Source organism: Halolamina litorea (assembly GCF_026616205.1).
In the GTDB taxonomy this organism is placed as follows: domain Archaea; phylum Halobacteriota; class Halobacteria; order Halobacteriales; family Haloferacaceae; genus Halolamina; species Halolamina litorea.
Map to the genome: position 1 here is coordinate 2048364 of NZ_JANHGR010000001.1, position 53517 is coordinate 2101880.

Genomic DNA, 53517 nt, shown 5'->3' on the forward strand with positions numbered 1-53517 from the left:
AGTCCCGCAGGGTGTACACGTCGCCCGCTTCGATCCGCATCGGGGCGTGTTCGCGGATGCCCATCGGGCCGTTGACCGGGACGCCGCCCAGCGCGTGGACCCGGAGCGCGAGGTCGTCGGTCAGGTCGCTGAGCCGGTCGGCCTGTTCCGTCAAACGCTGTTCGATCTGTTGTGACTCCGCACCCGAGGCCGTCCAGTAGTGTTTGCGGACTTGATTGAACAGGATGTACAGCCCCGAGAGACAGCGGTTCAGGTCGTCGATCACCGCCGCGGCCGCCTCGGGCGCGAGCCGAACCGTGTTCTCGCCGACGGTGCCCCACTCCCGGCGCAGTTCGGCGTCGTCGGGCCGGCGGAGGTGTGGCGCGCTCATCGCTCCCCCACGAGCGTGTCGTCCTCGACGTAGCGTTCGATCGTGTGGGCGTCGTCCTCGATGGTTTCGAGGCGGCTCTCCAGCAGTTCGCGGCTGGCCTCGTCGCCGACCGCCCGAGCCACGTCGACGGCGTCGCGGAACGCCACCGCGAGCGTCGCGTAGGCGTCGAGGTCACCCTCCAACGATGCCCGCAGGCTGTAGAGGTGCTCCGCTTCGAGGTGGACCGGCGCGTGTTCCTGGATCTCGGGAGGCGTGCTCACGGGGACGCCGCCCAACTCGGAGATCCGGTGGGCGACGGCGTCGTCGACGTGGCGGAGCCGTTGGTAGGCGTCGCCGAGGAACTCGGCCACGTCGCCGGACTCGGCGCCCTCGGCGCTCCAGTAGTGCTTGCGCACGAGGTAGAAGAGGTTGAACGTCCCCGCGTGGACGACGTTCAGCGCCTCGACCATCTCGGCGGCGTTGTCAGACTTCGTCTGACTGCCCGAGGAGGTTCCCTCCTCGCCGTCGTCGCTATCGACGCGGACGGCGTTCTCGGTGACCGTCTCTCGCTCCTGTTTGACGGTCGCTCCCTCGGGCGCCCGGACGAGTCGCCCCTGCTTGGGATCGGACACGGTTACGCCTGCACGAGGGTGTCGTCCTCGAGGTAGTGGTCGATGTCGTGGGCGTCGTCCTCGAGGTCCTCCAGCACCTCACGGAGGAGTTCGGCGGTCGCGTAGTCACCCAGATCGGTCGCCAGGCCGACGTGTTCACGGACGCTCTCGATCACGTCGCCGTAGCTCTCGAGGTCGGCTTCCAGCGAGTCACGGATGCCGTAGACGTCCTCGCCCTCGAACTCGATGTAGGCGCGGGCCTCCTGCTCGGCCGGGCCCGCGACGGGGACGCCGCCGAGTGCCTGTGCGCGCTCCGCGATGGCGTCGGCGTGCGTCTCGAGCGTGCCCGCGGCGCCGTCGAGGAAGTCGTGCAGGTCGCCGGACTCGGCGCCCTCGACGTTCCAGTGGTGCTTACGGACCTGGTGGTAGAGCACGTACGCGGAGGCGAGGTCGCGGTTCAGCGCGTCGACGATCTGTTCGGCTTTCTCGGTGTCGATGCGGACGGCGTTCCCCTCGACGGTATCGGCCTGCTGTCGGACGGTCTTCTGGGTACTCATGTGTACACCTGTATAAGTTCGGTACGCCCATAAAGGTTGCATCCGTGATGGACGGTTTTGGCAGCTTCGACGCCTGATTCGGCAGTATTCGGGATCTTCAGGGCGAGCGATCGGGCAGTCGGCCCGCGCGACGAGACGGGCCGCGTGACAGCACGGTTCCCGGCCGGGAGCATCCCCTCACTCGTCGGTCTCGGATCGCTCGACTTTCGTGAGCGTCACGGCGAAGGTGGCGCCCTCGGAGCCGGGGTCCTCGACGGCCACGTCGCCGTCGTAGCCCTCGACGAGCGCTTGCACGAGGAACAGGCCGATCCCCGTCCCCTCGCTCTCCAGGCCCTTCTCCCCTTTGCCGAACACCGTCTCGGCAGCCCCCTCGGGGATCCCGGGCCCGTTGTCGGAGATCCGGACGACGATCTCGTCGGCGGTCTCGGTCGTCGACACCGTGATCCGGGGAACGGGCTTGTCGTTGTGCTGGACGGCGTTTTTCAGGAGGTTCCGGAACACCGAGTCGAGCATCTCGTCGGCGACCACGACGCAGTCCGGGATCGGCCCCTCGACATCGACGACCGCCTCCGGGTACGCGTTCCGGATTCCCTCGATCTCCCGTTGCAGGACGGGCCGGAGTCCCACGCGGTTGAGCTCCTCCGCGTCCGAGAACAGCACCGCGCTGATCTCGCGGGCGGTCGTCGTGAGTTCGACGGCGTGTTCCGCGCTCGAACGGATCGTGCCGAGGTAGCCCGCCGCCTCCTCGTCGACGTGGTCGGCGAGGATGTCGGTGTAGCCGAGCACCAACTGCAGGTCGTTCCGGATGTCGTGACGCAGCACCTGATTGAGCACGTCGAGGGTGTCCCGCTGGGTTTCGAGGCGCTGTTCGTGTTCCTTGCGCTCGGTCACGTCCCGCGAGTAGACCGAGAGGCCGTTGTCGTCGGCGAACGCTCGGATCTCGACCCAGTAGTCGAACGGCTCGGGCACGTACTGTTCGAACGCGGCCGGCTCACCGGTCGCCATGACCGTCCGGTAGCGTTCCTCCAACTCCTCCGGGACCGAGTCGCCGAACGTCTCCCAGAGGTTCTCGCCGACGATATCGGCGGCGTCGACCCCGGTTCGCTCCGCCATCCGGTCGTTCCAGAACGTCACCTCCCAGTCGGTGTCGACGGTGTACACCGCGTCGGTTGTCCGCTCGAGCAGACGGTACACGTCCGAGAGGTCGGTGGCGGCGAACATCGCGCCGACGACCTCGTCGTCGTCGTAGATCGGTTCGGCGCCGGCACGGTACCGGTGTTGCCCCCATGGTTTGACGAAGGTGAACGTCTCCGTGACCCGCGAACGGGTCTCGATCGCCCGGCGCTTGACCTCCATCGCCGGCGCCGCCGCGTCCCCGGAGAACAGTTCCGTGTCGGTCCGGTCGGAGATCTCCGAATCCGGCGGGTCCGGGCCGTCGTTGTGAACCCAGGTGGGCCGGAGCTCCGTGTCCACGAGCGCGGCGTTCATCCCCCCGGTTTCGAGGGCGAGCGACACCAGCCGCTCGGCCCGATCCGGGGTTAGCCCGAGGTCGGTGTCGTCGTTGTCCATGCGGCTGAACTGGTCTAGGGTAGTAAATCGTTGACCATCTGCGATGCCGGCCGACCCACCACGCGAGAGTGACGACGAGCGGCGGTGTGGCGGGTGGCGCCGACGGGCTCAGCCGTTCGAACGGAGCGCGGGCCCGGGCCTCAGTCGTCCGACGGCGCGGCCCCGTCCTGTGGCGCTTCGGAAACGACCGGACTGACACCCTTGCGGTTGGCGTCGAACTCGGAGAGCCCGTAGACGAGGCCGACGAGCAGCACGACGCCGAGGGGCAGTAGCGCGAGCGGCGTGATCCGGGTGAGCCCCCACACGAGCAGCAGCACGACGGCGACGAGCGCGACGGTGATCGCGTAGTAGAGCTGTGTCCGGACGTGGTCGATGAGGTCGGCGCCGGTGAACGTCGAGGAGAGCACCGTCGTGTCCGAGATGGGGGAGCTGTGGTCCCCGAAGATGGCGCCGGAGAAGATCACGCCGACCATCGCCGCGATGATCGTGTGGTCGCCAGTGAGGTTCCACGCGACCGGGATGACGATGGGCGTCAGGATCCCCATCGTCCCCCAGGAGGTGCCCGTCGAGAAGGCGATGAAGGCAGCGAGCAGCAACACGAGCGCCGGCAGAACCGCGACCGGGAACTGCTCGCCGACGACGCCGGCGACGTACTCGCCGGTCTGCAGCGCGCTCACGACCTCACCGATCCCCCACGCGAGCACGAGGATCGAAACCGCCGTGAGCATGAGGCCGAACCCGTCGATGACCGTGTCCGTCGCCTCCCCCAGCGGGAGGATGCCGTAGAGTTTCCCGAGGGCGAACCCGGTCACGACCATCGCGAAGGAGCCGTAGATGAGCGCCGACGCGAAGTCGGCGTTGGTCACCATGTCCATGAGGCTGGCGCCGGGGGAGTAGCCGGTCCACAGCGCGCTGCCGATGGTGACGGCGATGAGGACGCCGATCGGCGCGAAGAAGCTGACCAGCCGGGGGTTCTCCGCGCTCGGCGCCCCGAGGTCGGACTCCACGTCCTGCATCGGGCGGGCACCCTCGCGGTTCACCTGCCCGGTGCGCCACGAGCGGTGCTCGGCGTCGAGCATCTCGCCGTAGTCGCGCCCGGAGAACACGATGATCGCCACCATCACGATCGCGAGGATCGAGTACATGTTGAACGGGATGGAGTTGAGGAACACCTCGAAGGCGGGCGGGTGATCGGCGACCCCGGCGGCCTCGTACCCGTCGGTGATGAGCGACAGTTGGAACGCCACCCACGAGGAGATACCGAGCGTCGCCACCGGCGCCGCCGTCGAGTCGACGATGTAGGACAGCTTCTCCCGGGAGACCCGCAGGTGGTCTGAGACGTCCTTCATCGCGGAGCCGACGATGGCCGTGTTGGCGTAATCGTCGAAGAAGAGGACGACACCGAGCGCCCACGCCACGGCGCCGGCCTGTCGCTGTGAGTCGAGTCTGGCGATCGCCCAGTCCCTGACGGCGTAGGAGCCCCCGAGGTTCCAGATCATCGCCACGCCCGACCCCAACAGCAGGGTGAACACGAGGATCCGGACGTGGAAGTCGCCGGCGACGGCGGCGACGATCCACTCGAACGTCTGTACGACCCCGAGGCCGCCGGTGAAGATCACTGCGCCCGACCAGATTCCGAGGAACAGGGACAACACCGCCCGGCGCGTCGCGATCGCCAGCACGATCGCCAGCAGCGGTGGGACCACCGAGAGGGCGCCGAACTCTGAAGCCATGATCCCACATATTTCGTTCGAGATTACATAAAACCCGTCTGCGGTTCATCGTGCGATGAGTGTCCGGCGCCGTTGCTCGGCGGTCGATATGTCGCCCGGAACACTAACTGCCAGCCTCATCCCGGGGCTGCGTGCCGCGTCGGCTGGCTAACCCTCGTGCCGGGCGGGTGGGTACGCCACCAGCGGGGCTCTCGCCCGAATGTCGCGTACCCGGGTTCTCCGCGCGATCATCGCTCCCTGGACGGGAGTACTCCGGCGGGGATGTGGGGCACGCACTCAAGGTTCGACGCGGGCCGGGATACGTTTTCCGCCCGCGCCGTCGGCGCCGTCAGGGCGCCCCGCCCGACGATTCGTCGGCGTGACCTCCGGCGCTCCGAAGGTTCGCAGCCGAACTCCCGGCGACGGTTCGAAACCGTCGAAAACGCCCCGATACGGCCCTGTTGCGGCCGCTATCCGAACGCACTTATCGGCGGCAGCCCAGCCACGAGTAATGTCAGTACGTGTCGGCCTCCTCGGCGCCACCGGCGCCGTGGGTCAACGGTTCGTCCAGCTGCTCCATGACCACCCGACCTTCGAGATCGCCGCGGTCACGGCCAGCCCCGAGAGCGCCGGCGAGTCCTACCGCGACGCCGCCAAGTGGCGCGTCGACACGCCGATCCCGGAGTCGGTCGCGGGGATGACCGTCATCGAGACCAGCGCCGAGGCGATCCCGGACGATCTGGACCTGCTGTTCTCCTCGCTCCCCTCCGGTGTCGCCGCCGAGGTCGAGCCGGAACTCTGTCGGGCGGGCCACGTCGTCTCCTCGAACTCCTCGAACGAGCGCATGGCCGAGGACGTGCCCCTGACGATCCCCGAGGTCAACGCCGACCACCTCGACCTGATCGAGACCCAGCGCGCAGAGCGGGGTTGGGACGGCGCGCTCGTCAAGAACCCCAACTGCTCGACGATCACCATGACCCCCACCCTCGCCGCCCTCGACCAGTTCGGCCTCTCCCGGGTCCACGTCTCCACCCTGCAAGCGGTCTCCGGCGCCGGCTACTCCGGCGTCACGTCGATGGAGATCATCGACAACGTCCTCCCCTACATCGGCGGCGAGGAGGAGAAGATGGAGACCGAGTCCCGCAAGCTACTCGGCAGCGTCGAGGACGGCGAACTCTCGCTGCACGACGTCGAGGTCGCCGCCTCCTGTAACCGCGTGCCTTCGCTCGACGGCCACCTGGAGAACGTCTTCGCCGAACTCGACGAGAACCCGACCGCCGCCGAGGTCCACGAGGCCCTCGCCGACTTCGCCGGCGTCGACCTGCCGTCGGCGCCCGAACAGCCGATTCACGTCTTCGAGGACCCCGAGCGACCACAGCCCCGACTCGACAGGATGCGCGGGCAGGGGATGCAGATCTCGGCGGGCGGCCTGCGTGAGACGCCCGAGGGGATCCAGTACAACTGCCTCGCACACAACACGATCCGCGGTGCGGCGGGCGCGTCGGTACTCAACGGCGAACTGCTCGTCGAAGAAGGCTGGGTCTGAGGCTGCGCGCGGACTGATTCAGACGACGCGGTTCTCGATATCGCCGCCCGTCTTCAGCGCCTCGTAGTTCGCCGCCACGATGTCGCTGAGGCGGTCGAAGTACTTCGGCGTGTGGCCGGCGTTGTGCGGCGTGATGCGGACGTTGTCGAACGCCCAGAGCGGGTGGTCCGCCGGGAGCGGTTCGGGGTCGGTCACGTCGAGGAACGCGGCGCCGATGTCGTTGCTGCGGAGCGCGGCGACGAGCGCGTCGGTGTCGACGACGCCCCCGCGGGCGATGTTGACCAGCGTGGCGTCGGGCGAGAGCGTCTTGAACGCCTCCGAGTCGATCAGTTGCTCGGTCGCGTCCGTGAGCGGACACGCGAGCACGAGCGAGTCCGTGCGGGCCAGCGCGTCGTGAATGTCCTCGAATCCGAGCACCTCGTCGGTCGGGCCACCCTTCTCGGGGCTGTATCGGACGCCGATGGTGTCGACACCGAACGCGTCGAGTCGCTCGACGGTGGCCTGTCCGATGGCGCCCATGCCGACGATGGTGACCGTCGAGCCCTGCAGTTCGTCGGTGCCGAAGGACTGCCAGACGTGGTTTCGCTGGTTCCGGGCCGCACGCGGGAAGTCCCGCGCCATCGAGAGTAGCGCACCGAGGACGTACTCCGAGATGTTCGGCCCGTGGACGCCCGAGGCGTTGGTGACGGCGACGCCGGCCTCCTCCAGCGCCTCCATCGGGAGGTGACCGGTGCCGGCGAACGAACAGGCGAACAGTTCGAGGTTCTCCGCGCGCTCCAACATCTCCGGGTCGATGTTGAAGCCGGCGACGACTCGCGCGTGCGGGATCAGCTCTCGCTCCTGTTCGGGGGTCTCGGCGACGGCGATGTCGGCGTCGGGGAGCCGTTCACGCATCGCTTCGGCGTAGTCGTCGACGGAGATGCCGTGGATCTTCTGGCGCAGCAGTAGCACGTCTGGTTCGCTCATGCTCGCGGCTCGGAACGGGCGCGAAAAGAGTGTACCCTTCTCGGCTCGCGTCGCGAAAGCCGCCGGAACCGTACCCGATTTAGGCACCCTCGGCGAACCGCGACTGTGCTCTCCGCGGACACCCGACAGCGACTCCTCGTCGCCGTCGCCGCCGCCACGCGCTTCGGCTCGGGGGTGCTCCTCGGGACGGGGCTGGCGTTCTACCTCGGCCGGGACGACGCCTCGGCGCTGGTCGTGGGGCTCGTCACGACCGCGTACTTCCTCGGGATGACCGTTTTCTCGCCGTTCTGGGGCGCCGTCGCCGACGTGACCGGGCGTCGCCGCGCGGTGCTCGTGGCGACCGGGCTGGGAGCGACGCTCGCGCTCGCCCCGCTGTTCCTGTTCTCGGGCGTCTGGGTTCCCATCCTCTCCCGCGGGCTCTACGCCGTCTTCGCCGTCGGGTTCGCGCCGGTGATGCTCGGCGTCGTCTCCGCGCGCGGCGGCGACGAGGGCCGTGGGCGCTCGCTCGGCTTCTTCAACGCCGCGCGGGCCACCGGCTTCACCGGCGGCCAGCTCGCGGTCGGCCTGCTGCTCGGCATGCTCGCGCCGGAGTGGATGTACGCCGTCATCGTCGCCGGCAGCCTCCTCTCGACGCTCGTCGTCGCCTTTCTCGACGACAGCGCGGCACCCAAGCCCGACAGCCAGCCCACCGTTCACGAACTGCTCGCGGAGGTCCGGCGGCGCCTGATCCCGGCCGTCGACGACAGGGACCACCTGCGCCGTAACGGCCTCTGGATGCTCTACGTCGCGCTCGCGTTCCGCAACGCGACGGTGATGGGGCTGTTCGGGCTGATGCCGGTCTACCTCCCCGAAACGCTCGGAATCTCGGAGTTCGCGATGGGGGCGCTGCTGGCTATCAACCCCGCGGGCCAGACCGTGTTCATGCTCCTGTTCGGCCGCATCGCCGACGCGTGGGGCCGCAAGCCGCTGGTCGTCGTCGGCATCGCCGGATCGGGGCTGTTCGCGCTCGTCGCCGCCGCCGCGACGCTGTTCGCCGGCCCCCTCCGACTCGTCGTCGCCGCGCTCTCGTTCGTGATCATCGCCGCCGCCTACTCGGCGATGACGACGGGCGCGCTGGCGTTCATCGGCGACGTGGCGCCCGAGTCCCGGGAGTCCGAACTGATGGGGTTACGTTCGACCGCCAAGGGCGTCGGCGGCGTGTTCGGGCCGGTCCTGATCGGCGGCCTCGTCGCCCTCGTCGGCTACCCGACGGCGTTCGCGGTCGGCTCCTCGATGGCGTTCATCGCCGCCGGACTGGCGGGCTGGAAGCTGGTCGAGAGCCGTGAGGGCGTAGTGTTCCCGGGGCGAGGAGCCGTTCCGGGGGACGACTGATCGGTCCGGCGCCGTTCGGCCGGACTGGACGACTGATCGGTCCTCACACCCACAGAGCTACGAGAGTCGTCAACGCGCACCATTATCCCCCCGCCGCTCGAACCCCGGGGCATGACCGAGATGCAGTACACCCGGCTCGGCGCGACCGGGCTGGAGGTCTCACGGCTCTGTCTTGGCTGTATGAACTTCGGCTCCGGCTCGGAGTGGATGATGAACGACCGCGGCGAGAGCATCGACCTGCTCCACGAGGCGATGGACGCCGGGATCAACTTCCTCGACACCGCGAACGTCTACTCCACCGGCGAGAGCGAGGAGATCGTCGGCGAAGCCATCCAGTCCCGGAACCGAGACGAACTGGTCGTGGCGACGAAAGTGCGCGGCGAGATGCACGAGGGGCCCAACGGCTCGGGGCTCTCCCGCAAACACATCCTCGATCAGGTGGAGGCCAGCCTCGACCGGCTGGGGACCGACTACATCGACCTCTACCAGATTCACCGCTGGGACGACGACACGCCCATCGAGGAGACCCTCGCCGCGCTCGACCACCTCGTCGAGACCGGGCGAGTGCGCTACATCGGCGCCTCGACGATGTCGGCCTACCAGTTCACGAAGGCGCTGTACACCTCCGACATCGAGGACTACAGCCGCTTCACCTGCATGCAGCCGGAGTACTCCGCGGCCGCGCGCCACGAGGAGGCGAACCTCCTGCCGGTCTGTGAGGGCGAGGACGTCGGCGTCATCCCGTGGTCGCCGCTCGCGGGCGGGTTCCTTACCGGGAAGTACGAGCGCGACGCCGACGCCCCCGAGGGCTCCCGCGGCGCCGCGAGCGAGCACGTCGAGCGGAAGTTCACCGAGGCGAACTGGGAGGTGCTCGACGAGGTCCGGGCCGTCGCCGACGATCACGACGCCACGCCCGCGCAGGTGAGTCTCGCGTGGCTGCTGGCACAGGACGCCGTGACGGCGCCGATCATCGGCCCCAAGAACAGCGAGCAGTTGCAGGACAACCTCGGCGCGCTCGACCTCGACCTGAGCGACGACGAGGTCGAACGCATCGCGGCACCGAAGACGCCGCGCTGGCCGGCGGAGTAGCCGGGACCGTCCGTGGTGGACGGACCGTCTTCGGCGTGAAAAGAGACGAACCCCCGTTCAGGGCTCGGAGACACCCTCGTCGGTGATGAGGGAGTCGATCAGTTCCACCGGCGTCGCGTCGTAGGCGGGGTTCTCGATCTCGACGCCCTCGACCGGTTCGCGCATGACCTCGCTGCCCGGGCGGAACTCGTTCTCGAAGCGGAAGTCGTCGATCACCTTCGTCGAGGAGCCGACAACGGTGACCGGCACGCCCTCCCGAGCGGCGACGGCAGCGATGGGGTAGGTGCCGATGCGGTTGTAGAGCGTGTCCTCGACGATGCAGTCCATCCCGACGATCACTCGATCCACGTCCTCCATCACGTAGCCGGCGGCGCTGTCGACCAGCAGGTGTGGCTCGACGCGGTCGATACCGGCGAGCGTGCGGGCGGTCTTCCGGCCGAGGTAGCGCGGGCGGGCCTCGGTGACGTAGGCGGTGAGGTGACAGCCCTCCGCGCAGGAGGCCTCGACGGCCTCCAGCACGGTCGAGGAGTAGTCGTGGGTCAGGATCGTCTCGCCGTCCTCGAAGGTGTCGGCGGCGTGGGCGGCCGCGCGGCGCTTGCCCGACTCGACGCGGGTGACGGCGTCCTCGATGGCGCCTTCGAGCAGCGACTTCGCCTCCTCGGGGGTGTCGGCCTCGCCGGCGACGGCGTCGACGATACTGCGCATCGCGGTGTGCAGCGAGGCGTGGGAGGGGTTCGCCCGCCGGAGCGCGCCGGCGTTGTGTTCGAGGTCCCGGTCGAACGTCTCCGCCGAGACGTACTCCCGGTCGAGCAGTTCCCGGAGCGCCGTCGCGGCCTTCACGGCGACCGCCGAGGAGGAGTGACTCCGCATCTCCCGGATCTCGGCGACCGTCTCGTCGATCATGCTCACGGCGTGGGTCGCTCTCCCGATAGGTGTTGCTACTCGGACGCTCCGGGCCGCGTCGGCGACGCCGCCGCCGAAAGCCACGTGACCCTCGCGGCCCTATATCGGATCATGTCCTACCCCGTCACCTACTACTGCCCGCGCTGTGGGGCGGTCCACGAACTCCAGCGCGACGGCTACCTCGCGGACAAGACAGTCACCCCCTACCCGCTCGAGGGCTGGAACTACGTCGACCCCGACGACGAGTTCGAGGAGGTCGACGGCGTCGACGGGGTCCGGATCGTCTGTGGCGACGAGGACCTGCTGCTCTCCGGCGACGATCTCCCCGAGGCTGCGGAAGCACCTGATTCGGGCTGTGGCGAGCCGTTCTACCTCTCGTTCGTGAAGTTCGAGGACGGCGTCGAGGTCGAGCCCCGACAGGAGGGCGACCGCGTGACCATCGGTGTCGGCCCGAGTCGGCCGCGGGGGCCGGACCAGCCCAGCGGGCCGGCGGGGCCACACGGCGACTGAGCGCGGCGCTTACTCGCCGTACTCCCCCTGCATCCACGCGTAGACCGTCGGGTGGCTGAGGAGGTACGCGACTGGCAGGAGGAACATGAGCAGGGTGCCGGCGACGACCACCTGCGTATACGGATCGGGCGGGCTGGCGACCGCCGCGAGCGGGAACGCGACGACGATCGTCGCGACCGCGATACTGACGAATCGGAACAGCCGCGATTCGAGCATACCGCCCGTAGCGCCCGTCCCGGCCTGAAGCTTACCCCTTGATGTTGCAGACCGGGAACGTCCGCGCGACCTTGTCGCCGATGCCGAGCGCGTCGCTCACCGCGACGACCTCGTCCACGTCCTTGTAGACGCCGGGGGCCTCCTCGGCGACGGTCGCCCCGGAGTTGGCTTTGACGTAGATGTGGTCCTGTTCGGCGAGGTCGTCCTGCACGTCGCCGCCCCAGAACTCCTGTTTGGCCTGCGTGCGGGACATCAGCCGGCCCGCGCCGTGGGCCGTCGAGCCGAACGTCTCCGAGAGGGAGCGCTCGCCGCCCTTCAGCACGTAGCTGCCGGCGCCCATCGACCCCGGGATGATCACCGGCTGACCCACGTCGCGGTAGGCGTCGGGCACTTCCTCACGGCCGGGCGGGAACGCCCGCGTGGCGCCCTTCCGGTGGACGAACAGTTCCCGATCCTCGCCCTCGACCTCGTGGGTCTCGCGCTTGGCGATGTTGTGGGCCACGTCGTAGAGCAGTTCCACGTCCTCGCTCTCGACGCCGTCGAACACGTCGGCGAGGGTCTCGCGGGTTCGGTGGGTGATCAGTTGTCGGTTCACCCACGCGAAGTTGACCGCGGCGCACATCGCGCCGTAGTACTCTTCGGCCAGTTCCGAGCCGGCGGGGGCCGCCGCGAGGTCCTTGTCGGGCAGTTCCTCCAGCAGGTCGCCGTGCTGTTGCTCGATCTTCCGGACGTAGTCCGAACAGATCTGGTGGCCCAGCCCGCGGCTGCCACAGTGGATCAGGACGACGATCTGGCCTTCTTCGAGCCCGTAGGCGTCGGCGACGCCGTCGTCGAACGTGTCGGTGACGCGCTGGACTTCGAGGAAGTGGTTACCCGAGCCGAGACTGCCCATCTGGTTCATCCCGCGGTCCTTGGCCTTCTTCGAGACGAACTCGGGCTTGGCGTCGTGTCGGCAGCCCTCGTCCTCACAGTGGGCGAGGTCGGCCTCGGTCGCGTAGCCCTCCTCGACGGCCCACTCGACGCCCCGCTCCATCGCCCCCTCGACGGCGTCGCGGCTGCCGTTGACGACGCCGCCGCCGCCGAGTCCCGAGGGGACGGCGTCGAACAGCGCCTCGACCAGTTCCTCCTCGCGGCCACGCACGTCCTCGTACGTGAGCGGAGTTCGGAGCATTCGGACACCGCAGTTGATGTCGAAGCCGACCGCGCCGGGGGAGATACAGCCCTCCTCGGCGTCGATGGCGCCGACGCCGCCGACGGGGAAGCCGTAGCCCTGGTGGGCGTCGGGCATCGCCAGCGCGTACTTGGTCATCCCCGGGAGGTGGGCGGCGTTTTTCAGCTGTTGGAGGCTGTCGTCCTCGCCGATGTCGTCGAGCAGGGCTTCGCTGGCGAGCACGCGGCCGGGGACCCTCATCCCGCCCTCGCGGGGGATCTCCCAGACGTGCTCCCGGACGCGTTCGAGCGTGACGCCGTCGAACTCCCTCGTGGTCATACCCGTGGGTGCGTCCCCGAGAGGAAAGACCGTTCCGTCCCGCGTCAGTCCGCACTCGGCGCCGCCCCGCCGCTCCACTCGTCGTGGCGTTCGGTGCCGAACCGATCGGCGAGCCGTCGATCCAGCGAGTACGCGCCCCCGCCGGTGATCACCAGCATCGACACCAGCCCGAACAGCGAGATGTGGGCGAGTACGGGGTCGTCGGGCAGGCCGAACAGCGTCGTCGTGAACATGGCGATGGCGACCCCACAGCCGGCGCGGGTAAACAGCCCCAGCGCGAGCGCGACGCCGAGTGCGGCCTCCGTCAGCCCGGCGCCGACGACCCACAGTTCGGGGGAGACGGGCACCACCGCCGTCAGGTCGTACTTCGTGACGACGCCAAGCGCCTGGCCCGGCATGAGCAGCTTCTGGACGACGCCGAGGTAGACGAAGGAGACACCCAGACCGACGCGGACGACCACCGGCACCAGCCCGTCCCGCGCCGCCAACGCCTTGCCGACGGGGGCGAGCGTCTCCCGAACCGGGTCGACGCGGCGGTACACCGTCCCGTCGGCGTCGGCGAGCCGGGAGAACACGTGGTCGGCGCTCGGCCGGCCGCCGCCGAGCAGCATGATCGCGACGAACCCCGGCACGTACTCGAACGCCAGCAGCAACAGCGCCGGCGAGAGCGCCAGTCCGACGAGGTAGCCTGCGAGCCCGGCCGCTGCCGAGATGCGGGTGGCGAAGCCGAAGACGAGCAGGAAGCCGACGGCGATGCCGAACAGCCGGACTGCGGGGCCGGGAACTCCGAGCACGTCGGCGGTCGCCGCCGGCGAGAAGAGGTAGCCGGTGAACCCCGCACCGACCATCGGCAGTCCGATCGCCAGTCGGGCCAGCCACGGTAGCAGGTCGTCGTAGCTCCGGAGCGTCCCGCGGAGCACCGCGAGGTCGATCCGGAGGGGACGGAGCCGGAGCCAGCCCAGCACGGCGACGGCGACGCCGATACCGCCGCCGGAGAGCAGCGCGAGCGCGAGGGGGTCGCCGGCCACCGCTCCGAGCAGCTCCGCCAGCCGCTCCCTCCCTTCGCCGGGGGTGACGTACCGGACGTGGGCGGACACCTGCCCCGGGATGACGGCGAGAAGAACTGCCAACCCGAGCGCCCTCGGACCGAAGTGACGCGTCATGTGCCCCCTCCGATGGGCTGACCCAAAAAAGGTCGTTCGTGCCGCCAAGGCTATGCCGGCGCCGGCCACACGCGAACCCATGCCGACCGCGAGACGGTGTCCCGACTGTGGCGTCACGATGGAGACGGCGAAACTGCGGACCTCCGATGGCTTCGAACTCTACCTCGTCACCGACGAGCCCAAGAAGGGTATCCTCGGCAGCCTCGGGGTGAAGGAGAAGACCAAGCCGACGACGTACGTCTGTCCGGAGTGTGGGCTGCTCCGGCAGTACGTGGACCTCGAGGACTGACGGCAGCAGACTCCTTCAGCCGTTGGACAGAGCCCCGCCCGGTCGCGGGCCGTGATCGCTTACACGTCGAACACGACGTACGCCTCCCACCCGCCGTCGACTGACTCCAACCGCATCTCGGAGTAGGTGACGGCCTTCACCTCGCGGGCGACGACCGCCGAGAGCGCCACGCCCCGGTAGCTGGCGTCGACGACCCACGCGCCGCCGTCCCCGTCGACGGTCGCAGCGTTGTCCACGGGAAGCACCGCCGCCACGTCCCGTTCGTAGATGAGTTGGTCCAGGTAGTCGTACAGCGCCGCCTCCGGGCCCTCGCTCTCGACCCGGAGTTCGTGGCGCGCGCCACCGGCCGGGTCGTCGGGGGCGGGCCACTCCTCGCACATCGCCGACGTGAGCCCGTCGGCGACGGCCGCGAACACCTCGCCCAGCGTGTTGCCGGTCGCGGCCACCGCCACGTCGGCGGTGTGCTCGCGGAGTTCGAACGAGCCCATCAGTTCCGCCCACCGCGGTCGTCGTTGGCCTCCTCCGCGGGGCGCTGTTCGGTGTCGTCCCGGTCGGTCTCCTCGCGGTCGGCCAACGCCGCCGGTCGCGCCTCCGTCGACTCGCGGTTTCGCTCCTCGCGGTCGGCCATCTCCGCCGGCCGCTCCTCCGTCGACTCGCGGTTCTTCGCCGCCCTGTCGGCCATCTCCGCCGGCCGCTCCTCCGTCGACTCGCGGTTCTCGGCCGCTCGGTCAGCCATCTCGGCGGGCCGTTGCTCGGTCGAGTCGGCCTCGTTGGCGTAGCGCCCGGCTTCCTCGGCCGGCGTGACGCTCGCGTCGTCGGTGTCCACGCCGTGGGCCCGTTCCGCGGGCGTGTCGGCGTCTGCGGCGGGGCCCTCAGCTTCCGGGCGTTCCCGTCGGGCAATGTCGTCGGGCGTCGTCGCCCGTGCCGGCTCGACGGACTCGTCGTACGTGTCGGGGCGCTCGGTGCTGACGGGGTCGGACCGGCGGACCGATGGCGACTCCTTCTCGGGGTCGAACTGCTGGTCGGCGTGTTCGACGCCCGCGAGGTCGCGGAGCTGTTCCTCGGACATCCCGTTGCTCGTGGCCCCGTCGCTCCCTGCGACCGCGACGCCGCTGGTGACGATAGCGCGGATCCCCTCCTCCACGGTCATCTCCACGTCCATCACGCGGTCGGCGGGCATGTGGACCAAGTGCCCACCCATGACCGGGTTGGGCGCGAGCGGGAGGAACAGCGTCAGCATCTCGGCGTGGCCCGCCGGGTCGGACAGCGACGACGGCGTCTCGGTGGTGACGAAGCCGAGCGTGTACGCGCCCTCGTGGGGGAACTCAACGAGCTTCACGTCACGGAAACTCTGGGTATCGGACTCCAGCATCACGTCGCTCATCTGCCGGAAGGAGTCGTAGACGCCGCCGACGGCGGGGATCTGGGAGATGAAGTAGTCGAAGTAGTCGACCGCACGCTCGCCCCACTTGGTGGTGTTGGTGAAGATGCCGACCACCATGATGATGACGAGCAGGATCACCGGCGTCACCAGTTGGATGACAAACACGCCGACCGGGATGTCGCCGATGACCGGGAGCATGATCTCCTCGTCGGCGGCGACGATCCCCTGGGCGAACAGCGAGAGGTAGTCGTAGACGTACTGGAACGCGACCGCCAGTACGATGACGGTGACCAGCATCGGCACGACGACCGCGAGGCCGGTGATGAACGACTCCCGGAGCGTCTCGCGGGTCGACTTCCTGACGCGCTGGTCCATCCGCAGGTCCGACTCGTCCATTCGTGCACACCAACGCAGTGACCCCCGCTAAAGCCTTCGGCCCCGTGTGGCGCTGAAGTAACCCACACGGGCTGCCACGACGCCCACCACGCGTACCCGGCGAGCCGTCGACGAACGCTGCATGGCACCGAGAGACGGACTGCTCGTCGGCGCGCTCGGGATCCCGGGCGTCTGAACGCCGACCGCTCCCCAGCGTTTATCTCCTGTCCGTTCCCGGCGTCGCGTATGTACGGACGGGTTCTCGTCCCGACGGACGGCAGCGACCACAGCCGAGCGGCCGCCGAACACGCGATGGACCTCGCCGCCCAGTTCGATGCGAGCGTCGACGCGCTGTTCGTCGTGGAACAGGCCGGCCCCAGCGGCCACTGGGACTTCGAGGTGGAGAAGCAGGAGGCGGTCGGCGAGCGAGCCCTCGACGGCGTCGCCGAACTCGGCGCGGAGCGCGGTGTCCCCGTCGAGCGTCACCTCCGGCGGGGCGTGCCGGCCGAGGAAATCGTCGACGCCGCGGACGACTACGGCGTCGACCTGATCGTCATGGGGACCCAGGGCCGCACCGGGTTCGCCCGTATCGCCAGCGCCGGCAGCACGACCGAGCGCGTCGTTCGGCTGACCGGGGTCCCGACGACGGTCGTCGGCGGGGCCGGTGTCGGCGAGGAGTAACGCCGCCGTCAGGCGACCGCGTCGGCGATCAGCATCAGCCCCGCGATGACGGTGACGCTCCCGACGAGGAAGCCGACGAACGCCGCGTTCTCGTCCATCTCGATGTCCGCTGGCCGTTGGTTCGTTCCCGCGGACGTGAGCCAGCGGTTGAGCCAGTCGATTGCCGGGTGATCGATCGCCACCAGCGCGCCGCCAACGAGCAGGAACAGCCCGAACGCGGCCTGTCCGATCTCGACCATGGCTGGAGAGATGTCGGAAAGGTGGATAGTTCTGTTCGTCCGTTCTCGGGAAGCGCCGCCGTGAGCGGCTACACGACCACGGCAACACGCTCCCAGCACCGAAGCGGAGGTCGCTGCAGGTCACCAGCCGTCGACGGGCTACGTCCGACTGGCAGACGAGAGCTCCGCTCTCGTCGACGCGATCGGCTTACTGCGTCGCGTAGCTTTCCGTCACCGGCTCGTCGTCGAGTTCGGCCGCCGTCGGCTCGAACTCCTCGCGGTGGACGATGTCGTCGACGGTGCGGCGGAACTTCCGCGGGCTGTTGGTGTCCTCGGCGTTGGGCGCGGCGTGACCCATCGTGACCAGCATCACGGGCTCGTACTGCTCGTCGATGTCGAACGCGTCGTGCAACGCATCGGGGTCGAAGCCGCCGATGGGGCAGGTCGACAGGCCTTGGGCACGCGCGGCGTGCATCAGGGTCATCGCCGCCAGCGCGGTGCTGTTGGTGGCCCAGGTCCGGTTGGTCTCCTCGTCGCGCTCGGCCATCCCCTCGAACGTCTCGAGGAGGTTCTCCTTTGCCTCCTCGGTGGGGAGGTAGCCCTTCCGGAGTTGGTCCTCGGCGACGGCCTCGCCGTGCGTGCTGGGGTCGGTGTTTGCGAGCACCGCGATCGCGACGGGCGCGTCGGTGACGTGTTCCTGCCCGTACGCGACCTCCTGTAGGCGCTCGCGGTTCCCGTCCTCGGTCAGCACGAGGAACTCCCACGGCTGGAGGTTGAAACTGGACGGGCTGTAGCGAACCTGCTCGAAGACGGCCTCGATGGTGTCGTCGTCGACCGGTTCGTCGCTGTACTCGTGGACGCTGCGGCGGGTGAGAACGGCGTCGTCGAACTCCATGCTCGGGTAACGCCGGCGAACGTTTTGTACTTTGTCGACGTGCGCGTAATCAGGTTGCGTGTGTGTCAGCAGCGCACGCTAACACGCCGCATCTCCGCCTCAGCGGACGACGGTGACCGGGATGGGCGACTCCCGGACCACCTTCTCCGCGACGCTGCCCAGGATCATCCGCGAGACGCCGGTGCGGCCGTGGCTACCGATGACGAGGTGGTCGAACTCGGGCGCGTCGACGTCCTCGCTCTCGCCGGCGGCGACCTCGACGATGGCTTGTGGCGGGCGACCCACGGCGGTCTCGGTGCGGAGGTCGCCGTCGAAGTCGGCTTCCGCCTCCTCGAACAGTTCCGCGGCCTCCTCCTGTGCCTGCTCGAACCACTCCTCGCCGCCGCTGGGGATCCCGACGCCGGCGCTGTAGCCGGCCTCGACTGGGTTGATGACGTACAGCAGCGTGATGTCGTGCTCGCCCCACTCCTCGGCGACGAACTCCAGTGCTTCCTCGGCCTGTGGCGTCCCGTCGTAGGCGACGAGTATGCGCTTGGTCATGCCCGGTCGTTCGACGGCCTGTGTGAAAAGCGAGGTGGCGGACCCGGGGGCAGTTGCCGGTGACTGCGCCGCGGTCGCGGCGCAGTCCCCCGGAGGACCGGGCGAACCATGTCACCAATAGTTTGATAACGAGTGGCAAGTCCGTTGGTAACATGACGTATTCGAGACGTACGGTTCTCCGCGGGTTGAGCGCGGCAGCGTTCGCTGGGGCAGCGATCGGTGCCGAAACCCGAACCGTCGAGGCGACGGACCACCCGTGGTCACAGACCAATCGCGGCCCCCGGCAGACGACGTATCGGGCGGCGGCCGGCGGGCCGGTCGACCGTGGGTTCGCGTGGGAACAGACGGACCGATCGGGGACAGGGCCTAGTGGGTTCGCCCGGATGGGCGTTACCGACGGCGAACAGGCCTACTTGGCTGGCGAGGGGCTCTACGCGCTCGATCCAACGACGGGCGAGATCGCCTGGAACGCGCTGACCGACGAGGATACGACGACGCGGGCACCGCCGCTGGTCCGTGACGAGACCCTGTATTACGCCGTCGATGGCGGGGAGTTCGGTGCGCTCGACACCGCCAACGGTGATTCCCGGTGGACGCTCTCGCTGCACGAGGAGGCGAAGCCGTGGGGGCTGACCAGTCGCGGTGGCACGGTGTACGTCAGCGGCTACCTGCTCGGCGACAGCAGCCGTAACGGCTACCTCGCCGCCGTCGACACGACGGAACAGGACGTCGAGTGGGAGGCGACGCCGGCTGACTGGATCTCCCCGATGGCCGTGGGACCGGATCGGCTGTTCGGGACCGTCAACTTCGGCTCGTTCCAAGCGCGCGACCGCTCGACCGGCGAACGCCTGTGGCAGGTCGAGTTCCCGAGCGAGGGGATCGTGTACGCGCCCGCGCTGGGCGAGGAAGGCTGTTTCGTCCCGCGACAGGGGGGCCTCACACTGGTCTCCCGCGACGGCGAGCCGTTGTGGAACGCGTCGACCCAGGGCTACGGGCCCGATTCGCCGGTACTCACCGACGAACTCGCTATCGTCGCCTACACGAACGGCCCGTCGAAGGCGACGGCTCGGCTCACGGCGTTCGAGCGCACGACTGGCGAGGTACGCTGGACCGTTCAGGCGGACGAACGGTCGTTCCGAAAGCCCGTCGCCGTGGGCGACACCGTCTACGTCGGCGCTCGCAGCGGGCGGCTGTTCGCGTACGCGGTGGACTCCGGCGAGCGCCGTTGGGTTGCCGAGAGCGACGTAACCCACCCGACCGCCTCGCTGATCGTCGGCGACACTGCCGTCGTGGCCACCCAAACGGGCGGGACGGTCTACGGCCTGAGGGCCGACGGTACGGAACTCCCGAACGCGACCGTCGACGGCCCCGACACGGCCCTGGCCGGCCGTGAGGTGACGTTCGACGCCAGCGGGTCGACGGACCCTGACGGCTCGGTCGAGCGCTACGAGTGGACGATCTACCGGAGTCCTCGGTACGGTGACGAGTACGAGGAAGTCGGGACGGCGACGGGCGAGACGCTGACACGAACGTTCGACAAGGAAGGACGCTACGACCTGCTCCTCCGGGCCGTCGACGACGAGGGGCTGTCGGCCAGGGTGCAGCACCGAATCGACGTCCAGCCCATCCGCCTGGAACTGAGCCGTGAGAGCCTCGTCCCGGAGAGCGGACTGGTCGAGCGACTCCCCGGCGTGCCGTTCACCGCGACGTTCGCCGTCAGGAACAACGGCGGACGGGCGGTGAACGCGACCCTCTCCCTGTCGCTGCCGGACTCGCTACCCGTCCAGGAGCACACCGACGCCGACGGGACGTGGACTGGCGGCGGGTGGGAGTGGGAGTCGATCGCTCCCGGCGGGTCCCAGACCGTGTCGCTGACGCTGGCGCCGCCGGAAAACGCCGATACGGGCCAGCACTCGGTCGGGGCGACGCTCCGGACCGACCCCGGCGGTACGCTCGCGGAACAGGAGTATCGACTCACCATCGTCGGCGAGGCGACGACGGTCCGTGACCAGTTCGTCGGCGACGACGGTAGCGTCACCGCCACGCAGGTCCAGCAGGCGCTCGCCTACTGGGAGGCCGACCAGATCGTCGGCGGCACCGGCGGGGAGACGGTGAGCGACCAGCTACTACTCGAACTCATTCGGATGTACCGTAACGGGGGTGGTGCCTGATGCGTCGTCGTGTGCTGCTCGGACTCGTGCTAGCGGCGGCGGTCCTCGGCGCGACTGCGTCAGGAGCCACCGCAGCGACCGGCGAACTCTCGACGACACCGACGGCGATCGAAGCGGACCCGGGTGACCGCGTCGAAGTGGCGCTGACGCTCGGCCACACCGGGTCGAACACCACAGCCTACATCGTCGACGCCGACCTACCTGCGGAGTTCGCCGCCGGGAACGGCAGCGCCGGTCTGACACAGGAGGGCGACGCGAAGTGGCTGCTCGGGACGGTCGAACCCGGCGCCACCATCGAGATGACGTTCGACCTCCACGTGCCCGAGAGCGCCGCCGGGAGCTACGAAGTGCCGATCGTGGCGAAAACCGCCGACGGGGTACAGGCCCGGGCGACACTGACCGTCGAAACGCCCGGGGAACGGACCGAGCGTAGCGCGACGACGACGGCCGCTGATGGGGCGGCTGGAACCGACGAGGCGGCCGGGACAGACGGGGCGGCCGGGACCGACACCGCCGAGACAGCAAACACCGACGGCACGACCGAAGCCACCGACGGCGACGTGGGACAGGCCTCGGCTAGCGCGTCGAGCGCACCCGGGTTCGGCGCCGCCACCACGCTGGTCGCACTCGTCGTGGCGATCGTCGCTGCCGGCCGGGAGGTCGAGTGAACAGGCAGACACGGTCGTTGAGTCGGCTCCGGGAGACCGAGACGGTGGGCGGCGCTCAGCCGTGCGCCGGATGCGGTTTCACTCGCCGTGGCGAGTGACACACTCCGAGAGCCCGATCAGCTCCACCGGCTCGGAGTTGTCCGGCGAGTAGACCACCATCTGGCCCTTCTCCATGTAGGGCACCTTCTGGGCCAACGCCGAGGGGATGTTGACCGAGGAGATGGCGTCCTCGTCGCCGAGGTTGAGCACGACCTTCGAGTTCACCTGTTTGAACACCGGCTCGGCGATGTCCTGTGGGTCCTGCGTGATCAGGAACAGACCGAGGCGCTCCTTCCGGCCCTGTTTGGCGGCCTCGGTGAACTTCTGGACGACCTTCTGGGCCTGTACGTTGTCGGCGTTCGAGAGGAAGTTGTGGGCCTCGTCCATCCCGAGCACCAGCGGCGTCTCCTTGATGCGCTCGCTGTTCGGGGAGTTCGAGAGCTTGTCGTCGACGAGCAGCGAGGAGACCGCGAGGACGAACATCTCCTTGGCCCGCGAGGTCGAGAGGTGGTAGGTCGGCACGACCGTCAGGCCGCCGGGGCGGACCAGTTCGTGGTCCAGTTCGGTGATCGGTCGGGCGTCCTGATCGAAGATGCCGTTGGGGATTCCCCGAACGCGGCGCTTGACGGCGTCGAAGGTGGCCTCGTGGACCCGGCCCGACTCGTGAAGTTCCTCCTGTAGCCCCGGGTCGTCGAGGTAGCTGAGGAACTGCTGGTAGGTTCCGTTGTGGCCGTAGTCGCTGAAGAAGCGGTTGAGCAGCGTCAGGAGCGCGGGGTACTGGTTGTCGTTCAAGCCGCCGCCGGCGACGAGCCACGGCATATCGTACTCGTCGACGACCGAGAACGGGATGGTGAAGCGCACCTGCTCGGCGCGGTGGTTCTCGCCGCCGTAGCTCACGCCGTCCTCGACGGGGACCAGCGCGATGGTGTCGTCGTGGCCGCCGTGGGCGATCCCCTCCCGGTCGAGCTGCCGAGCGAACTGGTCGCTCATCCCGGGGTTGTCGTCGTGCATCTGGGCGTACTCGTCCTGCGGGTCGAACTGGACCACCGCGGGCGAGACCGCCCGGCCGTCGTCCATCGGGTAGGATCGGTCCTCGGCGAGATACTGCCGCAGGACGTTCTTCGAGGCGTGAGTCTTCCCCGATCCGGTGCCGCCGGCGACGAGCGTGTGGCGGAACACGAGCGGGTCGCCCTCGGCGTAGTCGTCCTTCACGCGGTAGTCGACGGTCGGAGGCTCCGCCGCGGTACGGACCTTCTCCCCGCCAACGGAGAGGTGTCCGAGGAACACGCCGTCGCCGGGGATCTTCAGGCCGGTCTTGATCTGCTCCTCGTCGGCGGCCTCGCGGGCGAGCGCGCCGGGCTTGGGCACGCGGTCGGTCATCCGTCGCTTGAGTTCGCCGCCCTCCTCGTAGATGACGGCGACCGGCTCCAACTCGGCCATGAACTTGTAGTCGCGCTCCTCGAACCCCTCGCGGCGCATCTGCCGGCGGGCGTGGATCTCGGTTGCGTCGTCGGACTGGAACTCCTGGGCGTACTCCAGGGCGGCGATCGAACAGAACAGCGTCTCGTCGTCGGGGTAGGGGACGAGCAGGTAGCTCCCGAGCCGGACGGACTCTCGGTTCCCGGTCGTGATGAACGCCCGCAGCCGCGTCTCGTCGCCGTCCTGTGAGACACGGAGGCCCTGTGACACCGAGACGGTCCCGAGGCCCGCGTCGCTGCCGGCCGGTTCGGCGTCGTAGCGCTCGAAGTCGGCGTCGGTGTCGGCGTCGCCGGTGTCGCCGCCGACGCTCGCGGCGCCGTCGGCCGTCCCGGCATCGTCTCCGGCGCCGTTCGCGGCCGGGTCGTCGTCGCCGCCGTCGAAGTCGGTGAAGTCCCCGAGGTCACCCGAATCGCTCATGGACCGGAGGTGGGCGGCTCCCGGCATACGCCTTTCCCCTGCCTCCGACGGCGCGGCCCGCCGCAGCCCGGTCGGCCGTGGGCAGCACTCCTAAAGGCCCCGCCGGGTTAGGTGATGTATGATCCACGTCCACGGCAGCGGCGGCGGGACGGCCCTCACCGGCACGGTGTTCGAGCGCGGCGAGGAGCCGCCGTCCTACAAGGGTGCACCGGACGAGGACGCCGCCTACGTCTGGGTTTGTGACGCCTTCTACGAGGTCGAGAGCGGCGGCTCGCCGATCGAGATCGACGGTGAGGAGATCCGGATCGCCTTCGAGTCGCCGATGGCTCGCGGCTTCGATACGCGCGAGGGGGCCCTCGACGCCGCCCGCGAGCACATCCGGACCCAGTTCGCCCGCATCGGCGTCGACGACGTGGAGATCGAGATCGAGGAGGAGCAGGCAGCCTAATCTTCGCCGTCCCAGCGCAGGCGGTCGTAGGTCATCCGGGACTCGCTGCCGAACGTCTCCTCGAACTTCCGCCGGATCGCGGTCTTCTCGCCGGCGCCGATCTTCGCCAGTTCGTCGGCCTTCCCGATAGCCTCCGGCGGCCCGCGCTCGGTGGCGACTTCGCTGAGTAGCTGCGTGGTGAGCGCCGCCCGCGTCTCCTCGTCGCGGGTGACGGCGTAGGGGGCCTCGATCTTGTAGGTCACGTCCGTTCGTGGGTCGTAGAGGTAGCAGAAGGTCACCTCGTACGCCTCGGGCGCGAGGCGGCGCTCGATCCCCATCGCGTCGCCGTCGACGGACATCGGCTCGTCGGAGGACCCACGCGAGCGGAACCACGAGGTGAAGGTGAGGTCCGACTCGTCACGGGCCGCGGCGGGGTCGTCACCCGCATCGGCGTCGGCGTCGACGCGCTCCTCACGCCGCTCCAACAGCCGAGTGAACAGCGCGGCGTCGTCGGTCCACGGCGTCGGCGTCTTGCCCGAGAGCGTACGGACCAAAAAGCGCGAGGTGGGGTTCTTGACGAAGCCCGCGATCGGGACGCCGCGCTCGACGAACCTCTCGACGAGGCGGACGTAGTTCTCGACGAAGGCCTGCGGTGCCGCCTCCTTGGTCGCCTCCGCCAGCGCGGGGTCCCGGGACTCCCAGTTGAACAGCCGCTTGGGGTAGAGCGGCCCGTCGAGCAGGAGGAGGTCCTCGACGCTGTCGGCGTGTTCGAGCGCGTGGGAGGACTCCGCGAGGTAGAGTGCGAGTTCGTGGGTGACCTCGTCGGCGAACTCCCCGACTTCCGGGACGTGGAGGACCTGCCGACGGCTGTGGCCCTCGTCGTAGCGCTGCCAGTCGGTTCCGTACTCCCGTGTGGCGTCGTTGGCGTGGACGGTCGCGACCAGCGAGCGCGAACGGTGGAGGTCGAGGTCCGTCGGCGCCGACGCCATCGCGGCCTGTGCCACGTCGAGCAGCAGGCCGTTCTTGAACCCCGTCGGGTTCAGCGTGCCCGCGTCGAGGCCGTGAGTGGTCGGGAACGGGCGGTCGGCCAGCGCCACGTCGTCGACGGCGGCGGCCCGGAGCGCCTGCTCGCCGAGCGGTTCGACCACGACCCGGCCGTTCTCCCGCAGCGGGTCGAGCAGTTCCCACGCCGCGAGCGCGTGCTCGTCGTGGTCGGTGTCGTCGACGGTGCCCGCGATGGAGGCGGCGATGCGGGCGATGGTGTCGACGTGGATGGGGTCGAGCGTCACTGGGCGTCGGTGGGACGCCCCGCGGGAAAACTCCCTCGGCGCGCCGATACCGAAAAGCGAAGTAGCCCCCGACCCAAGCGCGGGCCATGGCTACGCTGCAGGAGTTCGCAACCCGGATCGCCGAGGACCTCCCCGAGATGGCGCGCCTGTTCGAGGGCGTCGTCACGCAGGACCCCCTGTCGGCCGTTTCGGTCGTGATGGGTGCCCTCTTCGTCGTCGCCGCCAGCGCGGCGCTCGGCCTCCTCGCGTTCGGCGGCGTGCTCGACCTCCTCGGCGCCGGCGCGACGCGGTAGTCGGCCGAAAACCGGTCCCCGTTCTCAGCCCTCGTACTCCCACTCCCGGAGCGCCTGCCGGACGAAATCCCCGCGCAGGTCCCGGAAGAGGTTGTCGCTACCGCCGTGGTCGCCGAACTCCCAGTCCCGCACGACGATCACGGGGGTGCCGCCGTCGCCCTCGCCGGAGACGAGGTTCGCGGCGCCCGCGAGTTCGTCGACGACGCTCTGGACGGTCACCTGCAGCTCGTGGCCGTCGCGGTCGGTCTCGCCGCGCCAGTCCCGCGAGGCGGGCATTCCCGCCCAGCCGAGCGTGACCGCGCGCTGGCCGTGCCGGAACGAGCGCCCGGAGGTGTCGGTCACTAGCACCGGCGGCGACGCGTCGAGGTTCTCGTGGATGCGCTCGGCCGACTCACTCGGCCGTTCGGGGAGGAGCAGCAGGTCGTGGTCCGGGACGTTCGAGCGATCGATCCCCGCGTTGACGCTGACGTGGCCGAAGGGCGCCTCGGTGAGGATGAAGGGGGCGTCCATCACCACGTCGGTGCTGTTCTCCAGCACGGCCTGGGCGAAGCGGGGGTCCTTCTCCTCGCCGGAGATCTCCTCGAGGTTGCGGGCCAGTTCCTTCGCTCGGGGGCCAGCGGGGAAGTCCGCGAGGTCGGCAGTCCGGCCTTCGGCCTTCGAGACGACCGTGGAGGCGACACAGACCACGTCGTCGGGCCGGAGGTCGACGCGGTCGTCGATCATCGCCGCGAGGTCGTCACCCTCGCGGATCTCCGGTAAGTCCGGGACGGCGAACAGTTCCATACCGTCCGGTCGGTGTGGCTGTGCAAAAGTCGTGTGGAAGGGAAGTGACTGGTCCGTGGAAAGCAACAAGAATACGTAGAGCCGCCCTAAACGTGCGAGCAATTGATGCGGGATCAGGACTTCCTCGACTCCGAGTGGGACTACTGCCTGGTGCTCGACGCCTGCCGGTTCGACGCCTTCAGTGAGGTCTACGACGAGTATCTCGATGGCGATCTGGAGAAGCGCCGCAGCGTCGGGTCGTCGACGCCGGAGTGGGCCTACCGGAACTTCACCGACCAGTACGACATCGCCTACTTCTCGGGGAACCCCTTCATCAACGATCTCGGGATCCCGCTGAACGAACTGAAGTGGGGCGCCAGCTGTGACTACGAGTGGACCGCCTCCGACCACATCTCGCAGGTGTTCGACGTGTGGAAGACCGGCTGGGACGACGACCTCGGGACGGTCCCGCCCGAGGGGATCAGCGAAGCGTTCCGGAACAACCGCGAGGCCGTCGAGGAGGCCGACCGGACCGTCCTACACTACATGCAGCCCCACGCGCCCTACCTCTCCCGGGGGAAGGGTCAGAAGCTCAAGCAGATCCAGAAAGGCATCCGAAAGCAGGAGGAGGCCGAGGAGAACGGCGACGGCGACGGCGGCGCGCTGGCGTCGATGAGCGATACGCTCCGCACCAACGTCGAGAGCGTCCTCGACGGCAGCGAACTCGCCCAGAAGGCCGGTCTCTGGCTCGAACTCGACCCCGCCGACGTGGTGAAAAACGGCACCCAGGAGGCCGCGATGGGGCTCTACGAGGAGAACCTCCGGATCGTGCTCGAGGACATCGCCGCGTTCATCGACGAACTCGACGGCGACGTGGTGGTGACCGCCGACCACGGCGAGGCGTTCGGCGAGCAGGGGGTATGGGAACACCACATCGAGACGTACATCCCCCCGCTGGTCGAGGTGCCGTGGCTGGAAGTCGAATAACGAACGACTGATACCGGGCCGGCGGCAAGCACCGCCGGGCGGCAGTGACGAGGGTTACCCCCACCGAGCCCCGTGTGACGATGGATTCTCCCGAGCCGCCCGTTCTACATCGCCGAGCGTCGAGCACGCCGAACGGTTGCTACCGCCGAACGCGCTCCGGTAGCCCGAGCACGTCGACGGCCGCCGACGCGACCGCATCGCGCTCGCCCTCGGGCGCGAACACGCCGAGTCGCCAGCCGTCGCGCTGTGCCGCCCGGATCGCACCGACCAGCCCGGAGGCCTCCTCCAGGCGCTGGACCACGCCGCCGACGACGACGCGGGCGTTGGACTCCTTCATCGACGGCCGTCGGGGCACGTCGACGATCACTTCGGACTCCTCGACGCCCGCGCGGTCAGCGATCTCCCGCTCGGCGGCGCGCTCGTCGTCGTGGGTCAGTTCGACGAGGTGGGCCGGGGTGTCCGAGAGGCCCGCCCAGACCGCGCGCTTGTAGAGGTCGCGGCGCTCGATCCGGCCGCCGAGGTCGGGGACGTACTCGCCGAGCGCGACCAGCAGGTCGTGGTCGGCCATCCGGGCGAACTCGTCGATCCCCACGCCGTTCTCGCGGTCCAGCAGCGCCTCGGCGGCCCGTTCGAGCATCGAGCCCGCGATCCGGGAGACGTGGTGCCGGTAGACGATCCCGTTCATCAGCCCGCGGGCGAGCAGGAGCGACTCGGCGGTCCGGACGTTCCCCTCCGCGAGCACCAGTTCGCCGTCGCGGTAGCGCAGCGAGCGCACGAGCCGTCCGTGGTCGATCGAGCCGTACGGAACCCCGGTGTGGTGGGCGTCCCGGACGAGGTAGTCCATCCGGTCCACGTCGAGTTCCCCCGAAACGAGCTGGCCGAGTTCGCCCTCGCCGCGGACGAGTTCGGCGACACGGGTCGGCGAGAGGTCGTGACTCCGGAGGGTGTCGGCGATGCCGCAGTTCTCGATCACGTCGCCGATCTCGTCGTGGTGCCGGCCGGCGCGGCGCATGATGACCTCCTCGGTCTGGTGGCCGTAGGGGCCGTGACCGACGTCGTGCAGCAGCGCCGCCGCGCGGACATGGTCGGCGCGGTCGCCGTCGACGCGTAGGTGGCTGAGCGCCTGCTCTGCGAGGTGGTAGACGCCCAGCGAGTGCTCGAAGCGCGTGTGGGAGGCCGAGGGGTAGACCAGCCGGACCGTCGAGAGCTGCTTGATGTGCCGGAGCCGCTGGAAGGCGGGCGTGTCCAGCAGGTCCGCCGCGACCGGGGAGAGGGTGATCCAGTCGTGGACGGAGTCCTTGATCGCGTTCATACGGGGACCCCGGCGGCGAGGTTCAAAGTCGCCCCGGTGCGGCGTCGCCGGGAGAGGAAGCTTCAACCCCGCGCCGCCGATAGCCCGTGCATGGTCACGTTCCTCGCGGGGGGGACCGGCACCCCCAAACTGCTCTCGGGCGACGAGCCGGTCTTCGCCCGCGACTCGGTCGCCGTCGTCGGCAACACCGGCGACGACGTGGAGTTGGGCGGCCTGCTGGTCTCGCCGGACCTCGACACCGTGCTGTTCGACGGCGGCGGCGTCCTCGACCGCGACCGGTGGTGGGGGATCGACGGCGACACCCACGAGACCGACGACGAACTGTTCCGACTCGCCGACGCGGCGGGGCTCGAAGAGGGACCGCGCTACCTCCCCGAACCGGCTCAGACGAGCGGTCGGGAGATCGCCCGCTGGCGGCGCTTCTCCGGGATTGCCGAGTTCATGACCATCGGCGACAGGGACCGCGCGGTCCACATCACCCGCACCTCGCTGCTCGACGAGGGGCACACGCTGACCGAGGCCACCAGAACCCTCGCCGACGCGTTCGACCTCGACATCGACCTGCTGCCGATGAGCGACGACCCCGTCGCCACTATCATCCACACGCCCGAGGGCGAGATGCACTTCCAGGAGTACTGGGTGGCCAATCGGGCTGCACCGACCGTCGAGGACGTGGAGTTCCGCGGCGCGGGCGAGGCCGAACCCACCACCGCAGTCCGCGAAGCGCTCGCCGATCCCGTCGTCGTCGGCCCCTCGAACCCCGTCACCTCGGTCGGGCCGATCCGGGCGCTCCCGGGCGTCGACGACGCGCTCGACGCGACGCCAGTCGTGGCCGTCTCGCCGTTCTGCGAGGACGAGCCGTTCTCCGGCCCAGTCGCGGACCTGATGGCCGGCGTCGGCGCCGAACCCTCGACGGCGGGCGTCGCCGAGACGTACGGCTTCGCGGACGCGTTCGTGCTCGACAGCGAGGACGCCACCGAACTGGACCGCCCGGTCGTCCGGACCGACACGAAGATCGACGGACCCGCCGACGCCGAGCGGGTCGCCCGGGCCTGCGCACTCGCGCTGGCAGCCGTCGGCGCGTCCCCGGCTTCCCTCGGTCTCGTCGGCGTCGACGACCCAACCGAACTGGACGGCGACGACGTCGATACGAGCGAGCTTCCCGCGGTCGGCGGAGGTGAACGATAGGTGTTCGAGCCACGGCTCGCGCTGGCGTCGCTCTCGGGCGAGGCCGACGCCGAGTGGGCGAAACAGGGCGCCGAGTGGGCCGGCGCAGCCTTTCTCGGCGGCGTCTCGCTGGACGAGCCGACCCGGGCGGCCGCACGGGGCATCGTCGCCGACCGCGACCGCTCCGAGTTCCTTCCCGCCGACCCGGTCGCGTTCGTCGACCGGCAACTGTCGGCGCTTTCGGGTGTGGACGTGCGGCCGGGGATCAACGTCCGGTCGACGACGGCGGCGCCGGTCCGTGAGGTCGCCGCGGTTGCCGCCGAGCACGACGCAATCGTCGAGATCAACGCCCACTGCCGGCAGGCCGAACTCTGTGCCGCCGGCGCGGGCGAGACGCTGCTCCGGAACCCGGATCGGCTCGTCCCACTCGTCGAAGCGGCCGCGTCGGCGGGCGCCGACGTGAGCGTGAAGGTCCGAACCGAACTCGACGGCGTCGACCTCGTCGACGTGGCCGGTCGGGTCGAGGCCGCCGGCGCCGACGCGCTCCACGTCGACGCGATGGACAGCGAGTCCGTCGTCGCCGACCTCGCGGCGGCGACCGACTGCTTCCTGATCGCCAACAACGGCGTTCGCGACGAGGCGAGCGTCCGGGAGTACCTCGATTTCGGTGCCGACGCGGTCAGCGTCGGTCGGCCGAGTGACGACCCCGCGGTCCTCGAACGCGTCGCCGACGCCGTCGCCGCGAGCCGGCGGCAGAAAGGCCAGTCTGCGGACTGATACGGACCGGACAACTAAGGTCGCAGCCGCCGACTGGATGTGCATGAACCCGCCAACCCAGTCGGGGCAGTTCGCCGTCCGTCACGACGAGAGCCCGAAGGAGACGCTACTCTGTGGGTTCGCCAGCTACGGCCTCTCGGGGCTGACGGCCGTCGACTTCCTGATCGACCAACTCGAACTGGTCGAGACCGGCCACGTCACCACCGAGGCGATGCCGAGCATCACCCCCTTCGAGAACGGCCGGCCGACCCACCACACGCGGCTGTTCTCGAAGCCGGAGCTCGAGATGACGCTGTTGAAAAACGAGCTGTTCGTCCCGCCGGTGTTGAGCGGGCCGTTCGGCGAGTCGATCCTCGAGTGGACCGAGCGACACGGGGTACAGGAGATCGCCATCGTCGACGCCGTCCCGATGCGTCACGGCCCGGACGACCACCGGACCTACCACGTCGCGACCGACGACTACCTCGCACGACGGCTCGGCGGCGTGCCCGAACCGCCCGCCGCCGGCGACGAGTCCGTCCCCCTCGCCGGCGCCGGTGCGCCCTCCGAGTCGACGGAACAAACCGAGCCCGTCGAGACGCCGGAGACGCCGACGACGCCGATGGCGCGGGGGTACCTCGACGGCGTGACGGGAGCCCTGGTCGAGAAGGGGATCGACTCCAGCCTCGCAGTCGGCGTGTTCCAGACGCCGGTCCACCAACAGCTTCCGGACGTGGAGGCGTCGATCCGACTGATCGAGGCGCTCAACGACATCTACGGCCTCGGCGTCGACACCGAGCCCCTGCAGGAGTTCGCCGACGAAATCGAGCGATACTACACCGAACTCGCCGAGCGCTACGAGGCCGCGACCGAACGCGAGGAGGCGTTCGAGAACCGGATGTACATGTAGGCCCGCCGCCCGCCGGCGGTCGTTGGGGTGAGGCGGGTCGAGTCAGTAGCTTTAACGCGGCGAGTACGCACCTATGCAGTTATGGAACGCGTAGACGTCGCCATCGTTGGCGGGGGGCCGGCGGGGACCGCCGCGGCCCACGCCGCGGCCGAACACGGCGCCGACGCACTCGTACTGGAGAAGGGCGTCCCGCGGGACGACCGCGAGGGACTCGGCCCGGACTCCACCGACGCCGCCGGCATCCTCGACTACTGGGTCGACATCATGGGGATCCACCCCGACGAGATGCCCGACGGCGTGGTGCAGAACGTCCTCGACCGCGCGGAGTTCCGCGGACCGAACACGGCCTGTAACCTCCGCTCGACGGGGATCGACGCCTCCTACGACCACTTCGGCTACACCTTCCACCGGGCCCGCTTCGACGACTTCCTCCGCTCGCGTGCCGAGGACGCCGGTGCGAGCTATCGCGTCGGCGTCTCGGTGCGCGGCGTCGAGACCGACCCCCGCGGACACCCGCGACACACGCTCTCGCTGGCGAACGGCGAGGAGGTAGGCGCGGATTACCTGCTGCTCTGTGACGGCCCCCAGCGGACCGTCACGATGAACGTGCTCGACGAGTACCTCCCGACCGGCCGGAAGGCGAGCGAGGTGCTCGCGCCGCCGACGGCCAACCACATCGCCTATCAGGAGTACCGGAAGTTCCCCGAGGAGATCTACGAGCAGGTGCAGGACGCCATCGTCTTCTGGTGGGGGCTGATGCCCGGCCACACCGCCTACCCGTGGGTGTTCCCGAACCAGGACCGGGTCTGCCGCGTCGGCCTGACGATGCCCATCGGGATGGACATCGACGAGGTCGAAGACCGCGAGAAGTACGACCTCCTCAACCCTCAGGACGAGCGCATCCCGCAGGGCGGGACCTACATCGAGCGCCTGCTCGAACGGGAGTACGGCGACGAGTACGAACTCTCGGACTTCCCGAAGGTCGAGGGGGCGGGGAAGACGAAGGGGACGGAAACCTACCCCATCTCCTCGACGCGGCCGATCGATTCGCCCGTCGACGCCGGCATCGCCGTCTGTGGCGGCGCGATGGGGACCACCTCCGCCTTCCACGAGGGCGGCGACCACCTCGCGGTCCGGACCGGCGCCATCGCCGGCCGCCTCGCCGCGCAGGGGAAACTCGGCCACTACAACGACGAGTGGCACGAGGCCATCGGCGACGAGGCGCTGCGGAACGTCTCGCTGGCGGATCTGGTTCGGGGCTACGGCCCCGACGACTGGGACCGCGTGTTCGACGCCGGGTCGAAGATGCTGGCCGAGTCGGGGAGCGACTCGATGCTCTCGGGTCGGCTGAACGCGGGGCTCACGGGCGTCGAACTGCTGGCGCGCTACCGGCTCACCCGGTTCCGGAACCGGAACACGTACGTACAGCTCCGAGCCGACGAGTACAGCTACTGAAAAGTCGCCGGTTCAGGCTTCGGCGGCGGCCGCGGCGGCGCCGGCTTCCTTGCGCGTGATGTAGCCCGCGATGCGGTTGCGGACTTCCTTGGACTCGACGTTGGTGAGCGCGGAGACGCTCTCCTTGTTCGTCTCGAAGTTCTGGTTGAACGACTGGGGGTACTTCTCCAGCAGAATGGTCCCCATCTGCTTGACGTACTTCGGCTTGATTGCCATACCGGCAGATTCCGCGGAGAGCCACTAAAGCGATTCGTTCCGAGCCAAGGGTTTTCCCGCCCGGTCGGCTACGGCCGGTGTGACGGAGTCGGCGGACCGTCCCCCGGGCGTGGAACTCCGCCGTACGGGGGATTCGGTGATCGCCCGCCACGAACCAACGGGTGTGGCCTGCCACGGCGAGAGCGTCGACGCCGCGCTCCGGTGGCTCGCCGAGGGGATCGCGCTCGATCTGGGCTGTGAGAGCGAGATCGACGACCCCGAACGGTTCATCGCCGACGTGAGTGCGGACTGCCGTTGACCGGTCGAGAAAGTAGGTTTAACACCGGTCCGGTCTCCCCTTCGAGTACGATGGAGGTCGAGCTTCTGGAGGCGACCGAGGACCCCGAGGAACTGATCTGTAAGGCCGCGAGAAACGACTACGCGTCGGGTTTCGTGGGCGAGCAGTCCTTCGAGGAGACGATGGCGACCGTCGACGGCGACGACATCGAGGCCAAGCAGGCGACCCTGATCGGCCACCTGCTGAGCCACGGCCACTACGGCCCGTTCGAGCACGCGCAGGCCACCTTCGCGGTGAAGGGGATGTCCCGCTCGTGTATGGCCCAACTCACCCGTCACCGCCACGTCTCCTTCGACGTACAGAGCATGCGCTACGTCGCCTTCGACGACGTGGACCCCGAAGCCGTCGGCGAGGGCGAGATGGTCGTCACGCCGCCGTCGGCGACCGACCCCGACTGGATCGGCCGCAATCAGCAGGGCGGCGCCGTCGACGAGGAGACCGTCGCCGAGCGCGAGGAAGTGTTCCGGAACTCGGTGCAGCGCTCCGTCGAGGAGTACCAGCGCCTGCTCGAACTGGGGATGCCCCCTGAGGACGCCCGGTTCGTGCTCCCGATCGGTACCGAGGTCAACGTCGTGTTGAGCCTGAACGCCCGGACGCTGATGCACATCGCCGACATGCGCGCGGCCGCCGACGCCCAGTGGGAGATCCGCGGGCTGACCGAGGAGATCCTCGACTACGCCGCAGAGTGGTGCCCGATCACCTTCGACTACTACGACGAGCACATGAAGAACCGCAAGAACCGGCTCGCACCCTGAACGGCGAGCGCCAACGCCTTTCTCCCCTCGCACCGTTCTTCGGCCATGGATCGGCATCTCCGCGCCGTCGCGGTCTGTTTGCTGCTCGTGTTCGCGGGCTGTGCTGCCGGGCCCGCGGCGACCGACGGCGGCGACCCCCTCGGTACCGGGACCGCAGCGTCCACCGACACCGCCGGCACAGCCGAGTTCCCGCCCGCAGAGCCGCCCAAGGAGAACGCCATCGAGGCCGAGGTGACCCGTGTCGTCGACGGCGACACGGTCGACGTACGGCTCCCGAACGGCACCGAGGACACGGTCCGCCTGCTCGGCGTCGACACGCCCGAGGTCTACACCCAGAACGACCCCGCGGAGTTCCCCGGCGTACCCGAGACCGACGCCGGCCGGAGCTGTCTGCGCGAGTGGGGCGAGCGAGCCAGCCAGCACGCGAAAGACGAACTGGCCGGCCGGACAGTCACCCTGAGCTTCGACGCGAACGAGCCACGGCGAGGCTACTACGGCCGACTGCTGGCGTACGTCCACGTCGACGGCGAATCGTTCAACTACGGGCTGATCACCAACGGACTCGCCCGACGCTACGACGACTCCGGTTTCGAGTACCGCGACCGCTACGGCCGTGCCGAGGAGATCGCGCGCGCCAACGGGATCGGCCTCTGGGGCGCCTGTGCGACCGATGACCCGAGCACCGCGACGGCGACGCCGACACCCGCAGTCGCCGACGGCGGCAGCGCGCTCCGGGTCGCCCGAATCCACGCCGACGCCGATGGGGACGACCGGGAGAACCTCAACGACGAGTACGTGACCTTCCGGAACGCGGGCAACGAGACGCTCGACCTCTCGGGGTGGACGGTCCGCGACGAGGCCGACCACGTCTACACGTTCCCCGAGGGCACGACGGTCGAACCGGACGGAACACTCACCCTCCACACCGGGAGCGGCGACGACGCCGGCGGCGACTACTACTGGGGCCAAGGCAGCCCCGTGTGGAACAACGGCGGCGACACCGTGATCGTCCGGAACGCCAGCGGAGGGACGGTGATCGAGCGCCCCTACGACGGCTGATCCGGCGCCGGAAGCGACTTCCCCGCGGCCGTGATCCGGCGGACGTACACTCGACCGTGGTCCTCGCTGGTAGGCGAGTACGCCACCGTCGTCGCTCTCGGAGCCCTACCCCATGCCGGCGAGCGCGTCGCTCACGGTGGCGAAATCCACGTCGGGCTTCGCGGCCATGTGCTCGATCAGTTCCCGCAGCATCGCCGGGCGGGGGCTGCGGCCGCTGACCTGCGGGTGGAGCGTGAGGACGTAGGCCCCGCCGGCGTGGTGCTCGTACATCCAGTCGAACTGCCGGCGCCAGTGGTCGAAGACGGCGGCCTCGTCGGCGAACGCGCGGGACCCCGAGAACGCCAGCGCGGGGTAGTCGTCGCGCTGCCACGAGACGGGCATCTCGGTGATTTCCACCGGTTCGCCGACCTCGTAGGGGTCGTCGACGGGCGCGTACTCCTCGGTGAGTTCGTAGGGCTCGAACTCCCGGGCCATCCCGCTGGAGGACCACTCGAAGCCGAACTCCTTGAGCAGGGAGACCGTGTGTGCCGAGAAGTCCCACGAGGGCGAGCGGTAGCCGGCGGGCGCCGAGCCGGTGAGGTCCTCGATGCTCTCGATCCCACGGGCGATGTCGGCGCGCTCGGCCGCCCGGCTCTCGTAGTCGCTGGGCGGGGTGTGGCTCCAGCCGTGGTGGCCGATCTCGTGGCCGGCGTCGACGGCGCGCTGGCAGGGTTCGGGGAACGAGTCGATGGTGTGGCCGGGGACGAACCACGTCGATGGCACGTCGAGGCGCTCGAACAGGTCGAGCAGCCGCGGCGCACCCACGTCGGCGCCGAACCGGCCGCGGGAGCGTTTGACGGGCGTGGAGCCGAACTCCCGGGCGTGGAGCCACGGCGAGACGGCGTCGAAGTCGATAGTGAGACAGACGGTGGCGCGGGTCATACAGGCCACAGCGTCCCGGCGAGCATAAAGCTCCCCGAGCCGGCCGGTTTCGGGGGGTCGCCCCGCGAGCCATATGGCGCCCGTATGGACCGACACGGATCACCGAGGCCCATTACGTCGGCGCTCGTCCGTGGCAGTACGGCGCGTTCGTTTGCCCGGCGGGCGTGCCGGCGATGCCGGAACGGCGTCGTGGACCGGGTCGCGGCTGCCGTCGACGGGGGGCGGCGGCCCGCGGGCCGGTCCGGCGCGCTCGCTGACCCTGCCCGGTACTCGGCGAGCCAACGACGTGGCCGTCACTGTGGCTCTGCCCGGAGCCGTCGGCGGCCGCGAACCGACCCTTCTGTGTCCACCCTGCCACGGCGAGGAGTACATCGACAGCAGCGGTCGGGGTGGAAAATCCCGCTTAAGCAGGGTTTTTCAGTCGGGGGGGCGTACCCATCACCGATGACCAACAGCGAAGTCGTCCCCGCGACGGAGGACTCCCTATGAGAGGAAACGATCAGCAGGCCTACGACCGCGGCACGTCGCTGTTCTCGCCCGACGGCCGGATCTACCAGGTCGAGTACGCCCGCGAGGCCGTCTCCCGTGGGGCGCCCAGCGTGGGCGTCCGGACGAAGGAGGGCGTCGTGCTCGCCGCACAGGCACAGGCGAGTTCGAAGCTGATGGAGTCCGAAAGCATCGAGAAGATCCACAAGCTCGACGACCACATCGGCGCCGCCTCCGCCGGCCACGTCGCCGACGCGCGTCAGCTGATCGACTTCGCGCGCCAGATGGCCCAGAGCAACCACCTGCGCTACGGTGAGGCCGTCGGCGTCGAGACGCTGACCAAGTACATCACCGACCACATCCAGGAGAACACCCAGATGGGCGGCACCCGACCGTACGGTGCCGCGCTCCTGATCGCCGGGATCGAGGGCGGCGTCGAGGGCGAGGAAGGGACCCCGCGCCTGTTCAGCGCCGACCCCTCGGGGACCCCCCACGAGTGGAAGGCCACGATCATCGGCGGCGGCCGCGAGGAGATCCAGGAAGTGCTCGAAGAGGGTTGGTCCGAGGACCTCACCCTCGAAGAGGGGCTGAAACTCGTCCTCCGGAGCCTCCGTGCCCACGAGGAGGAGATCGATGCGGACTCCCTCTCCCTGTCGGCGATCACCATCGACGACGGCTACGAGGGCTACGGGACCGAGGAGATCGCGGACCTCCTCGACGCCCTCGACGAGGAGTAACGCCGACTTCCTTCGGCGCCAGTATCTGAAGAAGCGGCGGGAAGCCGCTCAGTACGCGTTCTACCCTCGCCGGCGGACACCGAACAGGATCACGAGAGCGACGAGTGTGCTCGCAACGTCGAACCCCGGTGATTCAGTCGTCGTCGAACCCGGTCGGTCGTCCGTATCCGTGGCTCGGAACTCGGTCGTTGGCACTGCCGTGCTCCTGGCCGTTCGATCGGGTGGCGACGTCGCCGCCGTGTTCACGGGCGTCGGTGTCGGTTTCGACGTCGGCGTCGATGTAGCCGTCGGCGCCGGTTCCATCAGCCGGACGGAAAGGTTGTACTTGGTGATCTCAGAAGCATCTGTGTCCCCATCAACGCGGATGTAGACGGTCTGTGCCTCGTCGAACTCCTCGGAGAGAGCGAGCGACGCCGTCGAAGACGCTGGGACCGTCTCGTAGTTCGAGGTTCCTCCGATCCGCCCCTGCTGTGGATCGTAGAGATCAACGCTCGGCGCGGTTCGGGGAAGAGTACCGTCGCGTTTCTCCGAAACGAGCGTGACGTTGAGTGTTGCCCCAGCCGTGACGTCGACCGCGAAGTAGTCTTGATCGTTACCACCGGCGATCCGAAGGTCCTCGTAACTTCCCGGTTCGATGCCTGCCGCCGTATCAAAGCCCCCGTTGTGTTCGAACTGGTCGTCCTGGGTCACGAGTGTCAGCCGGTAGTCGGTTATCGCAGGGCTGTTCCCATCCCCCTCGACGCGGATATAGACGGTCTGTGCTTCGTCGAACTGCTCGGAAGCGTTCATCGTCGCCGTCGCCGCGGAAGGCACCGTATCGTAGTCGGAGGTCGAGTCGACACTCCCCTGTGTTTCGCGATAGATCGTGAGGTCCGGCGCCGACTCGGGCAGTCTCCCGTCTCGTTTCTCCGCCGTTAGCGTCACGCGAAGCGAGGTTCCGGCTGCGACGTCGACCGCGAAGTAGTCCTGATCGTGACCACCGGCGATCCGAAGGTCCTCGTAACTTCCCGGTTCGACGAGCGCGGCCTGTTCGAAGTCGCCGTTGTGTTCGAACCGGTCGTCCTGGGTTACGAGTGTCAGCCGGTAGTCGGTCGACTCCTCAGTGTTCCCATCCCCATCGACGCGGATGTAGACGGTCTGTGCTTCGTCGAACTGCTCGGAGGCGTTCATCGTCGCCGTCGCCGCGGAGGGCACTGTATCGTAGTCGGAGGTCGAGTCGACACTCCCCTGTGTTTCGCGATAGATCGTGAGATCCGGCGCCGACTCGGGCAGTCTCCCGTCTCGTTTCTCCGCCGTTAGCGTCACGCGAAGCGAGGTTCCGGCTGCGACGTCGATCGCGAAGTAATCTTCGTCGTCGCCGCTCTCGATCGTGAGCCCTTCGTGTTCACCAGGTTCGATCGTCACCGCGTCCTCAAACGAGTCGTTGGGCTCTCGGTCCTGTGCGATAGCTGCTCCCGTGAGTCCGGAGAGGAGAATACAGCCGACAACAAGGAGTGTCAGCGTTCGTCTCATGGGGTCGACCTGTCTCTGATAAACTATAAATCCGGGGGAGGCTGTCGGTTACGGACGATAGCCGCCGACACCCGACGCTTTAGGTACTCAGCGTTCGCAGCGATGACCATGCAACTACTCGAAGGCGGCACCATCGTCGACGCCGACGGCACCCTCGACGCAGACGTACTGATCGACGACGGCACGATCGAACTGGTGGGCGACGCGAGCGACGAGAACGTCGACTCGCGCATCGACGTCTCCGGCCGGTTCATCGCGCCGGGGATGATCGACACGCACGTCCACCTGATGATGGACGGGCGCCCCGACGCCGAGAGCGTCCAGGGCGACAGCGAGGCCGCGATGGCGTTCCGCGCCGCGGAGAACCTCCGGAACGCCGTGCGGGCGGGTGTTACTACCACCCGAGACCTCGGCGCGGCGGCGACGCTGGCCATCGATGCCCGCGACGCCGTCGCCGACGGGCAGGTCCTCGGCCCGCGCGTGCAGGCCGCCGGCAAGAACGTCGTGATGACCGGCGGCCACGGCCACTGGTTCGGTCGGGAGGCCGATGGCCCCCACGAAGTCCGGAAGGCGGTTCGCGAACAGCTCAAAGCCGGCGCGGACGCGATCAAGTGCATGGCCACCGGCGGCGTGCTGACGACGGGCGCCCAGACCGGCGCCCCCGAACTCACGCCGGTGGAACTGGAGGCGCTCGTCGAGACTGCCGAGGCCGCCGGCGTCCGAACCGCGGCACACTGCCACGGTACGCAGGGGATCAAGAACGCCGTACTGGCGGGCATCGACAGCGTCGAGCACGGGACGTTCATGGACGAGGAGGCCGCCGAACTGATGGCCGAACGGGACACCTACTGGGTACCGACAGTATCGGCGCTGAAAGGCATCGTCGGCAACAGCGACGCCGGCATCCCGGCACAGGCCGTCGAGAAGGCCAAGGAGGCCGGCGACCGGATGGCGGCGGCGTGGGAGTACGGCCTCGACGCCGGCGTGCCCATCGCGATGGGGACCGACGCGGGAACGCCGTTCAACTACCACGAGGACGCCGCCCACGAACTGGCCTACATGGTTGAGTACGGCCTCGACGAGGCGGGCGCGCTGGAGGCGGCGACGGTCAACGCCGCCGACCTGCTGGGCCTCGACGACACCGGGATGATCGAGAAGGGCTACCGCGCTGACCTGCTGGTGCTACCCGAGAACCCGCTCGAGGACGTACAGGCGTGGCAGTCGCCAGAGCAGGTGTACCTCGCGGGCGAGCAGGTTCGGTAGGCGTCGGCGCGGCTGGGACCACGGCGGCGTGATACCTGCGAATCCGCCACACGGCGGCGAGGAAACGCAACGGTTTTACGTTCCTCACCGCTACTGTTGGTTGCGAAGCGCTCTGGTGGTGTAGTCCGGCCAATCATATCACCCTCTCACGGTGATGACCGGGGTTCGAATCCCCGCCGGAGCATTCTTCCGACGCTACGATCCGACAGCGTCGCTACCGTTCTCGACGCAGGCCTCCGATCCGAGTACTGATAGAACCGGAAGAGCGATCACTGATCGCCAGCAGGCGAACGACTTCGGACGAAATTCCCCCTCGGTCGGGTCGGAGTTCCGCGGGTTTTGTGTCAGTTTTCGGAAAATACGTAAGTCGGTCCCAGTGCTTCGAACGGATGGAGATGTTCCCCACGAACTCGGGCGGCGACGACGACGATAGTGCGCGAAGCAGCCGACGCCGGTTCGTCGGCGCGATGGCCACGCTCTCGGCGGTCGGGCTGGCGGGGTGTGCGGGCGGCGACGCCACCGACACGCCGACCGACGGGCCGATGTCGACGATGACCGACACGCCGACTGCGACGGCGACCGAGGAGCCCACGCCGGAGCCGACGGAGGAGCCCACTGAGACCCCCCAGCCCGCGGCGCCGGACGTGCCCGTGCTGAACTACGCGCTCACGCTGGAACACCTGGAGAACGTGTTCTACCGTGACGGGCTGGAGACGTTCAGCGACGACGAGCTGATGAACGCCGACGCGCTCTCGGCGTTCAACGAGACCGTCCGGATGCAGGTGCCGGAGTACCTCCGCACGGTCGGCGCCCACGAGCAGGCCCACGTCGACGCGCTGACGGCGACGATCGAGGACCTCAACGGCGACCCGATCGGCGAGGGGGAGTACGACTTCGGCTACGAGACGCCCTCGGAGTTCTTCCAGGTCGGTGCCGCGCTGGAGAACACCGGCGTCGCCGCCTACGCGGGCGCCGCCCCGAAGGTCGTCAACAACGACCTGCTCGCGGTCGCAGCGGGGATCCACTCCAACGAGGCCCGCCACGCGGCGTTCCTCAATCTGGTCAACGACGACGCGCCGTTCCCGAACGCCGTCGACGAGGCGATGAGCGTCGACGAGGTGCTCGAGGTGGCGGGGCAGTTCGTCACCAGCGAGGTCGACCCGAGCGCCTACGAACTGGACGAGGACCGGCCCACCCACGACCGCAAGGCCGAGAACGACACCAGCGACGTGGACGTGTTGAACTACGCGCTCACGCTGGAGCACCTGGAGAACGCGTTCTACCGCGACGGCCTCGCGGGGTTCAGCGACGAGGAACTGATGAACGCCGACGTGCTGAGCGACTACGACACGAAGATCCAGGAGAAGGTGCCCGGTCACTTGGCGATGGTTGGCGACCACGAGGCGGCCCACGTGAGCGCCATCAGCGACACGGTCGAACAGCTCGGGGGCACACCCGTCGAGGAGGCCGAGTACGACTTCGGCTACGAGACACCCTCCGAGTTCCTCGGCGTGGCGAAGGCCCTCGAAAACACGGGCGTCGCCGCCTACGCGGGCGCGGCGCCGACGGTCTCCGCTGACGCGGTGTTCAACGCCGCCATCGGCATCCACTCCGTCGAGGCCCGTCACGCGAGCTTCCTCAACGAACTCAACGTCGAATCCCCGTTCCCCGTCGCCGTCGACGAGCCGATGACGATGGCCGAAGTGCAGGAGGTCGCCGGCCAGTTCATCGTCGAGTGAGGCTCCGGCCCGCCGCCCGTTGGAAGGACGGTCGGTGGGCTTAGGTAGGTCGGGAGGCTGGGTTCGCACGATGGAGGCGGCCCTCTGGTACGTGCTATCGGGTACTCGCGGCGGCCCGAACCGGGCGCGCGTTCTTCGGGCCGTCGACGAGCGCCCGCGGAACCCGAACCAGCTCGCCGAGGCGCTCGACCTCAACTACGACACCGTCAGACACCACCTCGACGTGCTGGCGGACAACGACATCGTCCACGCGAGCGGCGACGACTACGGCGCGGTCTACCTGCCGACCGACCGCGCCCGGAACAACTGGGACGTAGTCGAGGAGATAATCGAGGGACTGGAGCAACCATGAGCCGGAACACACGAACCGAGCCACGCTCGACGGGGGACCGATGAACACGCTAGCGACCGCCGCACAGATCACGGTCGGGGTGAACCTCCTCTTTCTCGGGAGTCTGATCTGGGTGTGGGTGCGGAACTACCTCGCGCTCCGATCGAAGCACACGCTCGGGATGCTGGTGTTCGCGAGCCTGCTGTTCATCGAGAACGGGTTCGCGCTCTACTACTACCTCCTCGACCCGGACCTCTCGGTGTGGTTCAGCACGCAGGTCCCCGACATCGCGTGGTACGCGATGCTGTCGTTCCACGTGCTCGAGGCCGTCGCGCTCGCGTTTCTGGCGTGGGTCACCCTCGATTGAGTCCCGAACCGGAACACGCAACGGAGAAACGAATCTTTATACCCTCGCCACGGCCATTCTTTGCTAACGTAGCGTACCATGGCATCGACGATCTACCTCGTGAGTGCGGCGCTGATGGCTCTCCTCCTCGTCGCCGTCGTGGCGGCGGTGGTGGGTCGGAACTGGAAAGATTACACACCGAAACTGGGTGACGACCAGTCGCTTGCGAGCGCACTCGCCGGCAACGAGTCCGTCTGGACGCTGGCGTTCATCGTCGGCGCCTTGGCGCTCGGCTTCGGCGCCATGCTGTTCGTGAGCGGCGACGCGTTCTCCACGTCGCTCGTGAGCGTCGGCGGCATCGTCGTCGCGCTCTCGCTGGCGCTGTCGTTCGTCTTCTACCTCTTCTACGGCACCTACGCGGCCGCGAAGGCCCGTGGGTTCCAGCGTGCGGCGGCCGTCATGGCCGGCTCGTGGATGCTGGCACTGCTGCTCGTGCTCGTCATCACGGTGCAGCTAGTGACGGCCTGAGCCGCTTGCGAAACGTTCCTGTAGCTTCCCGCCCGACGTTCGGGCACGTGAGATCGAGCTACCAGACAGCGGCGTCGGTCGCACGGCCGCAGCACACGAACCCGCTCACGGCGATCGCCCGTCGTTCGGTCGGCGGCGCCTGCGGGCGCGCCCTGCTGGTAACCGCCGCACTGGCGCTGTTCGCGGCGCCGGTCAACGCACACGGCGGGCCGGGTATCTCGTCGGGGAACGTCGATACACCGACGTGGCTGTTCCTCATGACCGGGGGCGGCGTCATCGCCGTCTCCTTTCTCCTGACCAGTTTCGTCACCGACCGCGACCTGCTCACCGCCTACCACGACCGGCGCGTCACGGTCCCGAACGGGGGCGCGGTCCGGCGCTGGGGCGGTCGGCTGGCTGGCCTCCTCGGTGTCCTCGGACTCGGCGCCGTGCTGGCGACGGGAATCGCCGGCCCCCCGGAAGCCGGCCGGAACTTCGCCGTCCTGTTCGTCTGGGTACTCTGGTGGGCAGGGTTCACAGCGAGTACGTACTTCCTCGGGAACTCCTGGCCCGCCCTCGACCCCTTCGGACGGCTGGCGTCGGTACTCCCCACGACCGGCTCCGTCGAACTGCCCGATTGGGTCGGCCGATGGCCCGCCGTCGCCGGCCTGCTCCTGCTCGTGTGGTTGGAGGTCGTGACCGAAGTGGCCTCGGACCCGCGTCAACTGACCGTCGTCGTCGCCGCCTACGTCGCCGCGACGCTCGTCGCGAGTGTCGTGGTGGGACGTGAGACGTGGCGCCGGCAGATCGACCCGATCGCGGGCGTGTTCGACCTCTACGGGCGCGTCGCGCCGGTCCAGCGGACTGACGAGGGGCTGGAGATCGTCGCCCCCGGCGCGGCGCTGACGGAAGGGAATACCGACGCGACGACCCGTGAGAGCGAGATCGGCTTCGTGATCGCGCTGCTGTGGGTGACGACCTTCGACGGCTTCGTCGCCACGCCCGCGTGGCAGTCGCTCGCGGCACCGATCGTTCGGGCGGGCCTGCCCGCCGAGTTGGCCTACTTCGCCGCGATGCTGCTGGGCTACGCCGCCTTCTTCGGGATCTACTGGGCGGCCTCGAAGCGGGTTCGGACCAGCGGGCCGACCTACCGGTCGGCGCCGACCATCGCCGCCGCGTTCGCGCCCGCGCTGTTGCCCATCGCCGCGGGCTACCACCTCGGCCACTACCTTCCGTACCTGCTCCAACAGCTCCCCGCCGCGGTGGTCGTCGCCGCGGCGCCGTTCGCTCCGCCGCTGACCCCGCCCGTGCTCGGACTGCCGGGGTGGATCAGCTGGGTCGGCCCGCTGTCGGTGCTCGCGGGGCACCTGCTCGCGGTATGGGTCTCCCACTCTCGGGCGTTCGAACTGTTCACCGGGCGGCTCCAACCGATCCGGAGCCAGTACCCCTACGTGGGCGTGATGGTGCTGTACACCATCACGGGGCTCTGGCTACTGGCACAACCGACCATCGACGCACCCTTCATCTGATCATGACCGAACCAACCACCGACGAGGCGGCGTTCGTCGTCGACGACGACGAGGCCGCACGCTGTCCGTACTGTGGCCGACCGTTCCCGAGCGACCACCTCCGCACGCTCCACGTCGGCGAGACACACGGGGACACGATGACCGACGCCGAGGCGGAAGCGTACGCCGAGGCCGACGACCAGGAGAGCGACGACCTGTTCGTGTTCCACCTGAAAGTGCTCGGCGCGCTCTCGTTCATCATGTTCCTGTTCGTCTACAGCTACTCCTTCGTCTGGTCGTAGGCCCTGCTGGCTGTTTCTTCGTCTGTCGGGCTTCGTGGAGCGTGACGTCCCTCGCCGTCCTCGAAGTCGCCGGCGTGGATCGTCTGGTCGTCGGCCTCGATCCGGTCACGGAACGGGTCGGGGAGGGACGGTTCGCACGTGCCTGTCAGAGATGACGGCTAGCTCAATGGCCGCTGGCGGGAAGGAGACAGGAAAACAGTGCCGGCGCTGTGTGACTCCGAGGGTAACGCGTGAGCGCGACGAAAAAGACCGCGTCCGTGACGGCGCCTTACTGGATCGAGTACGACGCCGCGACCGTCAGCGCGAGGAAGCCGACGAAACCGAGCAGCATCACGTAGGTCACCGAGCGGGGCTCCCAGACGAGGTGCTGGAAGTAGCCCGCGACGACCACCGCCTTGATCACCGAGAGCACGGTGATCAGCGCGAGCGCGATGACGTAGGCCTCCTCCATCAGGGCGGTCCGTTCGACGACCACCTGGAGCGTCGCGATGACGAACAGTGCCACGTAGATTCCGGTGTAGAGTTTTGTTCGTGCCATTGGTCTAGACGATGTAGAACAGCGGGAACAGGAACAGCCAGACGATGTCGACGAAGTGCCAGTACAGACCGAAGTACTCGAGCGTCTCGTCGTTGCCGTCGGCGTATGCGCCGTTCCAGGCCCGCCAGATGAGGTAGGCCGTGATCAGCAGTCCCGCGATCACGTGACCCATGTGCAGGCCCGTGGTGAGGTAGTACGTCGAGGCACGCACGCTGGAGTCCAGCCACGTGCCCTCGTGGAACAGTTCGATCCACTCGATCCCCTTGTTCACGAGGAAGCCAAGCCCGAGCGTGAACGTCACGACGAGGCTGGCCACGATCCCCTTGCGGCTGTGTTTCTTCGCAGCCACGAGTGCGAGGATCACCGAGAACGAACTGGTCAGCAGCAGGTAGGTGTTGACCAGCCCCGGGATCGGGTTGTGCGGGATGGGATGCCACTCCGTCCAGCCGTAGGCTACACGGAGGAAGATGGCGGCACCGATGAAGGCCCCGAACAGCACCACGTCGGAGGCCAGGAACACCCACATCCCCATCTTCGTGTTCTCGACGCCCGCGAAGGGCCACGTCTCGCCGAAGCCGCCTTCGTGGGCCGTGAAGTTCTCGTAGCCCATAGCGGCGATCGAGCCGATCAGGCCGACGACGCCGACAACCGAGGTCGCCATGTAGAACACGCCCTCGAGGCCTTCGGGGTAGCTCCCGACCTGGAGGCCGGAGAGCCCGATGACCGTGACAAACGTGAACAGGCCGATGACCGCGGGCCAGATGCTCGCGTGGTCGACGTGGACGTCGTCGTCGTTCGCGTGTTCGATCGCGTCGTGTGCGGTGGCGTGACCGCCGTCGGTGGCGGCCGTGCCGCCGTCGGCAGCGGTTGCCCCGCTGTGACCGCTATCGCTCGAACCGCTCAGGAACTCGAGCGCGCCGTTCTTGTAGGTCGGCGTACCGGGGAAGTTCTCCATCGGCGGCGGAGAGGAGACCGCCCACTCGGCGGTCGTCGAGTACGGCCACGGGTTACCCGCGGCGTCCTCGCCGGCGAGGAGGCTCTTGGTGAGGTTGTAGATGATCAGCAGCACCGCGATCCCGAGGATCACCGCACCCACGGAGGCGATCCGGTGCCAGACCAGGTACTCGGGCCGGTAGGCGAAGACGCGCCGGGGAGTCCCCCACGCGAGGAACAGCGGGAAGTAGAGCAGGTTGAACCCGGTGAAGAACACCGCGAAGCTCACCTTCCCGAGGAACTCGTCGTAGGTCTTCCCGGTCATCTTCGGGAACCAGTAGAACAGGGCGGCGATCAGCGCCGTCGCCCCGCTCACCATCACGTAGTGGAAGTGCGCGACGACCCAGTAGGTGCCGCGGAACTCGTAGTCGAGCACGACCGCGCCGAGGAACACGCCGGTGATCCCACCGACGATGAACAGCACGAGCGCGCCGAACGCGTACAGCATCGGGGTGTCCCACCGGATCCGCCCCTTGATCAGGGTGTAGATCAGCGAGAACACCATCAGGTCGAACGGCAACGAGATACCGATCGTCGTCGCCATGAACAGCGTCTTCACCTCGAGGTTGATCGAGGTGAGGAACATGTGGTGCATCCAGACGATGAAGCTCTGGAGCGCCACCAGCACCATCGAGACGATGAACCACTTGCGGCCGACGATCCGGTTACCCGAGAACGTCTGGAAGATCTCCGCCATCGCCCCCAGCGCGGGGAAGAAGACGATGTACACCTCGGGGTGGCCGAAGAACCAGAAGAGGTGGGTCCACAGCACCGACCCACCCTCGGTGGTCATCGAGAAGTACATCGTTCCGAGCATTCGGTCCGACAGCAGGATCATTACCGCGGCCAGCAGCGCCGCGAACGCGAGCAGCATCATCCAGACGGTGAGCAGCCACGACCACGTGAACAGCGGGAGGCTGCGCATCGTCAGGCCAGGTGCCCGCATGCGGTGGATCGTGGTGATGAAGTTCACCCCACCGACGGTGACGGATGCACAGAACGTGACGAGCGCGAACACCGTCGTCGTCGCGCCGATGCTCGGCATGAACGCCGGGATGTTCAGCGGTGCGTACAGCGTCCACCCGCCAGCGAACGTCGATCCCTGGAAGAAGGATGCGAAGACCATCAGCCCCGAGGCCAGGTAGAGCCAGTAGGACAGCGCGTTCAGCCGCGGGAACGAGAGGTCCTCGGCCCCGATCTGGAGCGGGACGATGTAGTTAGCGAACCCGGTCGCGAACGGCGAGATGAACCAGAAGACCATGATCAGCCCGTGCAGCGAGACGGACTGGTTGTACGCCATGGCCGAGAGGATGCCCTCGCCGGGCGCTCGCGGACTCCACATCTGGGCGCGGATCAGCAGCGCGAGCACCCCGCCGAAGAGGAGGAAGAACATCGACGTCACGATGTAGAGGATGCCGACGTCCTTGTGGTTGGTCGTGACTATCCAGCGCTTGAGCGACGAGCGCGGTGGGAGGTGCCCACCCTCGTCGTGGCTGTCACCCGGCAGTGCCGTCGCCGTGCCGCCGTCGGTTCGTGGTTGAGTGTCGTCAGTCATACGTTACGCCTCCGCCGCAGCGATGTTGCCGGCAGAATCGTTCTGCGCGGCCGCGTGCTGCTCCGCGTACCAGTTGTTGTAGGCTTCCTCCTCCATGACGATTATGTCAGCGTCCATGTAGGAGTGACCCTGCCCACAGAGTTCGTAACAGTGGGCAGTGTGGTTCCTGGGCTCCTCTGCCTTGAACCACGTCTCCGTGTACTCGCCGGGGATCGCGTCACCTTTCACCGAGAGCGACGGGATCCCGAAGTTGTGGAACACGTCCGCTGACGTTATCCGTAAGTTCACCTGGGTGTCGGCGGGAACGCGCAGCGTGCCCGTCGTGTTCACCCCCGTGTACTCACCGTCGTCGTCGAGGTAGTGGAAGTTCCAGCCGAACTGGTAGCCCTCCACCTCGACGTCGATCCCCTGTTCGCCAGTCTGCCCTTCGACGAACAGGAGCGTCCCGTAGGTCCACGCGATCAGCGAGATCACGATGATCGCACTCAGGCTCAGCGAGAGGAACAGCTTCTTGCCCTTCCCCCCACCGGTCGGGATCTCGCCGAGTTTGGGGCGGTCCTCGTCGTCGGTGCCCCCTCGGTAGCTGTATTCGTACGCATTTTTCAACATGTAGCCGATAACGACGGCTCCCACCAGGGTTCCCAGACCGAGGAACACCCAGTAGATCTCACTGAACACTTCCACCCGTGTTCCGCGGGGGATCAGCCCCCCCATCTGGAGCACGGATGCGGTTATGGCATCAGGTATCATCGGCACTCTTGATACACATAGTCGCCACGCTCCGACCTTAGTGGTTTCGAACGCTCGCGTGCGCGCGGGGCGTGGAAATAATTCGCCGGGTCGCGACGAGAGACAGGAATAAGGTGACGGCATCCTAAACCGCCACGTATGCTTCACGCCGAGGGACCGATGCTTACCGTCGACGTCGGTGACCGGACCGCCGAACGCGTCGACATCGACGACGTGCTGGAAAACACGATCGGCGGACGTGCCACGGCTACGGCGCTCGCTCACGATCGAATCCCATTCGACGCCGACCCGTTCGGCCCGGAGAACCGCGCGTACCTTTCGACCGGCCCGATGCAGATGAGCCGGATGTCCTTCACCGGACGGATGAACATGACCGGCCTCTCGCCGCTAACCGACGGGTTGGTGTCGACGAACGCCGGGGGCTACCTCTCGCGGAACTTCACCGGTGCCGGGCTGTCAGTGCTCGAACTGGTCGGCGAGAGCGACGAACTGCTCGCAGTCCACGTCACCGACGGTCCCGACGGACCGGAAGTCGAGTTCGAGGCCGTCCCCGAACTGGAGGGCGCGGAGACGAGTCGCGTCTCGGCGTACATGGAGACCCACCACGACCTCGGGCCCGAGAACTGCATCACGATCGGTCCCGCCGGTGAGAACCTCGTTCGCTACGCGTCGGTGATGACGTTCGACTCCCGCGCGTTCGGACGCGGGGGGATCGGCGCCATCCTCGGCTCGAAGAACGTCAAGTGTGTGACTTTCGAGGGCGACTCGACGCCGGAGGTCGAGATTCCCGACCCGCCGGCGATGGACGTTCACCGTGAGGCCGCCACCAGCGACGACCTCATGCGTCGACAGGGGACGACTGGCAACACGGAGTTCATCAACGACAACTTCTCGATTCCGACGCGGTACTTCGACGACTACGAGTTCGAGAGCATCGCGAACATCGGGGGCGACGCCGTCGAGGAGAAGAAGTACAAGAAAGGCGCCTGCTCGCAGTGTGCCTACGCCTGCAAGCTCCCGACCAAAGACGAAGAGCGTGGCGTCGAGACCGAAGGGCCGGAGTTCGAGACGGTGTACTCCTTCGGGACCTGCCAGGGCGTCGGCGACATCGTCGACGTGATGATCTCGAACGAACTCTGTGACGAACTCGGGATGGACACCATCTCCGCGGGCGTCACCGTCGCGGCCTATCTCAAAAGCGAGGACGCGTTCGGCGACGCCGAGTTGGTTCACGAGACGCTCGAGAAGATCGCCCGCCGCGAGGGGATCGGCGACCTGCTCGCCGAAGGCGTCGACCGAGCCCACGAGGAACTGGGCGTGAACAACTACACCGTGAAGGGAATGGAGTTCGCGGCCCACGACGGACGGACACTACACGGACAGGGGCTCTCCTACGCAGTCGCGAACCGTGGCGCCGACCACATGTACGGCGGCATGCTCGGATTGGAGTACTCCGGACAGGTCGATCCGGAGGGGACACTGGGCAAAGCAGAGACCCTCATCGGGCTGGAGAACCACAACGTGGTCCGGGACTCCGGCGTCGTGTGCGCGTTCGGCGGCGAGTACCTGACCGACGAGCGACTCGAACAGCTGTTCGACACCGAGTACGAACAGCTCCAAGCGGTCGGCGCCCGCGCCATCGAACGCGAGCGTCACTTCAACAACAAGCGGGGTAAGGACGTGGAGAACGACCGACTCCCCTACGAGATTCCGGACCTCGCGGAGGCCGTCCAGGAGTACTACGAGGCCCGCGGCTGGAACGATGACGGGACGATCCCGGACTCCTCGATCGACTCGGTTGCCCCGGCGGCCGCCGACGACTGACTCGACGGACGAAGCCGGTCCAGTCGCTCAGCCACCGTAGACCGAGGGGACGATCCGGACGGTGTCCCCCTCGGAGAGTTCGGTGGCGAGCCCGTCGATGTGTTTGACGTTCTTCTTGTTGATCGTGACGACGGTCGATCCCGCTGTCGTGTCGGCGGACTCGTCCACGATACGCCCCTCGAGAGTCGGGTGGTCGGCCTCCAACCCCCGGAGCAGTTCCCCGACAGTCGTGCCAGTGTCGTACTCTCCGCCTACGTCCTCGACGCCGGCGTCGTCGCGGAAGGGACCGAACAGTTTGCACTCGATTTGCACGTTCGACCGGTGGGCCGGAGCCCAAAAGTAGCCAGCGGTCAGCCGGTGGTGACGATCTCGATCACGTCACGGTGGGAAAGTCGGTGGTCGGAACCGACTTGCCGGCCCGAACGGCAGTCGATGCCGTGGAGTAGCCCGTCGCCCACGTCCGAGTGGATGGTGTACGCGAAGTCCTCGACGGTGCCACCCTCCGGCAGGATGAAACAGTCACGGAACACCCCCTTCTCGTCTTTCGAGCCGTTGGCGCTGCCGGGGAAGACGCCGAGACAGCCCAGCGTCTCGAACAGTGCGGTCTCGAGGGCGTCCTGGACGCCGGTGCCGCCGTAGGCGTCGATGAACGTCCGGATCTGTTCGAGTCCCTGTTCCTGCTCGGCACTCACGCCGCCGACGATTTCGAAGTCGTCCTCCCCGGGCGTGTAGTCGAGGACACCACCCTCACTCGCCTTCTTCAGGGACTTCTCCGCGTGGGCGCTCACGGGAACGAAGTCGAGGTGATCGTACTGCTGTTCGTCGGTGATGGCCTCCCAGTTCTCCTGTGCGGCGGGGGTGTCCATCTTGTTGGCCGCGATGACGATAGGCTTGGTCCGCTTTCGGATCTCGCGGGCCAACTCCTCGCGCTGCTCGCCGTCCCACTCCTCCGGATCGAAGCCGATCCCCTGGCCGAGGATGATCTGCTTGATCTCCTCTTCGACGATACCGAAGGCGTCCATCTGTTCTGCGAGTGCCGCCTCGACGTCTCCCTCGCCACCGTGGTAGCCGGTCAGGTGGCGCTCGATCCCCTTGTTCAGCACGTCGAGATACCACATGTCGATCTCGTTTTCGAGGAACGCGATGTCCTCCCGGGGGTCGTGACCCTCAGTCGCTTCGCCCTCGAGGTCAGTCTCGCCGGAGAAGTCAACGACGTGAACGAGCACGTCGGTCTCGTTGAGGTCCGCGAGGAACTGGTTCCCCAAGCCCTTCCCCTCGTGGGCGCCGGGGATCAGCCCCGCCACGTCGACGAGTTTGACGGGGACGAAGCGAGTGCCGTCGTCGCAGTAGCCGACACTCGGGGTGCACGTCTCGTCGAACTCGGGGGCAGCACACTCGACGCGCACGTACGCCTCGCCCATGCTCGGGTCGATGGTGGTGAACGGGTACGCGCCCTCGGGCACGTCGTTCATCGTCGCCGCGTTGAACAGCGTCGACTTGCCCACCGAGGGCTTGCCGACGAGTCCGATCCGGTAGCTCATTGGAACGGCCGATGTGGTTAGCGGACAAAAGCCGTCCCATCGGCGCCGACAACGGCTGTGAACGTCACGCACACTTCGAGCCGGTGGGAATTTGACACAGGACGCGAAACGAGTGGCTGTGAGCGACGAGAGCACGGATACGGGCGAACGCGGGGACACGTTCGGTGTCGGGATTCGAGTGACCGAGGCGGAACTCCGTGTCGTCGTCCGGGTTCCGTCCGACATCGACGCCGGGTGGACGGACCCGGAGTCATTCCAAGCGCTGATCGAGCGACGCCTCTGGGAGGAACTGGATCGAGAAGAGACACTCAGGGCGGTCGCATCCACGACCGAGCCCGGCGAAACGGCGATGCTCGGAAGCGTGACCCTTCGGCCGGACGGGTCGGTGGTCGGGAGTTCACTCGAAGCGCCGTCGTGAGCTACTCGGGGAGCGAGTCCACGACCAAACCGAGTTCTGCTGCGCGCTGTGGGTCGTAGCGTCGACAGTCGTACCGGTTCGGGCCGTTCGTGTCGGCTCGAACCGACAGTACGCCGAGGCGGGCGAACGCCGAGAGTGTTGTGCCGAGTACGCGCGACGAGAGGTCGGTTTTCGGCGCGAGTTGGCCGGCCTGTACGAACGAGCGGTCGGTCCGCTCCAGGACGGCGAGTGCGTCCCGCCAGTAGCTCCGGAAGTAGCCGAACGTCGTCGGGTCGTGGACACGGAGCCGCTGGACAGCCGTCGTGGCTTCCGCGTCGACGGCCGGTTCGCCGACGGTCGCCGCGAAGAAATCACTGAACCTGGCAGTCGTGCGCGGCGGACAGGCTTCGGTCGCCGTCGCCACGATGCCGGATCCGGGTTGGTCAGTCCATGATCGGAGCTGCTGGAGGAGCCGACAGACGCTGTCGTAGTCACTGTCGGCGACGAGTGCCCCGAGAGAGTCGAGATAGACGAGCGTACTGTTGGAGCCGCGGTTCCACCCTTCGAGGAACTGTTCCAGTACGGTACGGAGTTGACGGGTCTCGACGGGACGCTCAACGGTGGCAACGGCGAGGTCCTCGGAAACAACGCTTGTCTGTGTCGCCGCTCCCGCACCACGAGCGAGGTCGAAGCACTCGACGATCCCGACCTGCTCGGAGTTGACGCCGGTCCGCTCCCAACTCCGTCGCCATTCGTCGGCCGTGGTGTCAGTAAGAACGGCGAGGACGTTTCGTCCCGCCGCGTGGCTCCGGACGGTCTGCATTGCCCGTTCGGCGCCGAAAGCGAGTCGTTCTGAAGCGGCGTCGAAGGGCATATGCGGATTACAACGACTGATTAGGTATAAAAATACGGGTCACGGGGGATAGTTGATCCTCGTGAACCGTGGTGAGTGGCCGCGAACGCGACCGCTCTTCGATCGTTATGAAAACCGCAATGAATGGAGAGACGGCGAGTCGAGTTTTCCAGCGGGTCGCCCACGCCAGTACTCCTCCACACGTGGGTGAGCTTAACTTCCGTGTTCGGGATGGGTACGGGTGTTACCTCACCACTCTGGCCGTCTCACGCCGAGTCGCGGAATCGAACCGCGATCATACCAGGCTCGGTAGGGTCCACAACCGTGTATAAGCGTAGTCCAGTTCGCACCTGGACCCGTATGATACGGGTACAGTGCAGAGCGATCACCGGATGAGTGATGGCTTCGGTCTGTTAGTGCTCGCGGACTCAACGCCTCGTTGCCTTGGCGCGTACATCCCGAGTCTATCTAACTCCTCTTCT

At 68.1% G+C, this 53517-nt stretch carries 56 protein-coding genes, 1 tRNA gene and 2 rRNA genes (1 of these 59 cut by a window edge); 29 read left to right on the forward strand and 30 right to left on the reverse strand.

Annotation, left to right across the window (positions count from 1 at the left end; genetic code table 11):
* The 5 genes from NO998_RS10615 to NO998_RS10635 all read right to left on the reverse strand — a co-directional run.
* Positions 1 to 370: the 5' portion of a ferritin-like domain-containing protein gene (locus NO998_RS10615; RefSeq protein ID WP_267647104.1), read on the reverse strand. The gene continues 182 nt to the left of window position 1, outside the view; only the first 370 of its 552 coding nucleotides appear in the window; the start codon lies at positions 368 to 370; the stop codon falls past the left edge of the window.
* Positions 367 to 981 (reverse strand): ferritin-like domain-containing protein, encoded by a 615-nt coding sequence (locus NO998_RS10620; RefSeq protein WP_267647105.1) that lies wholly within the window; start codon positions 979 to 981, stop codon positions 367 to 369. The genes NO998_RS10615 and NO998_RS10620 overlap by 4 nt, the downstream gene beginning before the upstream one ends.
* A 2-nt stretch (positions 982 to 983) precedes the next feature.
* A complete protein-coding gene (gene dpsA, locus NO998_RS10625) occupies positions 984 to 1517 on the reverse strand; it encodes a DNA starvation/stationary phase protection protein DpsA (protein ID WP_267647106.1) in 534 nt (177 codons plus the stop codon).
* A 177-nt stretch (positions 1518 to 1694) separates the two neighbouring features.
* A complete protein-coding gene (locus NO998_RS10630; protein ID WP_267647107.1) occupies positions 1695 to 3086 on the reverse strand; it encodes a PAS domain-containing protein in 1392 nt (463 codons plus the stop codon).
* 140 nt (positions 3087 to 3226) lie between these two features.
* Positions 3227 to 4819, reverse strand: coding sequence for a Na+/H+ antiporter NhaC family protein (locus NO998_RS10635; protein WP_267647108.1), 1593 nt, complete (start codon positions 4817 to 4819; stop codon positions 3227 to 3229).
* 490 nt (positions 4820 to 5309) lie between these two features.
* Between NO998_RS10635 and asd the strand changes: the two genes are divergently transcribed.
* A complete protein-coding gene (gene asd / locus NO998_RS10640; protein ID WP_267647110.1) occupies positions 5310 to 6344 on the forward strand; it encodes an aspartate-semialdehyde dehydrogenase in 1035 nt (344 codons plus the stop codon).
* A gap of 18 nt (positions 6345 to 6362) precedes the next feature.
* Here the strand turns inward: asd and NO998_RS10645 are convergent, their stop codons facing one another.
* Positions 6363 to 7310: a D-2-hydroxyacid dehydrogenase gene (locus NO998_RS10645; protein WP_267647111.1), complete on the reverse strand. Its 948-nt coding sequence runs from the start codon at positions 7308 to 7310 to the stop codon at positions 6363 to 6365.
* 105 nt (positions 7311 to 7415) lie between these two features.
* Here NO998_RS10645 and NO998_RS10650 point away from each other — a divergent pair, with 105 nt between their 5' ends.
* Together NO998_RS10650 and NO998_RS10655 are read left to right on the forward strand one after the other, a co-directional pair.
* Positions 7416 to 8681, forward strand: coding sequence for an MFS transporter (locus NO998_RS10650; protein WP_267647112.1), 1266 nt, complete (start codon positions 7416 to 7418; stop codon positions 8679 to 8681).
* Between the two features lie 111 nt (positions 8682 to 8792).
* Entirely contained in the window at positions 8793 to 9770 is a 978-nt protein-coding gene (locus tag NO998_RS10655) for an aldo/keto reductase (RefSeq protein ID WP_345781121.1), read from the forward strand.
* A 57-nt stretch (positions 9771 to 9827) separates the two neighbouring features.
* Here the strand turns inward: NO998_RS10655 and NO998_RS10660 are convergent, their stop codons facing one another.
* Positions 9828 to 10673, reverse strand: a complete 846-nt coding sequence (locus NO998_RS10660; RefSeq protein WP_267647114.1) for an eIF2B alpha/beta/delta subunit family protein — start codon at positions 10671 to 10673, stop codon at positions 9828 to 9830.
* Between the two features lie 111 nt (positions 10674 to 10784).
* Here NO998_RS10660 and NO998_RS10665 point away from each other — a divergent pair, with 111 nt between their 5' ends.
* Complete coding sequence (locus NO998_RS10665) at positions 10785 to 11183, forward strand: DUF7969 family protein (protein WP_267647118.1); 399 nt, start codon at positions 10785 to 10787, stop codon at positions 11181 to 11183.
* Positions 11184 to 11192: 9 nt separating this feature from the next.
* On the opposite strand, the gene NO998_RS10670 is transcribed toward NO998_RS10665, so the two are convergent.
* The 3 genes from NO998_RS10670 to NO998_RS10680 are packed head-to-tail and all read right to left on the reverse strand — an operon-like array spanning position 11193 to position 14051.
* On the reverse strand, positions 11193 to 11399 hold the full coding sequence (locus NO998_RS10670) for a hypothetical protein (RefSeq protein ID WP_267647119.1): 207 nt from the start codon (positions 11397 to 11399) through the stop codon (positions 11193 to 11195).
* Between the two features lie 31 nt (positions 11400 to 11430).
* Entirely contained in the window at positions 11431 to 12888 is a 1458-nt protein-coding gene (locus NO998_RS10675) for an RtcB family protein (protein ID WP_267647121.1), read from the reverse strand.
* A gap of 44 nt (positions 12889 to 12932) precedes the next feature.
* Positions 12933 to 14051 carry a DoxX family protein gene (locus tag NO998_RS10680; RefSeq protein WP_267647123.1) on the reverse strand — a complete coding sequence of 373 codons (1119 nt, stop codon included), beginning with the start codon at positions 14049 to 14051 and terminating at the stop codon, positions 12933 to 12935.
* 79 nt (positions 14052 to 14130) lie between these two features.
* On the opposite strand from NO998_RS10680, the gene NO998_RS10685 reads away from it, so the two are divergent.
* Positions 14131 to 14340: a hypothetical protein gene (locus NO998_RS10685; protein WP_267647125.1), complete on the forward strand. Its 210-nt coding sequence runs from the start codon at positions 14131 to 14133 to the stop codon at positions 14338 to 14340.
* A gap of 59 nt (positions 14341 to 14399) precedes the next feature.
* Here the strand turns inward: NO998_RS10685 and NO998_RS10690 are convergent, their stop codons facing one another.
* On the reverse strand, positions 14400 to 14828 hold the full coding sequence (locus tag NO998_RS10690) for an archease (RefSeq protein WP_267647127.1): 429 nt from the start codon (positions 14826 to 14828) through the stop codon (positions 14400 to 14402).
* Positions 14828 to 16120 (reverse strand): DUF502 domain-containing protein, encoded by a 1293-nt coding sequence (locus NO998_RS10695; RefSeq protein WP_267647128.1) that lies wholly within the window; start codon positions 16118 to 16120, stop codon positions 14828 to 14830. The genes NO998_RS10690 and NO998_RS10695 overlap by 1 nt, the downstream gene beginning before the upstream one ends.
* A 225-nt stretch (positions 16121 to 16345) precedes the next feature.
* On the opposite strand from NO998_RS10695, the gene NO998_RS10700 reads away from it, so the two are divergent.
* Positions 16346 to 16780 (forward strand): universal stress protein, encoded by a 435-nt coding sequence (locus NO998_RS10700; protein WP_267647129.1) that lies wholly within the window; start codon positions 16346 to 16348, stop codon positions 16778 to 16780.
* Between the two features lie 8 nt (positions 16781 to 16788).
* On the opposite strand, the gene NO998_RS10705 is transcribed toward NO998_RS10700, so the two are convergent.
* The 3 genes from NO998_RS10705 to NO998_RS10715 form a co-directional block, all read right to left on the reverse strand.
* Positions 16789 to 17019, reverse strand: coding sequence for a hypothetical protein (locus NO998_RS10705; protein WP_267647131.1), 231 nt, complete (start codon positions 17017 to 17019; stop codon positions 16789 to 16791).
* A gap of 187 nt (positions 17020 to 17206) precedes the next feature.
* A complete protein-coding gene (locus tag NO998_RS10710; RefSeq protein WP_267647133.1) occupies positions 17207 to 17893 on the reverse strand; it encodes a nitroreductase family protein in 687 nt (228 codons plus the stop codon).
* Positions 17894 to 17992: 99 nt separating this feature from the next.
* Positions 17993 to 18433 carry a universal stress protein gene (locus NO998_RS10715; RefSeq protein ID WP_267647134.1) on the reverse strand — a complete coding sequence of 147 codons (441 nt, stop codon included), beginning with the start codon at positions 18431 to 18433 and terminating at the stop codon, positions 17993 to 17995.
* Between the two features lie 152 nt (positions 18434 to 18585).
* On the opposite strand from NO998_RS10715, the gene NO998_RS10720 reads away from it, so the two are divergent.
* Both NO998_RS10720 and NO998_RS10725 read left to right on the forward strand, forming a co-directional pair.
* Positions 18586 to 20604, forward strand: a complete 2019-nt coding sequence (locus NO998_RS10720; RefSeq protein ID WP_267647135.1) for an outer membrane protein assembly factor BamB family protein — start codon at positions 18586 to 18588, stop codon at positions 20602 to 20604.
* Positions 20604 to 21272: a COG1361 family protein gene (locus NO998_RS10725; RefSeq protein WP_267647136.1), complete on the forward strand. Its 669-nt coding sequence runs from the start codon at positions 20604 to 20606 to the stop codon at positions 21270 to 21272. The genes NO998_RS10720 and NO998_RS10725 overlap by 1 nt, the downstream gene beginning before the upstream one ends.
* Positions 21273 to 21350: 78 nt before the next feature.
* On the opposite strand, the gene NO998_RS10730 is transcribed toward NO998_RS10725, so the two are convergent.
* Positions 21351 to 23207, reverse strand: a complete 1857-nt coding sequence (locus tag NO998_RS10730; RefSeq protein ID WP_267647137.1) for an ATP-binding protein — start codon at positions 23205 to 23207, stop codon at positions 21351 to 21353.
* Between the two features lie 118 nt (positions 23208 to 23325).
* Here NO998_RS10730 and NO998_RS10735 point away from each other — a divergent pair, with 118 nt between their 5' ends.
* Positions 23326 to 23655: a DUF7113 family protein gene (locus tag NO998_RS10735; protein WP_267647138.1), complete on the forward strand. Its 330-nt coding sequence runs from the start codon at positions 23326 to 23328 to the stop codon at positions 23653 to 23655.
* Here the strand turns inward: NO998_RS10735 and NO998_RS10740 are convergent.
* On the reverse strand, positions 23652 to 24923 hold the full coding sequence (locus NO998_RS10740; RefSeq protein ID WP_267647139.1) for a DNA double-strand break repair nuclease NurA: 1272 nt from the start codon (positions 24921 to 24923) through the stop codon (positions 23652 to 23654). The two genes, NO998_RS10735 and NO998_RS10740, sit on opposite strands and share 4 nt — an antisense overlap.
* Before the next feature lie 86 nt (positions 24924 to 25009).
* Here NO998_RS10740 and NO998_RS10745 point away from each other — a divergent pair, with 86 nt between their 5' ends.
* Complete coding sequence (locus tag NO998_RS10745; RefSeq protein WP_267647140.1) at positions 25010 to 25216, forward strand: DUF8024 family protein; 207 nt, start codon at positions 25010 to 25012, stop codon at positions 25214 to 25216.
* Positions 25217 to 25240: 24 nt separating this feature from the next.
* Here NO998_RS10745 and NO998_RS10750 read toward each other — a convergent pair whose 3' ends face one another.
* Positions 25241 to 25999 carry a coenzyme F420-0:L-glutamate ligase gene (locus NO998_RS10750; protein WP_267647142.1) on the reverse strand — a complete coding sequence of 253 codons (759 nt, stop codon included), beginning with the start codon at positions 25997 to 25999 and terminating at the stop codon, positions 25241 to 25243.
* A gap of 105 nt (positions 26000 to 26104) precedes the next feature.
* On the opposite strand from NO998_RS10750, the gene NO998_RS10755 reads away from it, so the two are divergent.
* Positions 26105 to 26965, forward strand: a complete 861-nt coding sequence (locus tag NO998_RS10755) for an alkaline phosphatase family protein (protein WP_267647143.1) — start codon at positions 26105 to 26107, stop codon at positions 26963 to 26965.
* 139 nt (positions 26966 to 27104) lie between these two features.
* On the opposite strand, the gene NO998_RS10760 is transcribed toward NO998_RS10755, so the two are convergent.
* Positions 27105 to 28277 (reverse strand): HD domain-containing protein, encoded by a 1173-nt coding sequence (locus tag NO998_RS10760; RefSeq protein ID WP_267647144.1) that lies wholly within the window; start codon positions 28275 to 28277, stop codon positions 27105 to 27107.
* A 90-nt stretch (positions 28278 to 28367) separates the two neighbouring features.
* Between NO998_RS10760 and cofD the strand changes: the two genes are divergently transcribed.
* The 4 genes from cofD (at position 28368) to NO998_RS10780 (ending at position 32565) form a co-directional block, all read left to right on the forward strand.
* Positions 28368 to 29465, forward strand: coding sequence for a 2-phospho-L-lactate transferase (gene cofD, locus NO998_RS10765; RefSeq protein WP_267647145.1), 1098 nt, complete (start codon positions 28368 to 28370; stop codon positions 29463 to 29465).
* Positions 29466 to 30221 (forward strand): tRNA-dihydrouridine synthase, encoded by a 756-nt coding sequence (locus NO998_RS10770; RefSeq protein WP_267647146.1) that lies wholly within the window; start codon positions 29466 to 29468, stop codon positions 30219 to 30221. It abuts the gene before it with no gap.
* A gap of 43 nt (positions 30222 to 30264) precedes the next feature.
* A complete protein-coding gene (locus NO998_RS10775; RefSeq protein ID WP_267647147.1) occupies positions 30265 to 31110 on the forward strand; it encodes a proteasome assembly chaperone family protein in 846 nt (281 codons plus the stop codon).
* An 81-nt stretch (positions 31111 to 31191) separates the two neighbouring features.
* Positions 31192 to 32565: an NAD(P)/FAD-dependent oxidoreductase gene (locus tag NO998_RS10780; protein WP_267647148.1), complete on the forward strand. Its 1374-nt coding sequence runs from the start codon at positions 31192 to 31194 to the stop codon at positions 32563 to 32565.
* 12 nt (positions 32566 to 32577) lie between these two features.
* Here the strand turns inward: NO998_RS10780 and NO998_RS10785 are convergent, their stop codons facing one another.
* Positions 32578 to 32781, reverse strand: coding sequence for a 30S ribosomal protein S17e (locus NO998_RS10785; protein ID WP_267647149.1), 204 nt, complete (start codon positions 32779 to 32781; stop codon positions 32578 to 32580).
* Positions 32782 to 32860: 79 nt separating this feature from the next.
* On the opposite strand from NO998_RS10785, the gene NO998_RS10790 reads away from it, so the two are divergent.
* From NO998_RS10790 to NO998_RS10800, 3 genes are read left to right on the forward strand one after another with little or no spacing between them, the layout of a single operon-like run.
* A complete protein-coding gene (locus tag NO998_RS10790; RefSeq protein WP_267647150.1) occupies positions 32861 to 33079 on the forward strand; it encodes a type II toxin-antitoxin system HicB family antitoxin in 219 nt (72 codons plus the stop codon).
* Positions 33080 to 33129: 50 nt separating this feature from the next.
* Positions 33130 to 33873, forward strand: a complete 744-nt coding sequence (thyX, locus tag NO998_RS10795) for an FAD-dependent thymidylate synthase (RefSeq protein ID WP_267647151.1) — start codon at positions 33130 to 33132, stop codon at positions 33871 to 33873.
* Between the two features lie 45 nt (positions 33874 to 33918).
* The gene (locus NO998_RS10800) at positions 33919 to 34932 is read left to right on the forward strand and encodes a lamin tail domain-containing protein (RefSeq protein WP_267647152.1); all 1014 of its coding nucleotides are present in this window, start codon (positions 33919 to 33921) and stop codon (positions 34930 to 34932) included.
* 105 nt (positions 34933 to 35037) lie between these two features.
* Here the strand turns inward: NO998_RS10800 and NO998_RS10805 are convergent, their stop codons facing one another.
* Positions 35038 to 35853 carry a polysaccharide deacetylase family protein gene (locus NO998_RS10805; protein ID WP_267647153.1) on the reverse strand — a complete coding sequence of 272 codons (816 nt, stop codon included), beginning with the start codon at positions 35851 to 35853 and terminating at the stop codon, positions 35038 to 35040.
* Positions 35854 to 36338: 485 nt separating this feature from the next.
* Here NO998_RS10805 and NO998_RS10810 point away from each other — a divergent pair, with 485 nt between their 5' ends.
* Positions 36339 to 37076: an archaeal proteasome endopeptidase complex subunit alpha gene (locus NO998_RS10810; RefSeq protein ID WP_267647155.1), complete on the forward strand. Its 738-nt coding sequence runs from the start codon at positions 36339 to 36341 to the stop codon at positions 37074 to 37076.
* A gap of 60 nt (positions 37077 to 37136) precedes the next feature.
* On the opposite strand, the gene NO998_RS10815 is transcribed toward NO998_RS10810, so the two are convergent.
* Positions 37137 to 38588, reverse strand: a complete 1452-nt coding sequence (locus tag NO998_RS10815) for a hypothetical protein (protein WP_267647156.1) — start codon at positions 38586 to 38588, stop codon at positions 37137 to 37139.
* A gap of 108 nt (positions 38589 to 38696) precedes the next feature.
* Here NO998_RS10815 and NO998_RS10820 point away from each other — a divergent pair, with 108 nt between their 5' ends.
* From NO998_RS10820 to NO998_RS10855, 8 genes are all read left to right on the forward strand, one after another.
* Positions 38697 to 39851 (forward strand): metal-dependent hydrolase family protein, encoded by a 1155-nt coding sequence (locus NO998_RS10820; protein ID WP_267647157.1) that lies wholly within the window; start codon positions 38697 to 38699, stop codon positions 39849 to 39851.
* Between the two features lie 109 nt (positions 39852 to 39960).
* Positions 39961 to 40035: transfer RNA gene (locus tag NO998_RS10825), tRNA-Glu, on the forward strand.
* A 211-nt stretch (positions 40036 to 40246) separates the two neighbouring features.
* Positions 40247 to 41590 carry a ferritin-like domain-containing protein gene (locus NO998_RS10830; RefSeq protein ID WP_267647158.1) on the forward strand — a complete coding sequence of 448 codons (1344 nt, stop codon included), beginning with the start codon at positions 40247 to 40249 and terminating at the stop codon, positions 41588 to 41590.
* A 70-nt stretch (positions 41591 to 41660) separates the two neighbouring features.
* Positions 41661 to 41942: an ArsR/SmtB family transcription factor gene (locus tag NO998_RS10835; protein WP_267647159.1), complete on the forward strand. Its 282-nt coding sequence runs from the start codon at positions 41661 to 41663 to the stop codon at positions 41940 to 41942.
* A gap of 40 nt (positions 41943 to 41982) precedes the next feature.
* Positions 41983 to 42288: a DUF8036 family membrane protein gene (locus tag NO998_RS10840; RefSeq protein WP_267647160.1), complete on the forward strand. Its 306-nt coding sequence runs from the start codon at positions 41983 to 41985 to the stop codon at positions 42286 to 42288.
* 78 nt (positions 42289 to 42366) lie between these two features.
* On the forward strand, positions 42367 to 42795 hold the full coding sequence (locus tag NO998_RS10845) for a hypothetical protein (protein WP_267647161.1): 429 nt from the start codon (positions 42367 to 42369) through the stop codon (positions 42793 to 42795).
* 47 nt (positions 42796 to 42842) lie between these two features.
* The gene (locus NO998_RS10850; RefSeq protein WP_267647163.1) at positions 42843 to 44303 is read left to right on the forward strand and encodes a hypothetical protein; all 1461 of its coding nucleotides are present in this window, start codon (positions 42843 to 42845) and stop codon (positions 44301 to 44303) included.
* 2 nt (positions 44304 to 44305) lie between these two features.
* Positions 44306 to 44584, forward strand: a complete 279-nt coding sequence (locus NO998_RS10855; RefSeq protein ID WP_267647164.1) for a DUF7410 domain-containing protein — start codon at positions 44306 to 44308, stop codon at positions 44582 to 44584.
* A 268-nt stretch (positions 44585 to 44852) separates the two neighbouring features.
* On the opposite strand, the gene NO998_RS10860 is transcribed toward NO998_RS10855, so the two are convergent.
* Genes NO998_RS10860 through coxB form a run of 3 tightly spaced genes read right to left on the reverse strand, consistent with a single transcriptional unit; the run spans position 44853 to position 48420 of the window.
* Positions 44853 to 45122, reverse strand: coding sequence for a cytochrome C oxidase subunit IV family protein (locus NO998_RS10860; RefSeq protein WP_267647165.1), 270 nt, complete (start codon positions 45120 to 45122; stop codon positions 44853 to 44855).
* Between the two features lie 4 nt (positions 45123 to 45126).
* Entirely contained in the window at positions 45127 to 47670 is a 2544-nt protein-coding gene (locus tag NO998_RS10865) for a cbb3-type cytochrome c oxidase subunit I (protein WP_267647166.1), read from the reverse strand.
* A gap of 3 nt (positions 47671 to 47673) precedes the next feature.
* Positions 47674 to 48420: a cytochrome c oxidase subunit II gene (coxB, locus tag NO998_RS10870; protein WP_267647167.1), complete on the reverse strand. Its 747-nt coding sequence runs from the start codon at positions 48418 to 48420 to the stop codon at positions 47674 to 47676.
* Positions 48421 to 48558: 138 nt separating this feature from the next.
* Here coxB and NO998_RS10875 point away from each other — a divergent pair, with 138 nt between their 5' ends.
* The gene (locus NO998_RS10875; protein ID WP_267647168.1) at positions 48559 to 50244 is read left to right on the forward strand and encodes an aldehyde ferredoxin oxidoreductase C-terminal domain-containing protein; all 1686 of its coding nucleotides are present in this window, start codon (positions 48559 to 48561) and stop codon (positions 50242 to 50244) included.
* Positions 50245 to 50271: 27 nt separating this feature from the next.
* Here the strand turns inward: NO998_RS10875 and NO998_RS10880 are convergent, their stop codons facing one another.
* Both NO998_RS10880 and NO998_RS10885 read right to left on the reverse strand, forming a co-directional pair.
* Positions 50272 to 50556, reverse strand: coding sequence for a ubiquitin-like small modifier protein 1 (locus NO998_RS10880; RefSeq protein WP_267647169.1), 285 nt, complete (start codon positions 50554 to 50556; stop codon positions 50272 to 50274).
* A 38-nt stretch (positions 50557 to 50594) separates the two neighbouring features.
* Positions 50595 to 51785 (reverse strand): redox-regulated ATPase YchF, encoded by a 1191-nt coding sequence (locus tag NO998_RS10885; RefSeq protein ID WP_267647170.1) that lies wholly within the window; start codon positions 51783 to 51785, stop codon positions 50595 to 50597.
* 118 nt (positions 51786 to 51903) lie between these two features.
* On the opposite strand from NO998_RS10885, the gene NO998_RS10890 reads away from it, so the two are divergent.
* Entirely contained in the window at positions 51904 to 52203 is a 300-nt protein-coding gene (locus NO998_RS10890; RefSeq protein WP_267647171.1) for a DUF8124 family protein, read from the forward strand.
* 1 nt (position 52204) lies between these two features.
* On the opposite strand, the gene NO998_RS10895 is transcribed toward NO998_RS10890, so the two are convergent.
* The 3 genes from NO998_RS10895 to NO998_RS10905 form a co-directional block, all read right to left on the reverse strand.
* Positions 52205 to 53056, reverse strand: coding sequence for a DUF7504 family protein (locus NO998_RS10895; protein ID WP_267647172.1), 852 nt, complete (start codon positions 53054 to 53056; stop codon positions 52205 to 52207).
* 126 nt (positions 53057 to 53182) lie between these two features.
* A 5S ribosomal RNA gene (rrf, locus tag NO998_RS10900) occupies positions 53183 to 53304 on the reverse strand.
* Positions 53305 to 53428: 124 nt separating this feature from the next.
* Positions 53429 to 53517 (reverse strand): 23S ribosomal RNA (locus NO998_RS10905); the annotation flags it as partial.

What these genes read in the sequence shown, in the direction of transcription:
- dpsA (WP_267647106.1), bottom strand. Translation starts at nt 1,517, where the DNA reads ATGAGTACCCAGAAGACCGTCCGACAGCAGGCCGATACCGTCGAGGGG.
- NO998_RS10630 (WP_267647107.1), bottom strand. Translation starts at nt 3,086, where the DNA reads ATGGACAACGACGACACCGACCTCGGGCTAACCCCGGATCGGGCCGAG.
- NO998_RS10635 (WP_267647108.1), bottom strand. Translation starts at nt 4,819, where the DNA reads ATGGCTTCAGAGTTCGGCGCCCTCTCGGTGGTCCCACCGCTGCTGGCG.
- asd (WP_267647110.1), top strand. Translation starts at nt 5,310, where the DNA reads ATGTCAGTACGTGTCGGCCTCCTCGGCGCCACCGGCGCCGTGGGTCAA.
- NO998_RS10645 (WP_267647111.1), bottom strand. Translation starts at nt 7,310, where the DNA reads ATGAGCGAACCAGACGTGCTACTGCTGCGCCAGAAGATCCACGGCATC.
- NO998_RS10655 (WP_345781121.1), top strand. Translation starts at nt 8,793, where the DNA reads ATGACCGAGATGCAGTACACCCGGCTCGGCGCGACCGGGCTGGAGGTC.
- NO998_RS10660 (WP_267647114.1), bottom strand. Translation starts at nt 10,673, where the DNA reads ATGATCGACGAGACGGTCGCCGAGATCCGGGAGATGCGGAGTCACTCC.
- NO998_RS10665 (WP_267647118.1), top strand. Translation starts at nt 10,785, where the DNA reads ATGTCCTACCCCGTCACCTACTACTGCCCGCGCTGTGGGGCGGTCCAC.
- NO998_RS10670 (WP_267647119.1), bottom strand. Translation starts at nt 11,399, where the DNA reads ATGCTCGAATCGCGGCTGTTCCGATTCGTCAGTATCGCGGTCGCGACG.
- NO998_RS10675 (WP_267647121.1), bottom strand. Translation starts at nt 12,888, where the DNA reads ATGACCACGAGGGAGTTCGACGGCGTCACGCTCGAACGCGTCCGGGAG.
- NO998_RS10680 (WP_267647123.1), bottom strand. Translation starts at nt 14,051, where the DNA reads ATGACGCGTCACTTCGGTCCGAGGGCGCTCGGGTTGGCAGTTCTTCTC.
- NO998_RS10685 (WP_267647125.1), top strand. Translation starts at nt 14,131, where the DNA reads ATGCCGACCGCGAGACGGTGTCCCGACTGTGGCGTCACGATGGAGACG.
- NO998_RS10690 (WP_267647127.1), bottom strand. Translation starts at nt 14,828, where the DNA reads ATGGGCTCGTTCGAACTCCGCGAGCACACCGCCGACGTGGCGGTGGCC.
- NO998_RS10695 (WP_267647128.1), bottom strand. Translation starts at nt 16,120, where the DNA reads ATGGACGAGTCGGACCTGCGGATGGACCAGCGCGTCAGGAAGTCGACC.
- NO998_RS10700 (WP_267647129.1), top strand. Translation starts at nt 16,346, where the DNA reads ATGTACGGACGGGTTCTCGTCCCGACGGACGGCAGCGACCACAGCCGA.
- NO998_RS10705 (WP_267647131.1), bottom strand. Translation starts at nt 17,019, where the DNA reads ATGGTCGAGATCGGACAGGCCGCGTTCGGGCTGTTCCTGCTCGTTGGC.
- NO998_RS10710 (WP_267647133.1), bottom strand. Translation starts at nt 17,893, where the DNA reads ATGGAGTTCGACGACGCCGTTCTCACCCGCCGCAGCGTCCACGAGTAC.
- NO998_RS10715 (WP_267647134.1), bottom strand. Translation starts at nt 18,433, where the DNA reads ATGACCAAGCGCATACTCGTCGCCTACGACGGGACGCCACAGGCCGAG.
- NO998_RS10720 (WP_267647135.1), top strand. Translation starts at nt 18,586, where the DNA reads ATGACGTATTCGAGACGTACGGTTCTCCGCGGGTTGAGCGCGGCAGCG.
- NO998_RS10725 (WP_267647136.1), top strand. Translation starts at nt 20,604, where the DNA reads ATGCGTCGTCGTGTGCTGCTCGGACTCGTGCTAGCGGCGGCGGTCCTC.
- NO998_RS10730 (WP_267647137.1), bottom strand. Translation starts at nt 23,207, where the DNA reads ATGAGCGATTCGGGTGACCTCGGGGACTTCACCGACTTCGACGGCGGC.
- NO998_RS10735 (WP_267647138.1), top strand. Translation starts at nt 23,326, where the DNA reads ATGATCCACGTCCACGGCAGCGGCGGCGGGACGGCCCTCACCGGCACG.
- NO998_RS10745 (WP_267647140.1), top strand. Translation starts at nt 25,010, where the DNA reads ATGGCTACGCTGCAGGAGTTCGCAACCCGGATCGCCGAGGACCTCCCC.
- NO998_RS10750 (WP_267647142.1), bottom strand. Translation starts at nt 25,999, where the DNA reads ATGGAACTGTTCGCCGTCCCGGACTTACCGGAGATCCGCGAGGGTGAC.
- NO998_RS10755 (WP_267647143.1), top strand. Translation starts at nt 26,105, where the DNA reads ATGCGGGATCAGGACTTCCTCGACTCCGAGTGGGACTACTGCCTGGTG.
- NO998_RS10760 (WP_267647144.1), bottom strand. Translation starts at nt 28,277, where the DNA reads ATGAACGCGATCAAGGACTCCGTCCACGACTGGATCACCCTCTCCCCG.
- cofD (WP_267647145.1), top strand. Translation starts at nt 28,368, where the DNA reads ATGGTCACGTTCCTCGCGGGGGGGACCGGCACCCCCAAACTGCTCTCG.
- NO998_RS10775 (WP_267647147.1), top strand. Translation starts at nt 30,265, where the DNA reads ATGAACCCGCCAACCCAGTCGGGGCAGTTCGCCGTCCGTCACGACGAG.
- NO998_RS10780 (WP_267647148.1), top strand. Translation starts at nt 31,192, where the DNA reads ATGGAACGCGTAGACGTCGCCATCGTTGGCGGGGGGCCGGCGGGGACC.
- NO998_RS10785 (WP_267647149.1), bottom strand. Translation starts at nt 32,781, where the DNA reads ATGGCAATCAAGCCGAAGTACGTCAAGCAGATGGGGACCATTCTGCTG.
- thyX (WP_267647151.1), top strand. Translation starts at nt 33,130, where the DNA reads ATGGAGGTCGAGCTTCTGGAGGCGACCGAGGACCCCGAGGAACTGATC.
- NO998_RS10800 (WP_267647152.1), top strand. Translation starts at nt 33,919, where the DNA reads ATGGATCGGCATCTCCGCGCCGTCGCGGTCTGTTTGCTGCTCGTGTTC.
- NO998_RS10805 (WP_267647153.1), bottom strand. Translation starts at nt 35,853, where the DNA reads ATGACCCGCGCCACCGTCTGTCTCACTATCGACTTCGACGCCGTCTCG.
- NO998_RS10810 (WP_267647155.1), top strand. Translation starts at nt 36,339, where the DNA reads ATGAGAGGAAACGATCAGCAGGCCTACGACCGCGGCACGTCGCTGTTC.
- NO998_RS10815 (WP_267647156.1), bottom strand. Translation starts at nt 38,588, where the DNA reads ATGAGACGAACGCTGACACTCCTTGTTGTCGGCTGTATTCTCCTCTCC.
- NO998_RS10820 (WP_267647157.1), top strand. Translation starts at nt 38,697, where the DNA reads ATGCAACTACTCGAAGGCGGCACCATCGTCGACGCCGACGGCACCCTC.
- NO998_RS10830 (WP_267647158.1), top strand. Translation starts at nt 40,247, where the DNA reads ATGTTCCCCACGAACTCGGGCGGCGACGACGACGATAGTGCGCGAAGC.
- NO998_RS10835 (WP_267647159.1), top strand. Translation starts at nt 41,661, where the DNA reads ATGGAGGCGGCCCTCTGGTACGTGCTATCGGGTACTCGCGGCGGCCCG.
- NO998_RS10840 (WP_267647160.1), top strand. Translation starts at nt 41,983, where the DNA reads ATGAACACGCTAGCGACCGCCGCACAGATCACGGTCGGGGTGAACCTC.
- NO998_RS10845 (WP_267647161.1), top strand. Translation starts at nt 42,367, where the DNA reads ATGGCATCGACGATCTACCTCGTGAGTGCGGCGCTGATGGCTCTCCTC.
- NO998_RS10855 (WP_267647164.1), top strand. Translation starts at nt 44,306, where the DNA reads ATGACCGAACCAACCACCGACGAGGCGGCGTTCGTCGTCGACGACGAC.
- NO998_RS10860 (WP_267647165.1), bottom strand. Translation starts at nt 45,122, where the DNA reads ATGGCACGAACAAAACTCTACACCGGAATCTACGTGGCACTGTTCGTC.
- NO998_RS10865 (WP_267647166.1), bottom strand. Translation starts at nt 47,670, where the DNA reads ATGACTGACGACACTCAACCACGAACCGACGGCGGCACGGCGACGGCA.
- coxB (WP_267647167.1), bottom strand. Translation starts at nt 48,420, where the DNA reads ATGATACCTGATGCCATAACCGCATCCGTGCTCCAGATGGGGGGGCTG.
- NO998_RS10875 (WP_267647168.1), top strand. Translation starts at nt 48,559, where the DNA reads ATGCTTCACGCCGAGGGACCGATGCTTACCGTCGACGTCGGTGACCGG.
- NO998_RS10885 (WP_267647170.1), bottom strand. Translation starts at nt 51,785, where the DNA reads ATGAGCTACCGGATCGGACTCGTCGGCAAGCCCTCGGTGGGCAAGTCG.
- NO998_RS10895 (WP_267647172.1), bottom strand. Translation starts at nt 53,056, where the DNA reads ATGCCCTTCGACGCCGCTTCAGAACGACTCGCTTTCGGCGCCGAACGG.